Source organism: Streptomyces malaysiensis subsp. samsunensis, assembly GCF_024519315.1.
GTDB classification, from domain to species: Bacteria; Actinomycetota; Actinomycetes; order Streptomycetales; family Streptomycetaceae; genus Streptomyces; species Streptomyces malaysiensis.
In genome coordinates this window covers 1-56675 of record NZ_JANIIC010000056.1, presented here as the reverse complement: position 1 = coordinate 56675, position 56675 = coordinate 1, and the positions used below count along the sequence as shown (strand labels likewise).

General features: G+C 71.5%; 48 protein-coding genes and 1 pseudogene (1 of these 49 running past the window's edge). 26 read left to right on the top strand and 23 right to left on the bottom strand.

The genetic code is table 11. The features are described from left to right. Both NQU54_RS36465 and NQU54_RS36460 read right to left on the bottom strand, forming a co-directional pair. Positions 1–301, bottom strand: the beginning of a protein-coding gene (locus NQU54_RS36465; protein WP_257634752.1) for a beta-ketoacyl-ACP synthase III. Its footprint begins 638 nt before the window's first position; the window shows 301 of its 939 coding nt (coding positions 1–301); its start codon is at positions 299–301; its stop codon lies off the left edge, out of view. A gap of 207 nt (positions 302–508) precedes the next feature. Further along, positions 509–1159 (bottom strand): HAD family acid phosphatase, encoded by a 651-nt coding sequence (locus NQU54_RS36460; RefSeq protein ID WP_257634751.1) that lies wholly within the window; start codon positions 1157–1159, stop codon positions 509–511. A 265-nt stretch (positions 1160–1424) separates the two neighbouring features. On the opposite strand from NQU54_RS36460, the gene NQU54_RS36455 reads away from it, so the two are divergent. Together NQU54_RS36455 and NQU54_RS36450 are read left to right on the top strand one after the other, a co-directional pair. Further along, complete coding sequence (locus NQU54_RS36455; protein ID WP_167503302.1) at positions 1425–1817, top strand: STAS domain-containing protein; 393 nt, start codon at positions 1425–1427, stop codon at positions 1815–1817. Between the two features lie 227 nt (positions 1818–2044). Beyond that, on the top strand, positions 2045–2521 hold the full coding sequence (locus NQU54_RS36450) for an STAS domain-containing protein (RefSeq protein ID WP_257634750.1): 477 nt from the start codon (positions 2045–2047) through the stop codon (positions 2519–2521). A 43-nt stretch (positions 2522–2564) separates the two neighbouring features. Here the strand turns inward: NQU54_RS36450 and NQU54_RS36445 are convergent, their stop codons facing one another. Both NQU54_RS36445 and snpA read right to left on the bottom strand, forming a co-directional pair. Then, positions 2565–2777 (bottom strand): hypothetical protein, encoded by a 213-nt coding sequence (locus tag NQU54_RS36445; RefSeq protein WP_093701307.1) that lies wholly within the window; start codon positions 2775–2777, stop codon positions 2565–2567. A gap of 243 nt (positions 2778–3020) precedes the next feature. After that, positions 3021–3686, bottom strand: coding sequence for a snapalysin (gene snpA / locus NQU54_RS36440; protein WP_069873169.1), 666 nt, complete (start codon positions 3684–3686; stop codon positions 3021–3023). A gap of 304 nt (positions 3687–3990) precedes the next feature. Here snpA and NQU54_RS36435 point away from each other — a divergent pair, with 304 nt between their 5' ends. Further along, positions 3991–5043 (top strand): LysR family transcriptional regulator, encoded by a 1053-nt coding sequence (locus NQU54_RS36435; RefSeq protein ID WP_372506173.1) that lies wholly within the window; start codon positions 3991–3993, stop codon positions 5041–5043. A gap of 166 nt (positions 5044–5209) precedes the next feature. Further along, positions 5210–5719 (top strand): pyridoxamine 5'-phosphate oxidase family protein, encoded by a 510-nt coding sequence (locus NQU54_RS36430; protein ID WP_257634748.1) that lies wholly within the window; start codon positions 5210–5212, stop codon positions 5717–5719. A gap of 43 nt (positions 5720–5762) precedes the next feature. On the opposite strand, the gene NQU54_RS36425 is transcribed toward NQU54_RS36430, so the two are convergent. Together NQU54_RS36425 and NQU54_RS36420 are read right to left on the bottom strand one after the other, a co-directional pair. After that, positions 5763–8207: a SpoIIE family protein phosphatase gene (locus tag NQU54_RS36425; RefSeq protein ID WP_257634747.1), complete on the bottom strand. Its 2445-nt coding sequence runs from the start codon at positions 8205–8207 to the stop codon at positions 5763–5765. A 341-nt stretch (positions 8208–8548) separates the two neighbouring features. Continuing rightward, positions 8549–9484 carry an NmrA family NAD(P)-binding protein gene (locus NQU54_RS36420; protein WP_257634746.1) on the bottom strand — a complete coding sequence of 312 codons (936 nt, stop codon included), beginning with the start codon at positions 9482–9484 and terminating at the stop codon, positions 8549–8551. A 130-nt stretch (positions 9485–9614) separates the two neighbouring features. Between NQU54_RS36420 and NQU54_RS36415 the strand changes: the two genes are divergently transcribed. Beyond that, positions 9615–10178 carry a TetR/AcrR family transcriptional regulator gene (locus tag NQU54_RS36415; RefSeq protein WP_257634745.1) on the top strand — a complete coding sequence of 188 codons (564 nt, stop codon included), beginning with the start codon at positions 9615–9617 and terminating at the stop codon, positions 10176–10178. A 111-nt stretch (positions 10179–10289) separates the two neighbouring features. On the opposite strand, the gene sodN is transcribed toward NQU54_RS36415, so the two are convergent. Continuing rightward, positions 10290–10685, bottom strand: a complete 396-nt coding sequence (gene sodN / locus NQU54_RS36410; RefSeq protein WP_069873180.1) for a superoxide dismutase, Ni — start codon at positions 10683–10685, stop codon at positions 10290–10292. Between the two features lie 160 nt (positions 10686–10845). Between sodN and sodX the strand changes: the two are divergent. Next, positions 10846–11154: pseudogene (sodX, locus tag NQU54_RS36405) on the top strand (nickel-type superoxide dismutase maturation protease); the annotation flags it as partial. Between the two features lie 56 nt (positions 11155–11210). Here the strand turns inward: sodX and NQU54_RS36400 are convergent. Then, positions 11211–11873 carry a CGNR zinc finger domain-containing protein gene (locus NQU54_RS36400; RefSeq protein WP_257634744.1) on the bottom strand — a complete coding sequence of 221 codons (663 nt, stop codon included), beginning with the start codon at positions 11871–11873 and terminating at the stop codon, positions 11211–11213. Positions 11874–12014: 141 nt separating this feature from the next. Here NQU54_RS36400 and NQU54_RS36395 point away from each other — a divergent pair, with 141 nt between their 5' ends. Then, positions 12015–12791: a class I SAM-dependent methyltransferase gene (locus NQU54_RS36395; protein ID WP_093707671.1), complete on the top strand. Its 777-nt coding sequence runs from the start codon at positions 12015–12017 to the stop codon at positions 12789–12791. A gap of 215 nt (positions 12792–13006) precedes the next feature. Here the strand turns inward: NQU54_RS36395 and NQU54_RS36390 are convergent, their stop codons facing one another. The 3 genes from NQU54_RS36390 to NQU54_RS36380 are packed head-to-tail and all read right to left on the bottom strand — an operon-like array spanning position 13007 to position 15702. Beyond that, positions 13007–13768, bottom strand: a complete 762-nt coding sequence (locus NQU54_RS36390) for an amino acid ABC transporter ATP-binding protein (RefSeq protein WP_069873187.1) — start codon at positions 13766–13768, stop codon at positions 13007–13009. After that, complete coding sequence (locus NQU54_RS36385) at positions 13765–14703, bottom strand: amino acid ABC transporter permease (protein WP_069873189.1); 939 nt, start codon at positions 14701–14703, stop codon at positions 13765–13767. Before NQU54_RS36385 ends, NQU54_RS36390 begins: the two co-directional genes overlap by 4 nt. A gap of 45 nt (positions 14704–14748) precedes the next feature. Then, positions 14749–15702, bottom strand: coding sequence for an ABC transporter substrate-binding protein (locus NQU54_RS36380; protein WP_257634743.1), 954 nt, complete (start codon positions 15700–15702; stop codon positions 14749–14751). 513 nt (positions 15703–16215) lie between these two features. Here NQU54_RS36380 and NQU54_RS36375 point away from each other — a divergent pair. Continuing rightward, a complete protein-coding gene (locus NQU54_RS36375) occupies positions 16216–17448 on the top strand; it encodes an NAD(P)-dependent malic enzyme (RefSeq protein ID WP_069873194.1) in 1233 nt (410 codons plus the stop codon). A 146-nt stretch (positions 17449–17594) separates the two neighbouring features. Then, positions 17595–18557, top strand: a complete 963-nt coding sequence (locus NQU54_RS36370; protein WP_257634742.1) for a zinc-binding dehydrogenase — start codon at positions 17595–17597, stop codon at positions 18555–18557. A 170-nt stretch (positions 18558–18727) separates the two neighbouring features. On the opposite strand, the gene NQU54_RS36365 is transcribed toward NQU54_RS36370, so the two are convergent. The 3 genes from NQU54_RS36365 to NQU54_RS36355 all read right to left on the bottom strand — a co-directional run bounded on the left by NQU54_RS36365 (position 18728) and on the right by NQU54_RS36355 (position 21770). Beyond that, positions 18728–19504, bottom strand: coding sequence for an antibiotic biosynthesis monooxygenase (locus NQU54_RS36365; RefSeq protein WP_257634741.1), 777 nt, complete (start codon positions 19502–19504; stop codon positions 18728–18730). A gap of 332 nt (positions 19505–19836) precedes the next feature. After that, a complete protein-coding gene (locus tag NQU54_RS36360) occupies positions 19837–20913 on the bottom strand; it encodes a PadR family transcriptional regulator (RefSeq protein WP_257634740.1) in 1077 nt (358 codons plus the stop codon). Next, entirely contained in the window at positions 20913–21770 is an 858-nt protein-coding gene (locus NQU54_RS36355) for a DUF4097 family beta strand repeat-containing protein (protein ID WP_257634739.1), read from the bottom strand. The genes NQU54_RS36360 and NQU54_RS36355 overlap by 1 nt, the downstream gene beginning before the upstream one ends. 439 nt (positions 21771–22209) lie before the next feature. Between NQU54_RS36355 and NQU54_RS36350 the strand changes: the two genes are divergently transcribed. The 3 genes from NQU54_RS36350 to NQU54_RS36340 all read left to right on the top strand — a co-directional run bounded on the left by NQU54_RS36350 (position 22210) and on the right by NQU54_RS36340 (position 26563). Beyond that, complete coding sequence (locus NQU54_RS36350; RefSeq protein ID WP_257634738.1) at positions 22210–25056, top strand: non-ribosomal peptide synthetase; 2847 nt, start codon at positions 22210–22212, stop codon at positions 25054–25056. 121 nt (positions 25057–25177) lie between these two features. Beyond that, a complete protein-coding gene (locus NQU54_RS36345; RefSeq protein ID WP_257634737.1) occupies positions 25178–26128 on the top strand; it encodes an NAD-dependent epimerase/dehydratase family protein in 951 nt (316 codons plus the stop codon). Between the two features lie 36 nt (positions 26129–26164). After that, a complete protein-coding gene (locus NQU54_RS36340) occupies positions 26165–26563 on the top strand; it encodes a nuclear transport factor 2 family protein (protein WP_257634736.1) in 399 nt (132 codons plus the stop codon). Positions 26564–26706: 143 nt separating this feature from the next. Here NQU54_RS36340 and NQU54_RS36335 read toward each other — a convergent pair whose 3' ends face one another. Then, positions 26707–27327, bottom strand: coding sequence for a malonic semialdehyde reductase (locus NQU54_RS36335; RefSeq protein WP_069873207.1), 621 nt, complete (start codon positions 27325–27327; stop codon positions 26707–26709). 192 nt (positions 27328–27519) lie between these two features. Between NQU54_RS36335 and NQU54_RS36330 the strand changes: the two genes are divergently transcribed. Next, positions 27520–28203, top strand: coding sequence for a TetR/AcrR family transcriptional regulator (locus NQU54_RS36330; protein WP_069873209.1), 684 nt, complete (start codon positions 27520–27522; stop codon positions 28201–28203). A gap of 22 nt (positions 28204–28225) precedes the next feature. Then, positions 28226–29041 (top strand): AfsR/SARP family transcriptional regulator, encoded by an 816-nt coding sequence (locus NQU54_RS36325; RefSeq protein WP_069873212.1) that lies wholly within the window; start codon positions 28226–28228, stop codon positions 29039–29041. Between the two features lie 78 nt (positions 29042–29119). Here NQU54_RS36325 and NQU54_RS36320 read toward each other — a convergent pair whose 3' ends face one another. Next, positions 29120–29302 carry a DUF6104 family protein gene (locus tag NQU54_RS36320; protein ID WP_069873214.1) on the bottom strand — a complete coding sequence of 61 codons (183 nt, stop codon included), beginning with the start codon at positions 29300–29302 and terminating at the stop codon, positions 29120–29122. A 126-nt stretch (positions 29303–29428) separates the two neighbouring features. On the opposite strand from NQU54_RS36320, the gene NQU54_RS36315 reads away from it, so the two are divergent. The 3 genes from NQU54_RS36315 (at position 29429) to fxsT (ending at position 34662) form a co-directional block, all read left to right on the top strand. Next, positions 29429–30199 (top strand): SDR family NAD(P)-dependent oxidoreductase, encoded by a 771-nt coding sequence (locus tag NQU54_RS36315; protein WP_257634735.1) that lies wholly within the window; start codon positions 29429–29431, stop codon positions 30197–30199. Positions 30200–30285: 86 nt separating this feature from the next. Then, entirely contained in the window at positions 30286–30693 is a 408-nt protein-coding gene (locus NQU54_RS36310) for a MerR family transcriptional regulator (protein ID WP_257634734.1), read from the top strand. A 210-nt stretch (positions 30694–30903) separates the two neighbouring features. Continuing rightward, a complete protein-coding gene (gene fxsT, locus NQU54_RS36305) occupies positions 30904–34662 on the top strand; it encodes an FxSxx-COOH system tetratricopeptide repeat protein (RefSeq protein WP_257634733.1) in 3759 nt (1252 codons plus the stop codon). Between the two features lie 66 nt (positions 34663–34728). Here the strand turns inward: fxsT and NQU54_RS36300 are convergent, their stop codons facing one another. The 4 genes from NQU54_RS36300 to NQU54_RS36285 all read right to left on the bottom strand — a co-directional run bounded on the left by NQU54_RS36300 (position 34729) and on the right by NQU54_RS36285 (position 41743). Next, positions 34729–38574, bottom strand: coding sequence for a multifunctional oxoglutarate decarboxylase/oxoglutarate dehydrogenase thiamine pyrophosphate-binding subunit/dihydrolipoyllysine-residue succinyltransferase subunit (locus NQU54_RS36300; protein WP_257634732.1), 3846 nt, complete (start codon positions 38572–38574; stop codon positions 34729–34731). A 249-nt stretch (positions 38575–38823) separates the two neighbouring features. Then, positions 38824–39984 carry a HAMP domain-containing sensor histidine kinase gene (locus NQU54_RS36295; protein WP_257634765.1) on the bottom strand — a complete coding sequence of 387 codons (1161 nt, stop codon included), beginning with the start codon at positions 39982–39984 and terminating at the stop codon, positions 38824–38826. Between the two features lie 188 nt (positions 39985–40172). After that, positions 40173–40913: a response regulator transcription factor gene (locus NQU54_RS36290; RefSeq protein ID WP_014054863.1), complete on the bottom strand. Its 741-nt coding sequence runs from the start codon at positions 40911–40913 to the stop codon at positions 40173–40175. Between the two features lie 104 nt (positions 40914–41017). After that, the gene (locus NQU54_RS36285; protein ID WP_257634731.1) at positions 41018–41743 is read right to left on the bottom strand and encodes a spermidine synthase family protein; all 726 of its coding nucleotides are present in this window, start codon (positions 41741–41743) and stop codon (positions 41018–41020) included. A 224-nt stretch (positions 41744–41967) separates the two neighbouring features. On the opposite strand from NQU54_RS36285, the gene NQU54_RS36280 reads away from it, so the two are divergent. From NQU54_RS36280 to NQU54_RS36270, 3 genes are all read left to right on the top strand, one after another. Then, positions 41968–42867 (top strand): rhomboid-like protein, encoded by a 900-nt coding sequence (locus NQU54_RS36280; protein WP_257634730.1) that lies wholly within the window; start codon positions 41968–41970, stop codon positions 42865–42867. Positions 42868–42941: 74 nt separating this feature from the next. Continuing rightward, positions 42942–45371, top strand: coding sequence for an endopeptidase La (gene lon, locus NQU54_RS36275; RefSeq protein ID WP_257634729.1), 2430 nt, complete (start codon positions 42942–42944; stop codon positions 45369–45371). A 136-nt stretch (positions 45372–45507) separates the two neighbouring features. Next, positions 45508–46113 (top strand): Uma2 family endonuclease, encoded by a 606-nt coding sequence (locus tag NQU54_RS36270; protein WP_372506164.1) that lies wholly within the window; start codon positions 45508–45510, stop codon positions 46111–46113. Between the two features lie 141 nt (positions 46114–46254). Here the strand turns inward: NQU54_RS36270 and NQU54_RS36265 are convergent, their stop codons facing one another. Further along, entirely contained in the window at positions 46255–47103 is an 849-nt protein-coding gene (locus NQU54_RS36265) for a lysozyme (protein ID WP_093703388.1), read from the bottom strand. 206 nt (positions 47104–47309) lie between these two features. On the opposite strand from NQU54_RS36265, the gene NQU54_RS36260 reads away from it, so the two are divergent. Next, entirely contained in the window at positions 47310–47840 is a 531-nt protein-coding gene (locus tag NQU54_RS36260) for a MarR family winged helix-turn-helix transcriptional regulator (protein ID WP_257634728.1), read from the top strand. A 99-nt stretch (positions 47841–47939) separates the two neighbouring features. Here the strand turns inward: NQU54_RS36260 and NQU54_RS36255 are convergent, their stop codons facing one another. Then, positions 47940–48710 (bottom strand): hypothetical protein, encoded by a 771-nt coding sequence (locus NQU54_RS36255; RefSeq protein WP_206333309.1) that lies wholly within the window; start codon positions 48708–48710, stop codon positions 47940–47942. Between the two features lie 455 nt (positions 48711–49165). Between NQU54_RS36255 and NQU54_RS49485 the strand changes: the two genes are divergently transcribed. From NQU54_RS49485 to NQU54_RS36230, 5 genes are all read left to right on the top strand, one after another. Next, entirely contained in the window at positions 49166–52525 is a 3360-nt protein-coding gene (locus NQU54_RS49485; RefSeq protein ID WP_308408525.1) for a nitrate- and nitrite sensing domain-containing protein, read from the top strand. Beyond that, a complete protein-coding gene (locus tag NQU54_RS36245; RefSeq protein ID WP_069873234.1) occupies positions 52522–53013 on the top strand; it encodes a roadblock/LC7 domain-containing protein in 492 nt (163 codons plus the stop codon). The genes NQU54_RS49485 and NQU54_RS36245 overlap by 4 nt, the downstream gene beginning before the upstream one ends. Continuing rightward, on the top strand, positions 53010–53402 hold the full coding sequence (locus NQU54_RS36240) for a DUF742 domain-containing protein (protein ID WP_069873235.1): 393 nt from the start codon (positions 53010–53012) through the stop codon (positions 53400–53402). Before NQU54_RS36245 ends, NQU54_RS36240 begins: the two co-directional genes overlap by 4 nt. A gap of 4 nt (positions 53403–53406) precedes the next feature. After that, positions 53407–54048 carry a GTP-binding protein gene (locus NQU54_RS36235; RefSeq protein WP_257634727.1) on the top strand — a complete coding sequence of 214 codons (642 nt, stop codon included), beginning with the start codon at positions 53407–53409 and terminating at the stop codon, positions 54046–54048. Between the two features lie 77 nt (positions 54049–54125). After that, the gene (locus NQU54_RS36230; protein WP_257634726.1) at positions 54126–55475 is read left to right on the top strand and encodes a styrene monooxygenase/indole monooxygenase family protein; all 1350 of its coding nucleotides are present in this window, start codon (positions 54126–54128) and stop codon (positions 55473–55475) included. 21 nt (positions 55476–55496) lie between these two features. Here the strand turns inward: NQU54_RS36230 and NQU54_RS36225 are convergent, their stop codons facing one another. Next, entirely contained in the window at positions 55497–56609 is a 1113-nt protein-coding gene (locus NQU54_RS36225) for a C40 family peptidase (protein WP_257634763.1), read from the bottom strand. Between the last annotated feature and the right edge of the window lie 66 nt (positions 56610–56675).

Sequence of the window (56675 nt, the reverse complement as noted above, 5' to 3'; positions counted from 1 at the left end):
GCCCGAGCCGGGCGGCGACCCGGGCCGCCATATTGGGGCTGCGGTCGATCGCCGTGCAGGTGGCGACGAGCACGAGGTCGATGTCGGAGGGGGCAAGACCGCTGTGGGCCAGCGCCTTGGCGGCCGCCGCCGCGGCCATCTCGTCGACCGTCTCGTCGGGGCGGGCGAGATGCCGGGTGCGGATGCCCACCCGGCTGCGGATCCACTCGTCACTGGTGTCGACGAGGGCCGCGAGGTCGTCGTTGCCGAGCACCTTCGCGGGCTGGTAGTGGCCGAGCGCCAGTACGTGCGAGCCGGTCATCGGTCATCCCCTTCGCGCCAATATCGACGTATCCGCGCCCTTTGCGGAGATCTCGACGCACAGTCTGCGGTGTGTCCAGTCTTGAGCGGAGCAGACGTGCCGTGCGCTCGGGTCAGTCACCAATCTTGTGCGCCGAGATCTGGAGTTCCCGGCCTTTCCAGGGCGGTGGTCCGTGGTCGATGGCGAAGGGGATGACCTGACCGTGGCTCAGGACAGCCGGCCGTCGTAGTCCGGGAGCTTGAAGGACTTCTCGGCGTGGCCGCCGCTGATGTCGGTGGGGCTGTTGCCGATGTTGGCGATGATCGTGTAGCCGTTCTTCTCGATCTCCGCCCGCTTGGCGGTCTTGTACTCGGCCACATCCTGGAAGAGGTCCGGCAGGTGGCGTACGTACAGACCGGCGACCGAGTAGCCGACCTTCTCCAGGTTGTACTCGGTCGGCAGGGAGATGATGCCGGGGCGCGCGGTGACGAAGAAGATGGCCACGCCGCGGTCGTGCGCGTACTGGGCGAGCTTCAGGACCGGCTCGACGGCCGGCTGGGGGTAGCTGAAGCCGAAGTCGGTCTCCAGTGAGGTGTTGTCGATGTCCAGGACGATGGCCTGCTTCTCGCCCGAGGGGTTGGCGGTGCGCTCCTCGACGTAGGGGCGGGCCTGCTCGTCGATGATGGCGCGAACATCGCGCTGCCAGGTCTCGTAGTCGACCTCCTCGGCGGCGGTGGTGCCCGACGGCGCCGCCGAGGTGGCGGTGGTGCCGGGCGTGGCGGCGGTCGCCGTGGTGGCCGTTCCGCCGGTGCCGATGGCGAGGGCGACGACCACCGTCGTCATGCCGAGCCGCCGTGATCGCACGCGTCCTGCTGTCATCGGTCATATCCTTCGCGTCGAGGCGATTGCCGGGTGGCATGCTCACGGCTGACGGTGGACATGAGAAGACCTCTGCTTCACCGGGGAGTAACGGTTCGCGTCCGGGGGCCTTAATAGGCCAACGACACGTGCCACGCCGTTCGTTGACTGGTCAGCCGGTAGATGGGTATGTCACCTAATGAAGGGCCGGCCTGGACCCCGGCGATTGACCGGCGCGGCCGCGGGCTCCGGTGCCGCGCGCCTCCACCTGGTCAAGGAGGCTTGCATGTTCGATGATCGGCCCGCCTTCGGCGTCCGAGTCCACGCACTCGGCGGTGTCACCGTCGCCGAGATCGCGGGGGAGCTGGACATCTTCGCCGCGGGGCGGATCGTGGCGCGGCTCGATTCCCTCGTTCAGGCACGCTGTCCGGATCTGATCCTGGACCTACGGCCGGTCACCTTCCTGGACTGCGCCGGATTGTCCTTGCTGTGCCGCTTGCGCAATCGCGTGCTGGAGCGGGACGGGCGGCTGCGGCTCGTCATCGACGATCCGCGGTTCGTCCGGCTGCTGCGCATGGTGCGGCTGGATGACGCCTTCGAGGTACTGGAGGACTTGACTCCGGCGATCGCGGGAGTGGCGGATCCGGTGGCCGGAGGGAGCGGTGACGGCTTCGCTTAGGCCGTATCTGACCAAGTGTCAATAGTAAGAACCGAAATTCACTCGGACGAGCGGTCTTCACCGGCGGAATACTGCGTCCCTGCCTATGTAACCGGGGGTCCTCCCTTTACGCTCGCGGGACGTCGCCCAAGGGCCCGGCGGATTCGCACCCGATGCCCGACCCTGCCCGCTTCCGGGATTCTGACGAAGGTGAGAGGGGCAGTGTGCCGTTCCGAGGGGATATCGCGATGACGCAGCAAGGCGCTCCGCGTGATGCGCCGGTGCCGCTGGATCGCGGTGCCCGGGACGCCGCGCGGGGGCCCATGAGCGGGGATCCGGCCGACCAGGACGCCGACGCCGCGGAAGACGTCGCTCCGCGCGCCCGTACGCGCCGGGTCGGCGCATACACCGTCGTGGAGCTCCACGGCGAGATCGACATCGCCGGGGTGGGAAGCGTGGGGCCGGCGCTGGACGCGGCCACGGCCGGGGACGGACCCGCGGTGATCGTGGACTTACGGCCGACCGCCTTCTTCGACTGCTCGGGCCTGGGGCTGCTGTGCCGGGCCCATCGGCGTGTTCTGGAGCGGGGCGGGCGGATGCGGCTGGTCTGCGACGACGCGTTGATCCTCCGCACCCTGCGGGCGGGGAGGATGCTGGAGGTGCTCCGCCCGAACGCCACGCTGGAGGAGGCGCTGCGCGAGGAGGAGCGCGAGGAGGAGGACTGAGGCCCCCTTGGAGGGGCCGCTGTCGGCAGGGCCGCTGCCGGGCTCAGGTGCGGCGGTCCTGGGGCGGGGGCGCCTGATGGCCCCCGTGCTGCCGTCCGCGGCTCCAGGGGCGATGGCGGGGCCGTCCGCCGGCCGGGAGGCTGTCATGGCTCTCAGGGGACATCCGATTGCCGTTCTGGACATTGGTCCGGTGGATCAGCAGGGCGCCCACGGCGATCAGCGCGAGGATGACGACCACGGTGATCAGGGTCTCCATGGTGCTCACTCCCTGGGCCGGGCCCCGGATGGAGGGAGTCCGGCCGGTTTGTGCGAAATGCTCCTGGTGTCTCTATACGGTACCTCCGGCCGGTGGGGGCGTCGCCAGGTGCGGGCGCCGGACGGCGGCGCCCGCACACGCCGAGCGCCCGCACCCGGCGTCGGGAACCAGGTGCGGGCGGTCAGGCCCTGATCCGGCCGATCAGCCAATCAGCGGATCGGCGGATCAGTGGGTTCGGCGGACTCAGTGGCTCTTGGCCAGTTGCTTCTCGAGCTTGGCCAGGCCATTGGCCCAGAGCTGGTTGACGCGGCTGATCTCGGCCTGGTTCGGCTGCGAGTTGGTGCAGGACGTGCCGGGGCCGCCGCCGGACATCAGCTCGCTGCACGGACCCTCGTAGTGGTCCGGCAGGCCCAGCACATGGCCGGTCTCGTGGGCGGTGACCCGGGTCGAGTCGTACTGCTGGTTCTGGGCGTAGTCCAGGAAGACATAGCCGCTGCCGTGGCCGTCGGTGCTCGCGTACGAGCCCCGGGGGTCATTGCCCTCGCGGTAGGTGAAGTCCGGGTTGCTGCCCTCCTGGAGCTTCACGTTGCTCACCGCGGAGTTCCAGATCTGGGTGGAGCGGGATATCACCGACTGGAAGGTCGGGGCCTGGCTCGCGCTGTAGGTCACGGTGACGGCGGCGGCCGCGCTGGGCGCCTCGGCCCGCTTGGCCAGCGCCGACTTCATGACGGCCTTGATGAAGGCGTCGGTGTCGGCCCGCTCCTCGCCGCTCGCCGTGTAGGCGGCGGCCGCGGCGCCGCGCTGCGCCGTGGAGTGGTCGGGCGTGGCCGCGGAGGCGGGCATGGCGGACAGGGAGGCCGCCAGGCCGAGGCCGATGGTCGCGGACAGCGCCAGCTTGGGGAGTGACATGTGGGGGGCTCCTCATCGTCCTCGGGCCCCGGTCGCCGTGTGGGGTGGCGGCCGGGGCCGTGGGATGAACTCTTGGCTGACGCCGAGTCTTGAGGAGAACCGGCCCTGCGCGGAGATATCAACTGGTGATAGCAGGAAGGCATATCCCCCGGCGGGCTCTCGGGTCCCGCCCGACGGTGGGGGTTTGACGTCCCGTTGACCCGTGGTTGACCACTGATTGATCGATTCCGGTATGGGTTGGCGGGCTTTCAGAGTCTGGTGTGACCGACAAGTGCGCAGTTATGCTCCCGCCGTGGAGCTCGAGGTGAGGCACCTCCGTGCATTGTGCGCCATCGCCGACACCGGCAGCCTACGGAAGGCGGCGCGCCAACTGGGCATGACCCAGCCATCCTTGACGACCCAGCTCCGGCGCATCGAGAACACCATCGGCGGCCGGCTGTTCTCGCGCGAGGTCACCGGCAGCAGGCCGACCCCGCTGGGGCGGTCCGTGCTGTGCCGCGCCCGGCCGATCGTGGCCGAGATGAACGCCTTGGTCAGCGAGGTCCGGCTGGAGGCGGGGCAGACCGCCGACGCCCGGTTACGCATCGGCAGCACGGGCAGCCGGGCCGTGGTCGGCTGGCTGCGCAGGCTCCGCGCCCGCTACCCCGACGCGGACACCACCATCCACATCGACGTCTCCGCCAACGCGCTGCTTCAGATGGTCGCCGCCAACCAGCTCGACGTGGCCTTCGTCCACGAGGTCGAGGGCGCGCCGCTGAGGGTGCCCGAGGGCGTGGAGCGCCGCGTCCTCGTGGAGCGGGAGCCGCAGTTCGTGGCGCTGGCCGAAACCCATCCGGCCGCCCCGCGGCCCGCGGTACGGCTCGCCGACCTCGCCGCCGACCAGTGGATGGTCGACCCCAGCGTGGACGGCGAGGGGCCCGGTCTTCGCCGGGTTCTGGCCGCCGCGGGGCTCAATCCGAGAGTGGTGTACGGGGACTATCTGACCGCCGCCGACCTGGTCGCCTCGGGTGAGGTGGTCACCCCCTGCCAGCCCACCGCGCGGTCCCGCCAGGGCGTCGCGGTCCGTCCGCTGCACGGGGATCCGCTGACGGTCCGGCTCTTCCTGGCCTCACGGGCGGCCCCGGCGGCCCGTACCGCGGCCGACGGCCCCGTCCCGGGCACCGCGCCCGGCGCCCCCTTCGAGGTCGACGCGCTCTTCGGCGACCTCGCGGACGCGTACTTCGAGATCGCCTGGGCGAGCGCCGCGTACCGCCAGTGGCTGGTCCGCAACGAGAGCCCGCTGCTGCGCCTACAGGAGCCGCCGGCCCGTGACGCGGTCGACGTCCTGGGGCTGGCCGGGCCCGCCGAGGTCTCGTAGACCCCTTACAGCGGTGACGGGCGGCCGCGAGCGATGTCTTTCACTCCGCCGGGCGAGGTCTTTCGCGCCGCACGGCGATGACTTTCGCTCCGCCGGGCGGTCCAAGAAACGCGGTCCGGGAACACCGGACCGCACCGGACCGCCCCGCCAGGCAAGGAGTGAGCAGATGAGCACCGAGCACGATCCGCAGACCGCGCTGGACACCCGTTTCAGCAGCCCGGACGCCACCGCCACCGGATGGCCGGAGGGACGGGAGCGGCTGGCGGCCGCGGAGCTGTACTGGCTGTCCACCGTCCGCCGGGACGGCCGCCCCCACGTCACCCCGCTCATCGCCGTCTGGTTCGACGGCGCGCTCTGCTTCTGCACCGGCCCCACCGAGCAGAAGGCCCGGAACCTCGCCCACAATCCGCGCTGCGTCCTCACCACGGGTGCGGGCATGCTGCACGAGGGGCTGGACCTGGTGGTCGAGGGCGAGGCCGAGCCGGTGCGGGACGACGCCACGCTCCGGCGGATCGCGGCGGCGTACGTGGCGAAGTACGGCGCGGAGTGGACCTTCCAGGTGGCCGACGGCGCCTTCCACCACGATGGCCATGAGGCACTGGTCCACCGGGTCGCCCCGGCCACGGCGTTCGGCTTCCGCAAGGGCGAGTACGGCCAGACGCGCTGGCGCTTCTGACCCCGGCCGACCGGCCCCCCTCGCGATGTCCCGGCCGGGCCGTTCAGCCCAGGTCCGGCAGCCCGGCGGACAGCCCGACCGGAAGCGTCTGCTCCGACCAGATCGTCTTGCCCTCGGCGGTCTGCCGGCTCCCCCAGCGCTGGCTGAGCCGCGCGACCAGCAGCAGCCCGCGGCCGCCCTCGTCGAAGGTACGGGCGCGGCGCATATGCGGAGCGGTGCTGGAGGAGTCGGAGACCTCGCAGATCAGCGAGTGGTCATGGATCAGCCGCAGCTGGATGGGCGGGACGGCGTGCCGGATGGCGTTGGTGATCAGCTCGCTGACCACCAGCTCGGTGGTGAAGACGGCCTCGGCGAGCCCCCATTCGGTCAGCCGCTCCGTGACGTTCCGGCGGGACCGGGCCACCCATGCCGGGTCGGCGGGCACGTCCCAGGTGGCCACGTGCGCCGCGCCCAGGGTGCGGGTGCGGGCCAGCAGCAGCGCGACGTCGTCGAGCGCGCCCTCGCCGGGGAGGAGCGTCCGCAGCACGGAGTCGCAGGTGCGGTCCAGGGACCGGCCGGGGTGGGCCAGCGCGCCGGCCAGCAGCAGACGCCCCTCGTCCACATCGCGGTCCCATTCGCCCATCAGCCCGTTGGTGTAGAGGGCGAGCACGGCGTCCTCGGGCAGCTCGGTCTCCATCGTCTCGAAGGGCAGCCCGCCGACCCCCAGCGGCGGTCCGGTCGGCACCGGGAGGAACTCCACACCGCCGTCGGGCCTGGCCAGCGCCGGTGCGGGATGCCCGGCCGCGGCCAGCGAGCAGTGGTGCGAGACCGGGTCGTAGACCGCGTACAGACAGGTGGCCCCGACATCCCCGGTGGCCTCCTCGGCCCCGGTCTCCGCGGCCAGATGGATCACCAGGTCGTCGAGGTGGGTGAGCAGCTCGTCCGGTGGCAGATCGACGTCGGCGAGGGTGCGGACCGCCGTGCGCAGCCGGCCCATGGTGGCCGACGCCTGGATGCCGTGGCCGACCACATCGCCCACGACCAGCGCGACCCGTGCCCCGGAGAGCGGGATGACGTCGAACCAGTCCCCGCCCGCCCCCGCGTACGGGCCCGCGGGCAGATAGCGGGAGGCGACCTCGACCGCCGGGGGCTGGGGGAGGGTCCGCGGCAGCAGGCTGCGCTGAAGGGCCAGGGCGGTATCGCGCTCCCGGGTGAAGCGGCGGGCGTTGTCCACACAGACGGCGGCCCGGGTGGTGATCTCCTCGGCCAGCACCACATCGTCGTGGGTGAACGGCTCGGGGGTGTGGTGGCGGGCGAACACCGCCACCCCCAGCGTCGTCCCGCGCGCCCGGATCGGCACCGACATGATCGAGTGAACGCCGAACCGCCGGATCGTACGGGCGCGGGCGGGCTTCAGCGCGCCCCACTTGGCGATCGCGGGGTCGGTGGCCGCGTAGATCAGCGGCCGCTCCGCCACCAGGCATTCGACCATCGGCGAGATCTCCGGGTAGGAGTCCACCCTCCCCAGCGGCACCACGGACTCCGGGCATCCCCCGAAGACCGACTGCTGGGCGGCGCGGCGCAGCACCACCGGACCGCTGAGCGGCCCGGACGGCAGCTCCTCGTCCCGGGTCAGCCGGTCCAGCAGGTCGATGGAGACGTAGTCGCCCAGCCGCGGTACGCAGACGTCGGCGAGCTCCTGCGCGGTGCGGTCGATGTCGAGGGTGCTGCCGATCCGGTCGCCGGCCGTGCTCAGCAACAGCAGCCGCTGGCGGGCCAGATACTGATCGGTGATGTCGTGCGCCGCCATGCAGACCGCGTACACCTGGCCGTCGCTCGCCGTCAGCGGGGCGAACCGGGCCGACCAGGCGTGCTCCTTGCCCTCGCCGCCGGTGCGCGGATACGTCTCCACCTCGCGCGGCTCACCGGTGGTCAGCACCTGGTGCATCACCGCTTCGAGCCGCTCGCTCTGGAGCCTGCCCCCGACCTCCGACAGCCGCAGCCCGCGGATCTCCGCCTCCGGGAGGCCGATCACGTCGGCCATCTGGGCGTTCACCGTGCGCAGCCGCAGATCGGTGTCGTAGATCGCCATCGGGCAGGGCGACTGGGTGTAGGCCCACCGCATCAGCGCGTCGTTCCAGGAGTCGGGGGGCCGCTCCGCCCGGGGCACCGCGCTCACCAGCAGCCAGTCGCCCTCCGGCCGCCTGCGGTGGGCCAGCAGCGGCACCGGGACCTCATGGCCGTCCCGGTGGCGCAGCACCACCGTCCCGTGCCAGCGGGTCAGCCGGGTGCGGGCATGGTGGGCCTCGGCGGCCCACGTACGGTCCGGATCGGCCAGCAGCTCGGCGGCGGGCCGCCCCACGACCTCCGCGGGCCGATATCCGAGCAACCGGCGGGCACCCTCGTTCCAGCTGGTCAGCGTCCCGTCATCGCCGAGCGTGGCCCTCGCCGTATCCACTTCGTCGAAGCCGCCCCGCTCCCGCGCGGAGCCGCCGTCATGGCCCTTCATGCTCGCCCATCCCTCCGGGACGGCACCGGGTCCGTCCACCAGGGCTCTCTTCCAGCCTGGTCCACTCCGGTCCGGGCATCAACCGGGGCCGGGGCCGGAGCGGGCGCCGCTAAGCGCTCCGCGGGAAGTGCCGCGCGGTGCGGTCGTTCATCCGCGGCTGTGTCGTGGCTGGTCGCGCCCACGCGGCGGAGCCGCACATCGACACAGCCCCGCGCCCCTTCGGGGCGCACCCGAACCGCACCGGACTTCATCGAGGCCGCCCAGGGCGGCGGGTGGGCCGGACGGGCCGAGCGGATCGGACGGCCCGAGCGCGGGCAGGCGGCCTGAGCGGGGCAGGCGGATCAGGCGGGCCGGGCCGCCGCGGGCCCCAGATGCCGCCCGGCCCACTCGGCGAAGCCGGTGAGCGGGATGCCGAGGGCCTGGGCGAACGCGGGGCGGGCGGGCTGGTCGACCGCGTTCAGCCACACATGCCCGAGGCCCCACTGCGGCATCCCGGCGGCGAGCGCCTCGTCGGCGGTCATCGACGGGGCGGTCAGCTCGGCGCCGGTGACCTCGGAGAGGACCTCGGCGACCCGGGTCATCGTCATGTGGTCGCCCGCCAGTTCCAGCTCGACCTCGTGGAACCGCTCGGGGTCGGCGAAGGCCGCGGCGGCCGCCGTGCCGATGTCGGAGACGGCGATGAGGGGGAGTTCGGTGCCGGGCTCGAGGATGGTGGCGAGGCCGCCCTCGGGGCCGTTCGGCAGCAGGGACAGGAAGTTCTCCATGAAGAAGGCGGGCTTGAGGAGCGTCCAGTGGCGGAAGCCCGCCTCCCGGACCCGGTCCTGGAGGCCGGACTTGGTCGTGAAGTAGTGCTCCATCGCCGCCCAGCGGCCCTCGGCCCAGCCGGGAGCGGCCTGGTGCTGTCCGGCGCCGGATACGGAGGTGTGCACGAACTGCGCGACTCCCGCGTCCCGTGCCGCGTCGATCAGGTTGCGCCCCTGGACCCACTCGGAGTCGCCCTGGAGGTCGTTCAGATCGGGCATCTGGATCGAGAAGACGGCGCGCGCCCCCTCGGCGGCCCGCCGCACCGAGTCGAGGTCGAGGAGGTCGCCCTTGACCAGCTCGGCGCCGAGCGCCGCCACGGCCTCGGCCCGCTCGGTGGCCGGGTCGCGGACCAGGGCCCGTACGGGAACGCCCGCCGAGAGCAGGGCGCGGGCGGTGGCGCCGCCCTGCTGGCCGGTGGCGCCGGTGACCAGAACGGGAGCGGACGGGGCGGAGGTCGGGGATTGCGAAGGCATGCTGCTCCTCGGGGAGAAGGGTATCGACTCATCGGCAAGTCGACCGTGAAAGCTAAACGGCGGGCCCCGCCACTTATGACTCGGTACGATACGGAGGACCCCGCCACTTAGCAAACCCGGAGGTGACGCCATGCCCGCCGCCCAGCGCGCGGACGCCAGGCGCAACTACGCGCGCATCCTCGCCGTGGCCGAGGAGGAGGTCGCCGCGCACGGTGCCGACGCCTCCCTGGAGCAGATCGCCCGCACCGCCGGAGTCGGCTCGGCCACCGTGCGCCGTCACTTCCCCACCCGGGCGGCCCTGCTGGAAGCGGTCTTCCGCGAGCGCATCGAGGCCCTGGCCGCCCGCGCCCGCGAACTCGCCGGGGCGGAGGACGTACGGGCCGCCCTGCTGGAGTGGCTGGGCGCGCTCACCGACTACTCCGCCTCCGTGCAGGGCATGGCCACCGCGATGCTGCGCAACGGCGACCTCGCCCCGGAGCACGCCAACCCCTGTGTGGACCCGCTCGCCGAGGCGGGCGACCCGCTGCTACGGCGAGCCATGCGAGCCGGCGCGGTGCGGCCCGGTGTGACCGCGACCGACCTGGTCACCCTGATCGCCGGCATCGCCCTGGCCACCGAACACCACCCGGACCCCGCCGCCGAGGCCGACCGTCTCCTCGGTCTGGTCGTGGCGGGCATCTGTCCGCCGGGGTGAGGGAGGGGCTTCAACCCCCGCCCCCATCAATGGTGTTCCGCGCAAAGAAGACCGCACCGGGCCACTCGGGGCGGCTCGGGTGCGGTCTCGTGGTGCTATGGAAGGGCCGGGTCAGCCCTTTTTGGTCTCCCAGAAGATCTTGTCGACCTGGGCGATGTAGTCCAGAGCCTTCTGCCCCGTGGCCGGGTCGGTCGAGCCCTTGGCCGCGCTCAGGGCCTTGAGGGTGTCGTTGACCAGCTGGTGCAGCTCGGGGTACTTCTCGAAGTGCGGGGGCTTGAAGTAGTCGCTCCACAGCACCGAGATGTGGTGCTTGGCGAGCTCCGCGCGCTCCTCCTTGATGGTGGTGGCACGGGCGCGGAAGTGCGGGTCCTCGTTGGCCTGGTACTTCTCCTGAATGGCCTTGACGGACTCGGCTTCGATACGGGCCTGGGCCGGGTCGTACACGCCGCAGGGCAGATCGCAGTGGGCGCTGACCTGAACCTTGGGGGCGAACAGGCGGGAGAGCATAGAGCTGTCCTTCCATTCGTGATCGTCTTCTCAGGTGCGAGATTACTCCGTGGGGGAAGGCTTTTCTCGGGTGCCCCGGGGGGCTTAGGTCAAAAGTCCGGTGCCAGGCTGGGATGCCTGGGATCGTGATGGGTGCAGGGTGAGGACCGGAGGTGCCGTGATGCGGGAGCAGCTGGGCGATCGCGGGCAGGAGCGGGACCGCGACCGGCGCGGACTGCTGCGGATCGGGCTCGCGGAGGTGTACAACCCGTCGATGCAGCCGACGCTGTACCCCGGTGACCAGTTGGTGGTGCGTTACGGGGCGCCGGTGCGGCCGGGGGACGTGGTGGTGCTGCGTCATCCGTTCCGGCAGGACCTGCTGATCGTCAAGCGCGCGGTGGAGCGGCGCGAGGGCGGCTGGTGGGTCAAGGGTGACAACCCGTATGTGGAGAACGACAGCCGGGAGTTCGGCGTCGTACCGGACGAGCTGGTGGTGGCCCGGGCCTGGGTCCGGCTGCGGCCGCGGCGGGGCGCCGGGCGTGGGGGTCAGCGGTCCATGGCCGGGCTGGTCTCCTGGGCGGTGTCCGCCGTAAGGCCGGTGGGCCCGTGGTCCTGGCGCCGGCTGCGCTCGGCGGCGGCCGACCGCTCGGCGTCCCGGCGTTTGCGCGCACGGTAGGCGGCCACATTGGCGCGGGTCGCACAGCGGTCGGAGCAGTAGCGCCGGGATCGATTTGTCGATGTGTCGAGATAGGCGTTGCGGCAGGGTGACGCCTCGCAGATGCCCAGCCGGTCGGCGCCCAGCTCGGTGAGGTGGAAGGCCAGGCCCATCGAGGCGGTCGCGGCGTAACCGGCGCCCGCGTTGGCGGCGTAGTCCGCGATGTGCATATGCCAGTCGGGGCGGCCGTCCTCGTCGCGGGTCTCATGGCCGGAGATCTGCGGGCTCACCGGGAACTCGATGAGCAGCGCGTTCAGCAGGTCCACCGCCAGCACCTCGTCACCGCCCGCCGCCGCCTCGAAGACGGCGCGCAGCCGGGCCCTGACCGACCTCAGCCGGGTGACATCGGCGTCCGTGGTCCGCCGGGCCGCCTGCTGGCTCTCCCCGAAGAGCGCCCGCACGGCTTCCACCGAGGTCAGGGTGTCCGTGCCGCGGCTTGGCTCCTCGCTGTTGACCAGGCGCACGGCGAGATCCGAGTAATAAGCCAGTTCCACTTGTGGTCCTTACGACGGTCGGTCTAGAGTCACGTAAGAGGCGTTCTGCCTACGAGGGTATTACGGGCGGCTGCGCCCGATGACGACTGACGACGACGCATGTCGACGACATGTCGACGACGCATGGCTTGGAGGGGCGCGATGACGGACACCGTCGCCGTGGCGGACTGGCAGGCGTGGCAGCGGAGCTGGGACCGGCAGCAGGAGTGGTACCTCCCCGATCGTGAGGAACGGTTCCGGGTGATGCTCGACGCGGTCGAGGCCGTCGTCGGCCCGGAGCCGAGGATCCTGGACCTTGCGTGTGGCACGGGCAGTATCTCGGACCGGGCGCTGCGCCGGTTCCCTGGCGCCACCAGCACCGGTGTCGACCTCGACCCCGCGCTGCTCACGATCGCCCGCGGCCACTTCGCGGCCGAGCCGCGCGTGGAGTTCGTGACCGCCGATCTGCGCGACCCCGGCTGGACCGGGCGGCTGCCGCACGCCGCGTACGACGCCGTCCTGACCGCCACGGCCCTCCACTGGCTGCGCTCGGACGAGCTGCGGGTGCTGTACGGGCAGATCGCGGGCGTCGTACGGGAGGGCGGGGTGTTCCTCAACGCGGACCATATGCCCGATCCGGCCACGCCCCGGCTCAACGCCGCCGACCACGCGTACCAGAAGCGGCGGCAGGCTCGGGCCAGGGCCGAGGGCGTCCAGGACTGGGTGGAGTGGTGGCAGGACGCCGCACGGGACGAGGCGCTGGCGGGGCCGGTGGCCGAGCGGTTCACGATCTTCGGCAATCCGGCCAACGGCGACCACGCGGACGGTGAGACGCAGTCCGTCGCCTGGCATGCCGAGGCGCTGCGCGAGGGCGGCTTCGGCGAGGCGCGGGCCGTATGGTGCTCGCCCTCGGACGCGATGGTGCTCGGGCTGAAGTGACCCCGGGGCGGTACGGGCATCGGCTCGTACCGCCCTCGCGCATGTGCCGCGCCTCAGCGGATTGCCTCGGCGGATTGGCGGAAGTCGGCCGCGGTCCGGTGGTGCCCCGAAGGGGCGCGGGGCCGTGTCGAGGTGCGGCTCCGCCGCGCGGGCGCGACCGGCCAGGACGCTGCCGCGGACGATCGACGGCAGGTCAGGGCACTTCCAGCGGAGCGCTAGAGCACCTTGGACAGGAACGACTTCGTCCGCTCGTGCCGCGGATTGGTCAGCACCTCCCGGGGCTGCCCGGACTCCACCACCACGCCGTCGTCCATGAAGACGACCGAGTCCCCGACCTCGCGGGCGAAGCCCATCTCATGCGTGACGACGATCATCGTCATGCCCTCCTCGGCGAGCCCGCGCATCACATCGAGCACCTCGCCGACCAGCTCCGGGTCGAGCGCCGAGGTGGGCTCGTCGAAGAGCATCAGCTTCGGCTCCATCGCCAGCGCCCGCGCGATCGCCACCCGCTGCTGCTGGCCGCCGGAGAGCTGGGAGGGGTAGTTGCCCGCCTTGTCGCCGAGGCCCACCCGGTCCAGCAGCCTCAGCGCGCGCTCGCGCGCGACCGCCTTGGTCTCCCGCTTGACCTGGACCGGCGCCTCGATCACGTTCTCCAGCGCCGTCATATGCGGGAAGAGGTTGAAGCGCTGGAAGACCATGCCGATGTCGCGCCGCTTCTCGGCGACCTCGCGGTCCTTGAGCTCGTAGAGCTTGTCGCCCTTCTGGCGGTAGCCGACCAGGTCGCCGTCCACGTACAGCCGCCCGGAGTTGATCTTCTCCAGGTGGTTGATGCAGCGCAGGAAGGTGGACTTGCCGGAGCCGGACGGGCCGATCAGGCAGAACACCTCGCGCGGGGCGACCTCGAGGTCGATGCCCTTGAGGACCTGGACCGGGCCGAAGGACTTGTGGACGCCTTCGGCCTTCACCATGGCGGTCATGCGCCGACACCTCCGGAGCGGTTGCTGAAGGAGAGCAGATTGGCCCGGACCCGCTGGAGCGGGGTGGCCGGGAGGCTACGGCTCGAGCCGCGTGCGTAGTACCGCTCCAGGTAGTACTGGCCCACGCTCAGGACGGAGGTGAGGATCAGGTACCAGGCGGCCGCCAGGAAGAGCATCTCCGCCGTGGCGCCGGAGTTCTGACCGACCTCGGAGGTGGCCTGGAGCAGATCCCAGTACTGCACCGCGATCACCAGTGAGGTGGTCTTGAGCATGTTGATGAACTCATTGCCGGTGGGCGGCACGATCACCCGCATCGCCTGCGGCAGCACCACCCGGCGCAGCGTCTTGGCGTGGCTCATCCCGAGCGCCTGGGCGGCCTCGGACTGGCCCTCGTCGACCGACTGGATGCCGGCCCGGCAGATCTCGGCCATGTACGCGGCCTCGTTCAGGCCCAGACCCAGCAGGGCGGCCAGGAACGGGGTCATGAAGTCCGACCACTCGTCCTTGTAGATCGGCATGATGTTGATGTAGTCGAACACCAGGCCGAGATTGAACCAGACCAGCAGCTGTACGTAGACCGGGGTGCCGCGGAAGAACCAGATGTAGCCCCAGGCGATGGAGGCGGTCACCGGGTTCTTCGACAGCCGCATCACCGCGAGGACGATGCCGAGGGCCACGCCGAGCACCATCGACAGGATGGTGATCCAGACGGTGTTGCGGACGCCCTTGAGGACCTCACCGTCGAAGAAGTAGTCCGGAATGGCGCCCCAGTTGACATCGCCACGGGCGAAGGCGGAGATCAGGAGGGCGAGCAGGGCGATGGTGATGACCGCGGCGACCCAGCGGCCGTAGTGCCGCACCGGGATGGCCTTGATGTTCTCCGGCGCGGGCGGCGGGGTGCCGACCGGGCCCGCCTTTTCGATCTTAGTGGTCACGGATGGTGCCTTTCAGCGCGAGCGCGCGGACGGGGGAGGGCCGGATCACTTGCCGCCGTTGATGACGGCCTTGGTGACCGCGCCGTCCTTGACGCCCCACTTCGCGATGATCTTGTCGTATTCGCCGTTCGCGATGATCAGGGCGAGTGCCTGCTTGAGGGCGTCGCGCAGCTGGGTGTTCTTCTTGGCGACGGCGATGCCGTACGGGGCCGCCTCCACCTGGTCGCCCACGAGCTCGAAGTCATTGCCGCCGCCGGAGGTCTTCACCGCGTACGCCGCCACCGGGAAGTCGCTGGAGCCGGCGACGGCGCCGCCGCCGCGCAGCCGGGTCTGGGCCTCGGTGTCATTGCCGAACGCCTCGATCGAGATCTTGCCCTTCTTGTTCTTCAGGCAGGTCGCCGACTGGGACTTGGCCAGGTCGTGGGAGACGGTGCCGCGCTGCACGACGATCTTCTTGCCACACAGGTCGTCCCACGTCTTGATGCCCTTGGTGTCGCCCTTCTTGGTGTAGATCGAGACACCCGCGGTGAAGTAGTCGACGAAGTCGACGCCCTCGCCGGCCTTCTTGCCGGTGTCCGGGTCGACGCCCTCCTGGCGGCCCTTGTTGTCGGTCATGGCCGACATGGCGATGTCGTAGCGCTTGGAGCGCAGGCCGGAGAGCAGGGTGTCGAAGGTGCCGTTGTTGAACTCGAACTTCACCCCGAGCTGCTTGCCGAGGGCGTCGGCGATGTCCGGGTCGATCCCCATGACCTGGCCGTTCTTCTTGAACTCGACCGGCGGGTAGTTGATGTCCGAGCCCACCTCGATCACCTTGGCGCTCTGGATCTCCTTGGGCAGCTGGTTGAAGAGCGGGGCGGAGTTGGTGTTGGACCCGCCGGTGGCCTTGTCGGTCTGGTCGCCGCAGCCCGTCAGCAGCAAGGCACCTGCCACCGCTACCGCGCCGATGGAGGCCATCCGGGACTTCGGGGTGGCCCCACGGGGCGTGAAGCTGGCGGTCATGCTGGTTCCTCCGGCAGGGTGAGGGGGGTGAGATCCCGGGAACACGTTTGTGGGTGTCGCGATCTCGTGTGATTGGGGCATCTTGCCATCGGACGGGCTCGTACGGGCCTCTGGCCATGTCAAAATCGGATAACGGGCGATCCCCGTGGTGCACTACCGGACAGCGGCACCGGCCGGACAGCGGCGGCCGGAACCGCGGAGCGGGCTCATGATCACGCGGAGAACAGCGCGTGACGGTGACATGGACTTTCACTAGAGATTCGCCCGCCTTCAGGTGTAATGCCTGGTTTTCCGGCGTCATGGCACCAGAACTCGTTCGTCCCTCGACGCGCGCTTCGGGTAGAACAGACGGCTACACCCCTCACCCGGGGCTCAGGGCGCGTGTGCGACGCGCCCGGCGTTCGTACCCACCCCCATGCGGTGGTCTTCCGCTGAATGGGACGACGCGGTGCCCGCCCGCTCCGAACCTGGGGCGGATACCCTCGATAGAAAAACGACAAAGGGGTCAAAACAGTGGCAGCGGAGATGGTCGATCCTCGCAGCGACAGCACAACCGGCAGCGGCGAAGGAGCCGAAGGCGTGACCGACGGCGAGCCCTTCGATCCGGCCTTCGCCCTGCACCGCGGCGGCAAAATGGCCGTCCAGGCGACGGTGCCGGTGCGCGACCGGGACGATCTGTCCCTCGCGTACACGCCCGGTGTGGCCAAGGTGTGCAGCGCTATCGCCGAGAAGCCCGAGCTCGTCCATGACTACACCTGGAAGTCCCAGGTCGTGGCCGTGGTGACGGACGGCAGCGCGGTACTGGGGCTCGGGGACATCGGTCCGGAGGCGTCCCTCCCGGTCATGGAGGGCAAGGCGATCCTCTTCAAGCAGTTCGGCGGCGTGGACGCGGTGCCGATCGCGCTCGACTGCCGGGACGTGGACGAGATCGTGGAGACCGTCGCCCGCTTCGCGCCCTCGTTCGGCGGCGTCAATCTGGAGGACATCTCCGCGCCCCGCTGCTTCGAGATCGAGCGCAAGCTCCAGGAGCGCGTCGACATCCCGATCTTCCATGACGACCAGCACGGCACGGCGGTGGTCACCCTCGCCGCGCTGCGCAACGCCGCCAAGCTGACGGACCGCGCGCTGGGCCAGCTGCGCGCCGTGATCTCCGGTGCGGGCGCCGCCGGTGTGGCCATCGCCCGGATCCTCACCGAGGCGGGCATCGGCGATGTGGCCGTGTGCGACCGCAAGGGCGTCGTCTCCCAGGACCGCGAGGACCTCACCGACGTCAAGCGCGAGGTGGCCGGGTTCACCAACAAGGCCCAGCTCACCGGATCGCTGGAGGCCGCGCTGGACGGCGCCGACGTCTTCATCGGCGTCAGCGGCGGCACGGTGCCGGAGGACGCGGTGTCGAAGATGGCGCCGGGCGCCTTCATCTTCGCGATGGCCAACCCCAACCCGGAGATCCACCCGGACGTCGCCCACCGCTACGCGGCCGTGGTCGCCACCGGGCGCAGCGACTTCCCGAACCAGATCAACAACGTCCTCGCCTTCCCCGGCATCTTCGCGGGCGCCCTCCAGGTCCGGGCCTCCCGGATCACCGAGGGCATGAAGCTCGCGGCCGCCGAGGCGCTGGCCGCGGTGGTGGCCGATGAGCTGAGCGCGGACAAGGTCATCCCCTCGCCGTTCGACGACCGGGTCGCCCCCGCCGTGACCGCGGCCGTCGCCGCTGCCGCCCGCGCGGAGGGCGTCGCCCGCCGCTGACGCCCCGCCAGGTCCCAGGTGTGATCACGGGCCGCCCCTTCGGCCGGAGGGGCGGCCCGGCGCGTGCCGGGCGGTGTCCGGTGGGCGAGCGGGGTCACATCGTGGCGAGGTTCCGCAGGGTCCCCACGCGGCCTATGGTCGGGATCATGTTCGCTGCCTATGCCGCACGTATCGACCGTGACCAGCCGCTGAGCGGCCTCGAACTGGGGGAGCGCCCCGAGCCGGAGACACGGCCCGGCTGGACCACCGTGAACGTCAGGGCCGCCTCGCTCAACCACCACGATCTGTGGTCGCTGCGCGGTGTGGGCCTCGGTGAGGAGTCGCTTCCGATGATCCTCGGCTGTGACGCGGCCGGGGTCGATGAGGACGGCAACGAGGTCGTCCTCCACTCCGTCATCGGCCAGAGTGGACACGGTGTCGGTCCCAAGGAGCCCCGCTCCATCCTCACCGAGCGTTATCAGGGCACCTTCGCCGAGAAGGTGACCGTCCCCAGCTGGAATCTGCTGCCCAAGCCCAAGGAGCTCTCCTTCGAGGAGGCCGCCTGCCTGCCCACGGCCTGGCTGACCGCCTACCGGATGCTGTTCACCAACGCGGGGGTGCGCCCCGGCGACAGCGTGCTGGTCCAGGGCGCCGGCGGCGGTGTGGCCACCGCCGCGATCGTGCTGGGCGCGGCGGCCGGTCTTCGGGTGCTGGCCACCAGCCGTGACGAGGCCAAGCGGGCCCGCGCCGTCGAGCTGGGCGCCGAGGGCGCGTACGCACCGGGGGAGCGGCTGCCGCGCCGGGTGGACGCCGTGATCGAGACGGTGGGCGCCGCGACCTGGTCGCATTCGGTGAAGTCCCTCAAGCCGGGCGGCACCCTGGTGATTTCGGGCGCCACCAGCGGCCCCGACCCCAAGGCCACCGAGCTCAACCGGATCTTCTTCCTGGAGCTGAAGGTCGTCGGCTCCACGATGGGCGGGAAGGACGAGCTGGAGGACCTGCTGAGCTTCTGTGCCGCACGCGGTGTACGGCCGGTGATCGACTCGGTGCTGCCGCTGGACCGGGCCCGGGAGGGGTTCGAGAAGATGGCGGGCGGCGATCTGTTCGGCAAGGTCGTGCTGACGGTCTGAAATATTCCGTCGGCGTCCCCGGCCACAATGCGGGCCGGGGATTCGCGAAGGAATTCGATTTCACCCCGTGGATGCCGTCCGCTTACGCCCCGTGGATGCGGTCCGCGTCGAGAGGACGGAGACCGTGTCGGGCATATGCCGGGGGCGTAGTGCGAAAGCCGTACGGCGTTCTACCGGGCCTCGCGCTCCGGCGAATTCGCGGAATTCGGCGGTGCCTCCGACGGCCGTACGAAGCTCCGCCGGAAGCGATAGGAGCGGGCCGACGCGCCCACTCGTCCGGGGAAGTCGCGCACCCGGTCCCAGGCGGATGAGCCGCCGCGCGGCCCATCCGCCGCCAGGGCCGCCTCGTACGCCTCCGCACCGGTCCAGCGGGCGTAGTTGAGCACCCGGGCGCGGTCGGTGCGCAGATGGCGCTCGCCGTCGACGATCAGATGGAAGTCGGCGGTGAGCAGGCCCTGGTCGGGCTCGCTCTCCAGCGCCTCGATGACCAGGTCGACCCAGGACCGGCGGAGCCCGGGATCGGGGTCGTCGAAGTCGATCTCGACCACGACGATCAGCCCGGGGTCCTGGGCGCCGCCCTGGGCGGCCGGTGCCTGGAAGCCGCGGTAGTGGCGGTAGCGGGAGAGGCCGAGCCGCTCGATGCCCGGGACCGCGCTGTCGATCGCGTCGTTGCGCTCCTGGCGGTGGGTCCGGACGAAGGCGTGGTACGCCGCCTCGTCGGCCCACTGGGAATGGTGCATCAGCGTATCGCCGTCCGTACCCGCGTAGACGTTGTACGAAAGCAGCTCGGGTGCCGGCCAGGGGCGGCCGTCCCAGGCGGCGGCGATGGCGTCGACCGCGGCCCGCTGCCGTTCCGGTGTGCCCACGCTCCAGGTGCTGAAGAGCGCGGCGCCCACATCGGGCCGGGTGAGGTCGGGCAGCGGACCGGAGCTGGTCAGGGCGGACACGGCGGTCTCCTCGCGGTCGGGAGAATGCGGTGAGGACAAGGGGATCGGGGCCGGAGGGGCGCCCCCGTGGCGCGCCCCTCCGACCCCGATCCTGGAACTTCAACCGCGGTTGAGGTCAAGCGGACGACCGGGCCGGGCGCCGCGGACGATCGACGGCAGGTCGGGGCACTTCCGGCGGAGCGCCTCAGCGGATCGGCGGAAGTCGGCTGCGGTTCGGTGGCGCCCCGAAGGGGCGCGGGGCTGTGTCGATGTGCGGCTCCGCCGCGCGGGCGCGACCAGCCACGATGGCGCCGCGGACGATCGACGGCAGGTCGGGGCACTTCCGGCGGAGCCTAGCCGCGTTCGCCCCGCAGCAGCGCGGTGATCCGCGCCGCCGTCGCCCCCAGCTGACGGCGCGCCTCCGCCAGCTGGGCGTCGGTCACCCCGTGGTCGCGGGCCGCGTCGCGGATGTCGTCGCGGAGCCGGTCGAGCAGCCGCTCCAGATCGCGGGCTGGGGCGTCCGAGGGGGTGAAGTCCCTGGCCCACTCGGGCTCCCGTACCCCGGCCGGGCCGCTGCCGCCGGCCGGCTTCTGCTCCTCGTGGCCGCCCTCCGGCTTGGTCATGTCCACCCGTTCGACCGTGACCTCCGGCCCGCCCAGCACATCGTCCCAGCCCCAGTCCGAGCGCGAGGTGCCCTGCCGGGAGATCCGGCTCATACCGCGCGACACCTCGGCCAGGCCCTCGCGCACCGCCCGCTGCCAGTCGCCCGCCCGGATGTGATCCTGCGTCTGCTCCTGAACCCGCCGGGCTATCCGCTGGACCTCCTCGCGTGCGAAGTCCTGCGCGTCCTTGGCCTGCTTACGGGCGCGCTGGGCGTCCTGCCGGGCCCGCCGGCTCTCCTCCTTCGCCCGGCGCGCCTGCTCCTTCCACTCCTCCCGCGCGCGCCGCATCTCCTCCTTCGCCTGCCGCCAGGTCTCCTTGTCGCCCCACTGCCCCTCCCACGGGCCGTGCTTGTCCTGCTTGTCCCGGGCGCCGCCGGAGGTACGGGCCCGCTGGGCCGCCTCCCGCATCTCCCGCCGCAGATCGCTCGCGGAGCCGCGGACGTCCTCGCGGATCTCGGCGGCGAGTTCGGCGACCGACTCGCGGATCTCCAGCTCCAGATCGGCCAGTTCACCGCCGCGGTCGGCCAGCTCGGCGCGCCCGGCGTCGGTGATGGAGTAGACCTTGCGGCCGCCCTCGGTGGTGTGGGTGACCAGGCCCTCGGCCTCCAGCTTGGCCAGCCGCGGATAGACGGTGCCGGCCGAGGGCGCGTACAGCCCCTGGAACCGCTCCTCCAGCAGGCGGATGACCTCGTAGCCGTGGCGCGGCGCCTCGTCGAGCAGCTTGAGCAGATACAGACGCAGTCGGCCGTGGGCGAATACGGGGGGCATCAGAGGACCTTTCCCTGGGTGCCGTCGGCGGTGTCCGTGTCCTCCTCGGACGGTGGACGGCACAGCAGCGCGATGGCGCCCGAGACGGTGGTGGCCTTGAGACTGCCATTTCCCGCGCCGAGCCGGCCGGTGATCCTCTTGGCTCCCCACTGGCCGCTGACCCGCAGGTCCTCGAAGCCGTTGGAGACCGAGCCGCTGGCCGTGTTGGCCTCCACCTCGGCGTCGGCGGGGTGCGGCAGCCGGATGGCGATCTCGCCGGAGACGGTGGTGAGGCGGATGTCGGAGCACCGCGGGGCGGGGGCCAGGTCGAGCACCATGTCCCCGCTGACCGACTCGGCCCGTACCAGGGGCCCCGAGCCCTCGACGACGGTGAGGTCGCCGGAGACGGAGTGGAACCGCAGATCGCCGGTGACGGCCTGCGCCTCGACCCGGCCGGAGACGGTGTCGGCCTGGACCGGCCCGGTCAGCCCGAGCAGGGTGAAGTCGCCGGAGACACCGCGCAGTCCGGCACGGCCGGTCAGCCCGGAGACCACGGCGGAGCCCCCGACGACGCCGATCGTGGAGCTGGTGCCGGCGGGCACGGTGAGGGTCACATGGGCGGTGCGGTTCCACTGCCCGAGCCACTTGCGGAAGCCCTCCCAGGACAGGTCGTCGTAGCCGACGCTCAGGGTGCCGTCGGTGTGGCTGACCTTCAGCGGCGGGCCGTCGATCTCCGAGACCTCGAGGCGGGCGGGGCCGGGGGCCGCGCCGACCACATTGACCGTGCCGCCCACGATGCGTACGTCGAGAGTGGACACCGGGTCGTCGAAGGTGAGCTTCTGTGGCGCGGTGATCGACCACTGTGATCCGGCTGACATCCCTGGCCTCCCCTGGCTGGACGGCGCGCCCCTGGCTGGATGTGCGCGCGCCGCCCTTGACCGGACGTGCGTCCGCCATCTGGACGCAACATATCGTGTCTCCTGCTCAACACGATATATCGCGGCAGCGCGGAGTCAAGCCCGGTCCGGACCCTGAGCGGGTGCCGGGGGCCGGGATCCCGGAGCCGCGGTCGGTGATGGATCCGCTTCCACACCCCCGCGCACCTGCGCACAATCACGCGAGCGGGTGGCGGACGCGGCGACAGATGCATGGCACAGTCATCGTTTCCCGGCGGGTTGAATCGCCCTTCTTCAAGAAAGTGATCCACCGTGGGAATTTCCGCTAGAGCTTCGCTAGAGCCCTGGTAGAGCGTCATGGAGACATATGTTTGAGGCTGTTACCTTCGTGGCCTCAGAATCGGGAGGGGCCGTGGGGGGAATGACGTCACAACCCTGGAAAACCTCGGTACCAGAAGAAGGCGCGGAGCCGCCCTCGGTTGCCCGGTTGCTCTTGCGGGCCGCCCGTGACCACGCCCATTCCGGGGTGCGCTATCTGACCGGGCCCACGGCGAGTGAATCCGTGCGGCAGTCCTATCCGGAACTTCTGGAATCGGCCCTCGGGCTTCTCTCCGCACTCCGGGACCGCGGATTGCGGCCGCGGGACAAGGTGGCCCTGCTGCTGGACCGCCAGCCGGAATTCCTGACGGTCCTCTGGGCCTGTCTGCTGGGCGGCTTCGTGCCCTGCCCGATGGTGCCGATCACCGGCGACCCGGCCCGCTGGGCGACCCAACTCGCCCATGTCAACGGGCTGTTGGACGGCCCCCTGCTGGTCACCACCGAGACGATGCGGGCCGAGCTGCCGGAGGTTCCCGGGCTCGCGGTGGCCGCCGTGGAGGAGCTGCGGGAGGCCGGGGGCCCCTCCGGCGCCGAGCGCGACCGAGAACCCGCCGTGCACTCCGCGGCCCCGGAGGACCTCGCCCTGCTGGTGCTGACCTCCGGCTCCACCGGGAATTCCAAGGCGGTCATGCTCACCCATGGAAATATCCTGGCGTCCATGGCAGGAAAGGCGGGGAAACAGCGGCTCACCGCCGCCGACACCACCTTCAATTGGATTTCCTACGACCATGTGGCCGCGCTTTTGGAAGCGCATATGCTGCCGCTGTACGTGGGCGCCGAACAATTGCATGCGGAAGCCTCGGTCATTCTCGAGGAGCCGCTGCGGTTCCTCCGTATCATTTCCCGTCACAAGGTCACGATGACCTTTACGCCGAACTTCCTCCTCGGCCCGCTGAATTCCTCCGTGCAGGAGATCGCGGAGGAGATATCGGCGGGCGGCGAAGGGCTCGATCTCAGCGCGCTGCGCCATATCGTCAGCGGCGGAGAGGCGAATGTCGTGGCGACCGGCGAGGCATTCCTCGCCCATTACGCTCCGTACGGTCTGCGGGAGGGCGCGCTCTGGCCCGCCTTCGGGATGACCGAGACCTGCGCGGGCAGCATCTACAACCGCGCGTTCCCGGTCACCGACGTGGGCGAGGAGTTCGCCAACCTCGGCACCCCCGTCGAGGGGCTGCGGATCCGGGTCGCCGATGACGACCACCGGGCGCTGCCCGAGGGCGAGATCGGCGAGCTCCAGCTCAGCGGGCCGATGATCACCACCGGCTACTACAACAACGCGGAGGCCACCGAGGAAGCCTTCACCCCCGACGGCTGGTTCCGCAGCGGCGACCTGGGCCGGATCGACGAGGGCCGGCTGACCCTCGTCGGGCGCAGCAAGGACAGCGTCATCGTCAATGGCGTCAACTACTTCAGCCATGAGATAGAGGCCGCCCTGGAGCAGCTGGACGACGTCGTGAGCGGCTATGTCGCGGCGTTCCCGACCCGCCGCCCCGGCAGCGACACCGAGCAGCTGGTCATCGCCGTCAGCCCGGAGCCCGCGGACGACGACGAGGCCGGGCTGTACCGCATGATCACCGCGGTGCGCTCGACCGTCGTGATCCACTGGGGCTTCAGACCCTTCCTCATCCTGCCGCTGCCCAGGGACGCCTTCCCCAAGACCAGCCTCGGCAAGACGCTGCGCCGCAGGATGCGCCAGCGCCTGGAGTCCGGCGGCTACGACGATGTCATCGAGCGGGTCGCGGAGCTGACCACCCGCCGCCTCGGCCGCCACACCCCGCCCGAGGGCGAGACCGAGCGGGTCCTGGCGGAGATCTACGCCGAGATGTTCGACACCGTCCCCGAGCGGATCAGCGCCACCGCCGGCTTCTTCGACCTCGGCGGCACCTCGCTCGACATCCTGCGGCTGCGGCGCCAGGTCCACCGGCTCCTCGGGGTCGCGGACCTGCCGGTCATCACGGTGCTCACGGCGCCGTCGGTACGGCGGCTCGCCGCCCGGATCGCGGGCGGCGGCACACACCACGCCGCCGAGTACGACCCGGTCGTACCGCTCCAGACCGGCGGTGAGAAGACCCCGCTGTTCTGTGTCCACCCCGGCGTCGGCGAGGTCCTGGTCTTCGTCAACCTCGCCAAGTACTTCGTCGGCGACCGGCCGTTCTACGCACTGCGCGCCCGTGGCTTCAACGAGGGCGAGAAGCCCTTCACCAGCTTCGAGGAGATGGTGGAGTGCTATGTGGAGGCCATCCGCGCCCGCCAGCCGCACGGCCCCTACGCCATCGCCGGATACTCCTACGGCGGCGCCGTGGCCTTCGAGATCGCCAAGGCGCTCGAGGCCCAGGGCGAGCGGGTCGACTTCGCGGGCAGCTTCAACCTCCCGCCGCACATCAAGTACCGCATGGACGAGCTCGACTTCATCGAGACCGCGACCAACCTCGCCTTCTTCCTCGACCTGATCAACAAGAAGCAGTCGCTCGACCTCCCCGCCGAGCTGCGCCCGCTGCCCCGCGAGGAGCAGCTCGCGCATCTGCTGCGGATCGCCCCGCGGGGCCGGCTGGACGAACTCGACCTGGACCTCGGCAAGTTCACCGCCTGGGCGGAGCTGGCCCACGGCCTGACCGCGCTGGGCCGCGACTACCACCCCAGCGGCACCACCCGTTCCATGACGGTCTTCTACGCGATCCCGCTGCGCGGCACCAAGGAGGACTGGCTGGCGAACGAGTTGCGCAGGTGGGACGAGTTCACCACCGAGCCCAACCGGTATCTGGACGTCCCCGGTGAGCACTACACCCTGATGGGCCCGCGCCATGTCGCGGCCTTCCAGGCGGTGCTGCGCAGGGAACTCGACCGTGCGCTGGGCGACGCCGACCGCGCCCGGACAACGGGCCGGGCATAGGCCGCCCGGAGGGCCGGACACAGGCCCGGCAGGGCTGGAGCGCAGGCCCGAGCGGGGCCGGACACAGGCTCGCGAGGGCCAGGTACACAGGCCCCGCGCGGGCCGGGCACAAGGACCCATGATGGCCAGGCAAAGGGAGAAGAGCAGGGTGGAAGGCAAGAAGATCCTGGTCACCGGGGCCACCGGGCAGGTGGCCCGGCCGGTGGCCGAGGCGCTCGCCGGGCGCAACGAGGTGTGGTGCCTGGGCCGGTTCGGCACCCCCGGTGTCGAGAAGGAGCTGACCGACCAGGGGATCACCACATTCCACTGGGACATGAACGACCAGGGCCCGGCGGCGTACGAGGGGCTGCCGGACGACTTCACCCATGTCTTCCACTCGGCGGTGCGCCGCGGCGAGGACGGCGACGTCAACGCGGCCATCGAGGTCAACTCGGTGGCCACCGGCCGTCTGATGACCCACTGCCGGAGCGCCGAGGCGTTCCTCTTCGTCTCCACCGGGGCGCTCTACAAGCGGCAGACCCTCGACCACGCGTACTCCGAGGACGACCCCGTCGACGGAGTGGCCGACTGGCTGCCCGCCTACCCGGTGGGCAAGATCGCCGCGGAGGGCGCGGTACGGGCGTTCGCCCAGGTGCTGGATCTGCCGACGACCATCGCCCGGCTCAACATCGCCTACGGCCCCGGCGGTTACGGCGGGGTGCCGATGCTCTACTTCAAGCGGATGCTCGCGGGCGAGCCGATACCGGTGCCCATGGAGGGCCAGAACTGGTGCTCGCTCCTCCACACCGACGATCTGATCGCCCATGTCCCCCATCTGTGGCAGGCCGCCTCGACTCCGGCCACGCTGGTCAACTGGGGCGGGGACGAGGCGGTCGGGATGACCGACTGCGTGCGCCATCTGGAGGAGCTCACCGGGGTACGGGCCCGGCTCGTGCCCAGCGAGGTGACCCGCGAGACCTATCACTTCGACCCCACGAGGCGGCGCGAGATCACCGGCCCCTGCCGGGTGCCGTGGCGCGAGGGCGTACGGCGCACGCTCCAGGCGCTCCACCCCGAGCACCTTCCGTCCTAGCCGCGGCACACCGCCGTCCGAGGAGTGGCGAACACCATGGCATCACCGAACATCGAGGCCATCCGCGCCTCCTACGCCGGTTTCCGCGACCGCGACATCGAGGGGATCCTGTCCGGTATGCACCCCGGTGTGGAGTGGGTGCATCCGGAGGGGATGGCCAAGTACGGGCTCGGCGGCACCAAGCTGGGCCATGCGGGGATCAAGGAGTTCCTGGCCCATGTGCCCACCGTGCTGGGCGGGATGCGGCTCGAGCCGAAGGAGTTCATCGAACAGGGCGACCGGATCGTGGTGTTCGGCACCCGTGAGGTGACTTCGCGCCGCGGGACGACCGTGACCCTGGACTTCGTCCACTCGTGGACGATGCGCGACGGCAAGGCGGCGAGGATGGAGGACATCTTCGACACCGTGGCGTTCCATGAGCTGATCGAGAGCTGATCGAGAGCTGATCAAGAGCTGGGCGAGGGCCTCCGTACCGGCCCGCCCGTTTCCCCGCGCTTTCGGGCGCGGGGAAGCGGGCGGATACCGTTTCGCGGGCCGAGGTCTCAGGCCGGTTCTCGGACGGGTTCTCGGACCGGTTTTCAGACCGTACGGAAGACCTCGTCGTACTCCAGGCGCGGCAGCCGCCCCATCCAGGCGTCGGGGCCCGGCTTGCCGATGTTGACCACACAGACCGCCGTGTGCCGACCGTCCTCGAAGAACTCCTTGGAGACTGCCGCGTGGTCGAAGCCGATCATGGGCCCGGCGGCGAGCCCCGCGGCGCGCACGCCCAGGATGAAGTAGCCCACCTGGAGCGCCGTGTTGAATCGCGCCGACCCCTCCCGGACGTCGGGGTCGGCGAAGAACGCCTGCGGGTTCTCCATGAACGGCACCAGCCGCGGCAGCTCCTCATGGAAGTCCAGGTCCGCGGCGAGCACCGCCACCAGCGGCGCCTTGGCGGTCTTCTCCTGGTTCCGCCCCGTCATATGCGCCACCAGCCGGGCGCGCGCCTCCGCCGAGCGCACCAGGACCGCCCGCAGCGGCTGCTGGTTCATCGAGGTGGGCGCGTACTTGACCAACTCGTGGATCGCGCGGACCTGTTCCTCCGTGACCGGCTCGTCGGTGAAGGTGTTGGCCGTCCGGGCCTCCAGGAACAGCTGCCGCTGCGCCTCCGGCGCCAGGGTGAGAGGGCTCAGGGCCCCGCTGTTCTCCGGTGCGCTCATCGAGCTCTCCTTGTGAAGCGGTGATGGACCGATGAAAACGATGAAAACGACGAAAAGGGTGAAAACGGTGAAACAGGCATGATCCGCTGATGAATTAAATGGACTGGACGGGCTAGTCCACTGCGGTAAACGAAGGCTAGACTCACAAGTCCATCGAGGGCAAGACCGGCTCGGAGCGAGGAGGTTGGGCCGTTGCGGACGGACAGCGGTCCCCGGCGCAGCGCCGCGGGACGACCCGCGGGCCCCCAACCCGCCAAGCGGCAGGCGATCTTGGAGGCGGCCGTGGCCGTCTTCCTGCGCGAGGGATACAACCGGGCCAGTGTGGATGTCATCGCGGACGAGGCCCGTGTGTCCAAGCAGACCGTCTACAACCACTTCGGCGACAAGGAACGGTTGTTCATCGCCGCCGTCGAGGAGGAGCGGGAGCGGGTGGCGGCCGGTTTCGCCGCCGGTTCCCCGTACGTCCTCGGCCCGGACGGCGCCGCGAACGCCGAGGCGTACGACGGCGGCGACGCCCGCGCCGCGCTGATCGCCTTCGGCCACCGGGTGCTCGCCGTGCTCCTCGACGAACGGGCCTCCGCACTGCGCCGCCTGGTCATCGCCGAGGTCGCCCGCCACCCGTCGCTGCGCCCCGCGTGCGCGGAGGGCGAGCCCCAGCAGCTGGTGAAGTATCTCGCCGAGATGCTCGGCCGGCGCAGCAGCCGCGGCGAGCTGAGCGTGCCGGATCCGGCCGCCGCCGCCCACCAGTTCGTGGCCCTGGTCGTCCAGCAGGGCCTCTACCAGTCGATGTACGGTACCCGCCCGCTCGCCGACGACGAGGCCGCCGCCATCTACGAGAGCGCCGCCGACCTGCTCGTCCGCGCGTACCGCCCATGAAGCCCGAAGAGAGGTGCCACCCATGCGGGTGAGCGTGCTCGGACCGCTGACACTCGGCCTCGGCGCCCGCTCCGGGGTGCCCAGCGCGATGAAGCCGCGCAAGGTCCTGTCGCTGCTGCTGCTCAACGCCGGCCGGATGGTGCCGGTGCAGTCGCTGATGGCCGAGCTCTGGGGCGATCAGCCGCCGCGCACCGGGCTGACCACGCTCCAGACGTACATCCTGCATCTGCGCAAGCTGCTCGCCGAGATGCTGGGGATCCCCTCGGCCACCGTCACCCGGGATGTGCTCCAGACCCGGCCCGGGGGCTACGCCATGGTGGTGGAGCCCGGTGAGCTCGACGTCCACGAGTACCGCGACCTCGTCGCCGAGGGCGAATGCGCGCTGGAGGTCGGCGACGAGCGGACGGCCGACACCTCCTTCCGGCGGGCGCTGGCCCTCTGGCAGGGCCCGGCCCTGGTCGACGTCACCCCGCACGGCCGGCCGCTCCAGGCGGAGGTCGCCCGGCTCGAGCAGTCGCGGCTCACGGTCACCGAGCGCGGTATCGAGACCCGGCTGCGGCTCGGCAGCCATCTGGAGGTGCTCAGCGACCTCGCCTCGCTGGTCGTGGAGCACCGCTTCCACGAGGGCCTGCACGGGCAGTACATGCTCGCCCTCCACCGCTCCGGCCAGCGCACCCGTGCCCTGACGGTCTATCAGCGGCTGCGGACGGCGATGACGGAGGAGCTGGGTCTCGAGCCCTCGGCGAAGCTCCAGCGGCTCCAGCAGGCGGTGCTGGTGTCCGACCCCCGGCTGGACCACGAGGCGGGGGCGCCGGGGCGCGGTCCGGTGGTGGCCTGAGGGGCGGCCACCGGGGCCGCGGCGCCCGGACGTCCCCGCCCCGGGACTCGCGCCCTCGGCCGGGGACGCCCTCAGCCGTCAGATGTCGTCGTCTTCCTCGTCGAGCCGGGCCAGCCAGGTCGCCAGCCGCTCCACCGGGACCTCGAAGTCCGGGTTCAGGTCGACGAACGTCCGCAGTTGCTGGGCGAGCCACTCGAAGGTGAACTCCTCGTCGCCGCGCCGCTGCTCCAGTTCCTCGATACCGCGATCGGTGAAGTACAAGGGTCGCTCCGGAGGGGGTGGTGTGGATGTGCCAGCCCAGGATATGCGGCCGTACGACCCGGTGAGCGACCTGAGGGCCGCCGGGGTTGACGTTGACGCATGCGTCAATGTTTACGGTTCATCGGCATGACAGACATGACAGCCGCACACTTCCATGGCAAAGCGGTGATCGTCACCGGTGGGGGCACGGGGATCGGGCGGGCCACCGCGCGGACCTTCGCCGAGCAGGGCGCCCAGGTGCTGGTGGTGGGCCGTACGGCGGACAGGCTCGCCGAGACGGCCGCCGAGGCACCGGGCATCCAGCAGCTCGCGACCGACGTCTCGGCCCCCGGCGCCGCCGAGCTGATCGTGAACACCGCGCGGGAGGCGTTCGGCCGGATCGATGTGCTGGTCAACAACGCCGCCGTGGTCCGGCAGACGCCGCTCGGGGACGCCGAGCGGGAGGCCGCGGAGGAGATGCTCGCCGTCAACCTGCTCGCCCCGGTCCACCTCACCCAGGCCGCCCTTCCGCATCTGAGCGAGACCGCCGGGGTCGTGATCAACGTCAGTACGGCGATCGGCCAGCGCGGCTGGCCGTTCACCGGCGGAGAGCTGTACGCGGCGCTGAAGGCCGCGCTGGACACGCTGACTCGGAGCTGGGCGGTGTGGTTCGCCCCGAGCGGGGTGCGCGTGGTCGGGGTGGCCCCCGGCCCCATCGCCACCCCGATCGGACAGCACCAGGGGCTCGACGCCGAGCAGATCGAGGCCCTGCGGACGACGCTGATCGAGCATGTGCCGCTGCGGCGGGTCGGCCGGGCGGAGGAGGTCGCCTTCTGGATCGCCCAGCTCGCCAGGGCCGAGGCGGGCTACACCACCGGTGTCGTGCTGCCCGTGGACGGCGGGGCGCTGGTCGGCTGAGCGCTCCGCCGGAAGTGCGCTCCACCGGAAGTGCGCTCCACCGCGAGTGCGCCGAGCTTCCGTCGATCCATGGGTAGTGTCGCCGTATGCGGATAGGGGAGTTGGCGAAGGCCACCGGTGCCACCACCAGGGCCCTGCGGTTCTACGAGGAGCGCGGGCTGCTGAGCTCGGCCCGCGCGGTCAACGGCTACCGGATGTACGACGAGCGGGCGATCCGGCGCGTGGCCAACATCCGCTATCTGCTGGACGCCGGGCTCACGCTGGAGGACGTCGAGCACTTCCGCGCCTGCCTGGACGGCGATCTGCCGAACAGCCCGCCCTCCGAGGCCGGGCTGAACGTCGGGCGCCGCCGCCTGAGCGTGCTGGACGAGCGGATCGCCGCCCTCGCCCGGGTGCGCGACGAACTCGCCGAGCGGCTCGCCGTCGCCTCCGCCGCGCTGCCGCGCGCGGGGGAGGCGGCGGAGCGGACCGCGGTCATTCCGTCGTGCGGCTGAGCAGCCAGGACACCAGCGCTCGGACGGCGCCGGTGACCGCGGCGGCGGAGAGCGTGAGGACGGCGGAGCGGCGGCGGTTCGGCATCTTTGACCTGCTTTCGTGAAACCGGCGAAGGCGCCGGGGTACGTTTCACGATGTGCGGGCTCTGGGGTGTTGCGGCAGCCCGCACGCGTTGCAGTGCGGCCGCAACGGGGGAGGGGCGACCACCCATGGAGGACGGACCCGTCGGCGGGGAGCTGGTGCCGGAGCGGGGCGCGGCGCGGCGGATCGGGGATCTGAAGCCGATCCCCGAACAGGTGGGACCGGACTGCCGGGCGCTGGCCGAGAGCCTGCGGGAGCTGTTCGGGGCGGTCGGGGTGTCGCTGCGGGTCCTCGCCGTACGGCTGCACTACGACGCCGGGACCGTCTCGCGCTATCTCAACGGGACCGTGGTGCCCCCGGCCGAGTTCGTGGACCAGCTCTTCACCCACGCAGCCAAGGCCACCGGACGGCCGTCCTCCGCCGAGGTCGTGGCCCATGTGCACGCCCAGCAACGCAAGGCGTTGCGGGCCACCAACAAGGTCGGCTGGGAGCTCCAGAACCTGCGCGACCAGCTCGCCGACGCGGACCGTCTGCGCCAGCACGCCGAGGTGCGCGCCGAGGCGCTCCTGGAGGCGTTGCTGGTACGGAAACAGCGCATCGCCGACATGGAGGTCGAGCAGCGGCGCACCGCGATCACCGCGGCGGACCCCGCGGCCCCGAGCGCGGAGATGGCGGGGCTGCGCCAGGAGCGCGAGGACTTGACGGCCGAACGGGACCGGCTGCGCGCGGAAGTCGTCCGGCTCCAGGGCGCGTTGACGGAGGCCAAGCGGCAGGCGCTGGAGGCCGAGCGGCGGTGCGAGGCGCTGGAACACCAGCTCCAGACGGAGGAGGAGACGGCGGGCGAGAACGCGGAGAGCGCCGCCGACGAGGCCGTGGCCGACCGGCTGCGGTCCGCCCAGGAGCAGGCCATGGCCGCCGAGGAGCGGGCCCTGCGGCTGGCCTCGGAACTCGCCGAACTGCGCGCCCAGGGCACCGGTGCCCACCTCTGGCGCCATGACGACCCGGACGGGCCGCGCCCCGTCGCCGGGGGAACGCGCGAGCGCCGCGCCACGCCGTTCGAGGAGCGGGCGCCGGACGGCCCGGTTCCCGTCGACATCAGCTATGTGGCGGCGGACCGCTCCTGGGCGGAGTGGCTGGGCCGGACCCTGGAGACGTGGGGGCCGCGGGTCGCGCTGTGGCTCTGGGAACCCTCCTCCCCCGCGTCCGTACGCGACCTCCACCCCGACAACGGCCCGCACGTCCTGGTCGTCAGCGAGCACTTCCGCGCCGCGGGGCGGCACGCGGGCATCGACTGGGACGCGGCGATGCGCGAGCTGCGCCGCGAGGGTGTGCTGGCCGCCCTGGTCGACGACGTCCCGCTGCCCTTCGTCGGCGAGGTCGAGGCGCTGGAGCTGCGGGGCGTGAGCGAGGCCGAGGCCAGGAGCCGGCTGCTGACCCGATTCGACGGGCCCGCGCGGCCGGGGCCGCGCTTCCCGTCCGCGCTGCCCGCCGTCTGGGACGGTGTGCCGCGGCGCAACCCCCATCTCACCGGGCGCGCGGAGCCGCTGGCCGCGCTGCGGACGCGGCTGACCGCCGCACCGGCCGACACCGCCGTATGCGCCCTGCTCGGCCCGCCCGGTATCGGCAAGACACAGCTCGCGGCCGAGTACGCGCACCGGTTCGGGCCCGAGTACGACGTCGTGTGGTGGGCCCGCGCGGACGGCCGCACCGCCGTGCGCGAGCGCCTCGCCGAACTTGCCCCCGCCCTGGGCCTGAGCGGCGGCGGGTCCGGAGAGCGCGTCCGGGCGGTGCACGACGCCCTGCGCCGCGGGCGGCCGTACGCCCGCTGGCTGATCGTCCTGGACGGGGCGGACGACCCCGACGCGGTCGCGGACCTGCTGCCGTCCGGGCCCGGTCATGTGCTGATCACCTCGCGGAACCGGGCGTGGGGCACCCATTACGCCGAACTGCTGGATGTGCCGCCGCTGCGCCGCGAGGAGAGCGTCGCCCTCGTCCGGCGCCGCGCGCCCGGCCTCGACGGCGACGCGGCGGCGCTGCTCGCGGAGGCGGTGGAGGACCATCCGCTGTTACTCGATCAGACGGCCGGCTGGCTCGGCGAGTCGATCGTGCCGGTCGGCGACTACGTCGAGGCGCTGCGCGCGGGCAGGACCGAGGACCTGGGCCTCAAGCTGGCGGCCGCGTATCCGCTGTCGTACCCGGTGGCGCTGAGCATCCAGCTCAACCAGCTCAGGGAGACCGTGCCGGCCGCCATCGACCTGCTCCGGCTGTGCGCCCACTTCGCGCCCGGGCCCGTCCCGCTGGACCTGCTGCGGGCCGTGCCGCTGCGCGAGCTGTCCCTCCCGCTGGCCGAGTTGCTCGACGACGACCTGCGGTGGCATGCGACGGTCGGCGCGCTCGCGCAGTATTCGGTGGCGCGTCTGGAATCCGGTGCGCTGTGCCTGCCCCGCGCCCTCCAGCAGGCCGTACGGGCGTCGATCGCCGGCGACGAGCGCGAGTCGTACGCCCGGGTCGTCCGCCTGGCGCTGCGGGAAGCGGACCCCGGCACCCCGGACGACCCCGCCGCCTGGCCGCGCTACGCCCGGCTCGTGCCGAACCTGGAGCCCTCGGGCGCGCTGGACTCACCGGATCCCGTGTCGCGCAAGCTGGTCGTCGGATTCCTCACCTATCTGACGCTGAGCGGCGACTACGCGACGGGCATGCACATCGTGGATCGGGCGACGGGCAGCCACCCGGAGCTGGCCACCCGTCGTGCCGCGCTGCTGCGCGAGACCGGGGACTACGCCGCAGCGGAGGCGCTGGACCGGTCGGTGCTGGAGAGCCTGACCGAGACCGACGCACCGGGCCAACGCCTCGCCATGGCCAGGCTGGCCGCGGACCTCCGGGGCCTGGCCCGCTACGCCGAGGCGCACCAGCTGGCCTGCCGACAGCGTGACCTGTGCGCCGCGAGCTGCCCGGAGGACGGTGCGGAGGCGCGGAACGCCCAGCGCGGCCTGTCCCGCTCACTGCGCATGCTCGGCTCCTACACCGAGGCTGCGGAGCTGTCCCGGCAGGTGCTGGACAGCGCGCGGGCGGAGCTGGGCCCGACGGCGCTGGTGACGCTGGCCTGCGAGACGGAGCACGCGTACGACCTGCGGCTCTCCGGCCGTCACCAGGAGGCGCTGGCGCTCCAGGGGCCCAGTGCCGAGCGACAGCGCGAGGTGCTGGGCGCCGGGCATCCGCTGAGCCTGGCCGCCGAATACCACTTGTGGCTGTGCGACGGACACGGCGACGTCGACGACATCCACGGCCTGTTGCGACGCGCGGCGGACCTGCTGGGCGAGGGCGCACCCACGACGCTCATGATCGCGACCGGGGTCACCCGCGCCCTCCGGCGCGAGGGCCACCTGACCCGGGCCGGGGAGGCCGCCCTGGAGACCGTGAACCGTTACCGGGCCGCCCTGGGGGAGCGGCATCCCTACACCATCGGGGCCCGCGCGAACCACGCGCTCACGCTGCGTACGGACTTCGCGGTACGGCTTCTGGACACCGCGCTCATGGACATGGCCGCCGCCGTCGGCGAGCACCACCCCTGGACGCTGGGGATCGCGCTCAACACCGCCGCCACGTACCACGCGACGGGGCGGCACCAGGACGCCTGCGCGCTGAGCCGCGAAACCGGACTGCACGCCGCCGAGGCGCTGGGCGAGCGGCATCCGCTGACCCTGGAGGCCCATATCGGTCTGGCCGCGGACCTGCGGATGATCCGTGGCGGGCGCGACGAGGCGGACGTGATCGAGGAGGTGGCCCTCGGCGGTCTGGCCGCCGTCCTGGGTCCGGACCACCCCGAGACCGTGGCGGCCCGCGACCGCACCCGCCCCGTCCGGGACTTCGAGCCGCTGCCGGTCTGACGTGGCCTGACGGCCGGAAGGCCAGGCCCCTGGGGGGACCTGGCCTTCCGGGACGGACGGGGCGAATCAGATCTCGAAGACCTCGCTCACCAGCGCCCCCTGCTCCGACTGGTGCCGCTTGTTCGACCCCACCGCGGGCGAGGACGAGTGCGGGCGGGAGACCCGGGCCAGCCGCTCGGCGGCGGGGACGTCCGCGCCGACCGACAGCTCCAGGTGGTCGATCAGGTTGAGGGCGACGAACGGCCAGGCACCCTGGTTGGCCGGCTCCTCCTGCGCCCAGACGAACTTCTGGACGCCCGAGTACTTGGCGATCTCGGCCTGGAGCTCCGCGCCCGGCAGCGGGTACAGCCGCTCCAGGCGGATGATCGCCGTGTCGTGCGCACCGCGCTTGTCCCGCTCCGCGGCCAGGTCGTAGTAGACCTTGCCGGAGCAGAAGACCACCTTGCGCACCGCGGCCGGGTCGGCCGTCTCGTCGCCGATCACCGGGCGGAACGAGCCGCTCAGGAACTCCTCGGTGCTCGACGCCGCGGCCTTCAGACGCAGCATCGACTTCGGGGTGAAGACGACCAGCGGCTTGTGGTGCGGGTTGTGGACCTGCCAGCGCAGCAGGTGGAAGTAGTTCGACGGCAGCGTGGGCGCGGCGACCGTCATGTTGTTCTGCGCGCACAGCTGGAGGAAGCGCTCGATACGGGCCGAGGAGTGGTCCGGGCCCTGGCCCTCGTAGCCGTGCGGCAGCAGCAGGGTGACCCCGGAGGTCTGGCCCCACTTCTGCTCGGCCGAGGAGATGAACTCGTCGACGATGGTCTGCGCGCCGTTGACGAAGTCACCGAACTGCGCCTCCCACATGACCAGCGCGTCCGGGCGGGCCAGCGAGTAGCCGTACTCGAAGCCCATCGCCGCGTACTCGCTCAGCAGCGAGTCGTAGACGTTGTACCGCGCCTGGTCCTCGGTGAGGTACAGCAGCGGGGTGTAGTCGTCACCGGTCTCGCGGTCCACCAGCACCGCGTGGCGCTGGCCGAAGGTGCCGCGGCGGGAGTCCTGGCCGACGAGCCGGACCGGGGTGCCCTCCATCAGCAGCGAGCCGATGGCGAGGGTCTCGCCCATGCCCCAGTCGATCGAGTCGTCCTCGATCATCGCCGCGCGCCGCTGGAGCTGCGGGTACAGCCGCGGGTGGACGGTGATCCGGTCGGGGATGTTGACCTGGGACTCGGCGATCCGCTTGACGACCTCCTGGGAGACGGCCGTCTGGACGGTGACCGGGAACTCCGGCTGCGGCTCGGGGACATGGGCCGGGGCCGGGGCCGAGACCGCGTCGCGGACCTCGGTGAAGACCTTCTCCAGCTGGCCCTGGAAGTCCTGGAGCGCCTGCTCGGCCTCTTCCAGCGTGATGTCGCCGCGCCCGATCAGCGACTCGGTGTAGAGCTTGCGCACCGAGCGCTTCTTGTCGATCAGGTCGTACATCAGCGGTTGGGTGAAACCGGGGTTGTCGGTCTCGTTGTGGCCGCGGCGGCGGTAGCAGATCAGGTCGATGACCACGTCCTTGTTGAACGCCTGGCGGAACTCGAAGGCGAGCCGCGCCACGCGCACGACGGCCTCCGGGTCGTCGCCGTTGACGTGGAAGATCGGTGCCTCGATCATGCGCGCGACATCCGTGGCGTACATCGAGGAGCGGGACGCGGCCGGGGCGGCGGTGAAGCCGACCTGGTTGTTGATCACGATGTGCACGGTGCCGCCGGTGCGGTAGCCGCGCAGCTGCGACATGTTCAGCGTCTCGGCGACCACGCCCTGGCCCGCGAAGGCCGCGTCGCCGTGGAGGGCGACGGGCAGCACCGTGAAGTCGGTGCCGGCCTTGCCGATGATGTCCTGCTTGGCGCGGACGACGCCCTCCAGGACCGGGTCCACGGCCTCCAGGTGGGAGGGGTTCGCGGTCAGCGAGACCTTGATCTGCTCACCGTCCAGACCGGTGAAGGTGCCGTCGGCGCCCAGGTGGTACTTGACGTCGCCGGAGCCGTGCATGGACTTCGGGTCGAGGTTGCCCTCGAACTCGCGGAAGATCTGCGCGTACGACTTGCCGACGATGTTGGCGAGGACGTTGAGCCGGCCGCGGTGGGCCATGCCGACGACGACCTCGTCCAGGCGCGACTCGGCGGCCGCGTCCAGCACCGCGTCCAGCAGCGGAATGACGGACTCGCCGCCCTCCAGGGAGAACCGCTTCTGGCCGACGTACTTGGTCTGGAGGAAGGTCTCGAACGCCTCGGCCGCGTTCAGCCGGCGCAGGATGCGCAGCTGCTCCTCGCGCTCCGGCTTGTCATGGCTGCGCTCGACGCGGTCCTGGATCCACTTGCGCTGCTTGGGGTCCTGGATGTGCATGAACTCGATGCCGGTGGTGCGGCAGTACGAGTCGCGCAGCACGCCCAGGATGTCGCGCAGCTTCATCATGGTCTTGCCCGCGAAGCCGCCGACCGCGAACTCGCGCTCCAGGTCCCACAGGGTGAGCCCGTGCTCGATGATGTCCAGGTCGGGGTGCTTGCGCTGGCGGTACTCCAGCGGGTCGGTGTCGGCCATGACGTGGCCGCGGACCCGGTAGGAGTGGATCAGGTCGAAGACCCGCGCCGCCTTGGTGACATCGTCGTCGTGGCTGACGTCGATGTCCTTGAGCCAGCGGACCGGCTCGTACGGGATGCGCAGCGCCTTGAAGATCTCGTCGAAGAAGTCGTTCTCGCCGAGCAGCAGCTGGCTCATGATCCGCAGGAACTCGCCGGAGGCGGCGCCCTGGATCACCCGGTGGTCATAGGTGCTGGTCAGCGTCATGACCTTGGAGATGCCCAGCTTGTTCAGGGTGTCCTGGGAGGTGCCCTGGAACTCGGCCGGGTACTCCATGGCGCCGACGCCGACGATCAGGCCCTGGCCGGGCATCAGCCGCGGCACCGAGTGGACGGTGCCGATGCCGCCGGGGTTGGTCAGGGAGGCCGTGACGCCGGTGAAGTCATCCATCGTGAGCTTGCCGGCGCGGGCGCGGCGGACGATGTCCTCGTACGCCTGCCAGAACTCGAAGAAGTTGAGGGTCTCGGCCTTCTTGATCGCGGCCACCACGAGCTGACGGTCGCCGTTGGGCTTGACCAGGTCGATGGCGAGGCCGAGGTTGATGTGCTCGGGCTTGACCAGGGTCGGCTTGCCGTCCTTCTCGGCGAACGAGTGGTTCATCGAGGGCATCGCCTTCAGCGCCTGCACCATGGCGTAGCCGATCAGGTGCGTGAAGGACACCTTGCCGCCGCGGGCGCGCTTGAGGTGGTTGTTGATGACGATGCGGTTGTCGAACAGCAGCTTGACCGGGACGGCGCGCACCGAGGTGGCCGTCGGCAGCTCCAGCGACGCGTTCATGTTCTTCGCCACGGCGGCGGAGGGACCGCGCAGCGTGACGAACTCGGGCCCGGCGGAGGGCGCGGCGGGCTCCTTCTTGGAGACCGTCGGCTCGGCCGGGGTCGGCTTGACCGGGGCGGGCTTGGCCGGAGCCGCGGGGGCGGCCGGGGCGGCCTTCGCGGCGGGGGCCGCGGGCTGCGCCGCCGCGGGCTTCGGGGCAGCCGGAGCCGCGGCCGCGGGCTTGGCGGCCGGGACGGCGGGCTTTGCCTCCGCCGGCTGGGCCGCGGCGGGCTTGGCCGGGGCCGCCGGGGCGGCGCTCGCGGCTACTGCCTGTGGTGGCGCGGCCACCGCGGAGCCGGTGTCCTGACCCGGCTTGTAGTCGGCGAAGAAGTCCCACCAGGCTCGGTCGACCGAGTTCGGGTCCTGGAGGTACTGCTGGTAGATCTCGTCGACGAGCCACTCATTGGGGCCGAAGGCGGCGGCAGGGTTACTTCCCTGCCCGTCCTGTTCTTCGGTCGAGACGCTCGAGGTGTTGGGGGACTGTGGCGACACGGCGGCAACCGCCCTCTTCCGCTTCCTAAGGTGGTGGACAGCGGGAATAAAGGCTACGCCTTCTGGACCCTTACGTGCAGGTCGCACTGGTCATCGTCGTGCAAGTCACATTGATTGGCGGGTTTCAGTGCATGTCCGACCGGGAAACACACGGGGTTTCGTGTGTTTCCTCGGGCGCGGGGCAGCGCAGACGTGCACCCCTGCCGCTCGTATGTGCGCGACAGGTTCGATTTTACTTCAGCTTTGATCTCAGGGGGTGCCCGGTTCGGGTTCCGGTGCCGGTCCGGGGATGCTGACCTTGATCCGGCAGCCGCGCGGCGACTCCGCCACCCCTATCCGCCCGCCGTGCAGATCCACCGCCCAGCGCGCGATCGCCAGCCCCAGACCGGTGCCGCCGTCGCTGGCCGGGCCCGGCCGCCGCCGGCCGTCCGCCGAGCCGTCCGGGGAGAGCCCGCCCCGGTTGAACCGCTCGAAGACGCGGTGCCGCTCCGCCTCCGGGATGCCGGGGCCCTCGTCCAGCACCTCCAGCTCCAGGCTCTCCGGGCCCTCGCCGCGCCGGGCGCGCACGGTCACCCGGCCGTGCGCCGGGCTGTGCTTCACCGCGTTGTCGATCAGGTTCGCCATCACCTGGTGCAGCCGCTCGGCGTCGGCGTGGGCGGTCAGCTCGGGCGGGGAGACGTCCAGGTTGAGATGGACGTCCTTACGGGTGTGCGCGCCCGAATGGGACTCCGCGCCCTTGGCCATGCCGGCCTCCTTGAGGATCCCGGCCAGATACGGCCAGACCTCGAACCGCCGCGTGTGCAGCGGCACCACCCCGTTGTCGAGCCGGGAGAGGTCGAGCAGCTGATCCACCAGGCGGCCCAGGCGCTGGGTCTGCTTCAGTGCGACCCGCATGGTCTCCGGATCGGCGTCCGACACCCCGTCCACCACGTTCTCCAGCACCGCGCGCAGCGCCGCGATCGGGGTGCGCAGCTCATGCGAGACATTGGCCACCAGCTCCTTGCGGTGGGTGTCCACCGCCTCCAGGTCGGCCGCCATCCGGTTGAACGCGGACGCCAGGTCGCCGAACTCGTCCCGGCGCTGCGCCGCCCGCACCCGCCGGGTGTAGTCGCCGTTCGCCATCGCCCGGGTGACGGCGGTCATCTCGTCCAGCGGGGCGGTCAGCCCGTTCGCCACGAACTGGGTGATCAGCAGCGAGGCGATGATCGAGAAGATGGTGATGACGCGCAGCTCGGTGTCGGAGTGCATCGCCGCGAAGACCAGCAGCGTGGTGATGATCACCGAGCCGACGACCAGCGCCCCCAGCGCCGCCTTGACCGAGCGGTACGGGTCGAAGGGGCGCAGCGCCTTCCAGATCCGGGCCCAGGTGGCGCGGGACCACGCCCGGCGCCCCTTGGGGTCCCCGGGCATCCGGCAGACCTTGGGAACCCTGCGCGCCCAGCCCCCGGGAGCCCGGCGCGCCCAGCCCCCGGGAGCCCGGCGGGCCCAGCCCCTGGGCGCCCGGCGTGCGGCCTTGAGTGCCCAGCCCTTGCGTGCCCAGCGCTTGGGGGCCCGGCGCGCCCAGAGCTCGGTGACCCTGCGTGCCCAGAGGGCCCTCTTCATGCCGCCGGGGTCTCCAGGGCGTAGCCGACGCCGTGCACCGTACGGATCCGTTCCGCGCCGATCTTCCGGCGCAGCGCCTTGATGTGGCTGTCCACGGTGCGGGTGCCCGAGGCGTCCGCCCAGTCCCACACCTCGGCCAGCAGCTGCTCACGGGAGAGCACCGCGCGCGGGGTGTTCGCCAGACAGACCAGCAGATCGAACTCGGTCGGGGTGAGGTGCACATCCGAGCCGCGCACCCGCACCCGCCGCTGGGCGTGGTCGATCTCCAGCTCGCCCAGGCGCAGGATCCCGCTGCGCGGGGTGTGCGCGGCCAGCGCCGCCCGCTCGACCCGCCGGAGCAGCACATGCACCCGGGCGGCCAGCTCGCGCATGGAGAACGGCTTGGTCATGTAGTCGTCGGCGCCGACCCCGAGCCCCACCAGCATGTCGGTCTCGTCGTCGCGCGCGGTCAGCATCAGCACGGGCACCGGCCGCCGGGCCTGTACTCTGCGGCAGACCTCGAGACCGTCGAAGCCGGGCAGCATCACGTCGAGAACCAGCAGATCGGGCTGCCACGCCTCGGCCGTGTCGACCGCCGCCGGACCGTCTCCCGCCGTCTGGACCTGGAACCCCTCGGCACGCAGCCGGGCCGCGATGGCGTCCACTATGGTCGGATCGTCCTCGACGACGAGGACCCGGCGCTGTGCGCCAGGGGTGGTCGTGGCGGTCCCGTTGTGACCGTTGTGAGTCTGCTCCATACGCCCGCCCCTGCGTCTTCCGGTGAAACCCGCGGCTCGCGCCTGGTCATCGCTCAGCCGCGTTTGGTAGGCAAGCAAGCGTAAAGCCAGCGTACGCGGCTTTGCTACGCGCCCCGAACCGCGAGATGCACGACGTCGGGAACACCCCGGGCAACGCTGACCTCTTCCGTACGCACCCGCGTGAACCCGGCATTCCGGAGAGATCGCTCGAACGCGGGCGACGGCTGCGCCGACCAGACGGCCAGCACCCCGCCCGGTGCGAGGCGCGCCGCGCAGGCTGCGAGCCCCGTGGGGGAGTAGAGGCCGTCGTTGCCCTCGGTGACGGTCCAGTCGGGGCCGTTGTCGATGTCCAGGCACAGCGCGTCATAGGTCTCCGGGCCGGTCCGCAGCCACTCGACCAGATCCGTGTGGAGGATCTCGGTGCGCGGATCGGCCAGCGCCCCGGCGGATACGGCCGCCAGGGGGCCGTCGCGGTGCCAGTCGATCACCGCCGCCTCCCGCTCGACCACCGCGATCCGCCCCCACCGGGGCTCCGCCGCCGCCTCGACCAGCGAAAACCCCACGCCCAGCCCGCCGATGAGCAGTGCGGGGGAGGGGCGGTCGGCGGGCAGCGCGTCGAGGGCGGTGCGGATGAGCAGCCGCTCGGAGCGGCCGTCGGAGGTGTCCATGAGGAAGCACCCATTGGCGATGATCTCGAAGACGGCCTCGCCCGACGGCCCTCCGCCGCGCCGCCGCAGCACCACCTCGCCGTACGGGCCCTCCCGGCGGTCGACGGTCACCGGCCGGTCGTCGTCGGCGGGGTGGAGGTCGTACATCGGCTGCGGCTGCATAGGGGTGGGGTCCTCCCGGATGGTTCTGACGCCGCCATCCTCGCGCCGCCCCGCCCACCGGTCCAACCGATTCCACGGTCGCCCGGCGGGCGTGGCGTGGCGTCGTCCACATCACAGCTCGGGGGGAGGTGAGATGACTCACGGCACCCGGGTTGTTGTTCGAGCGTGGCGGAAATGCGCAGGGCAGGGGGAGCGGAGGCGGGAGTGAGGAAGGGGCGCGGACGTTGACGACATCGATACGGGGGACGGCCGTCCCGGGCGCGCGGGCGGCGGACGGGGGCGACGCGGACGAGGCCGGGGGTGCCGCCCTCGCGGTCCCGTGCGCCCGCGCGGCCGGTTGGCGGCTGGTGGCGAGCTGCGCCGGGCCCGCGGCCATCGGGGTCGGCACACCGCGGGTGCCGGCCGCCGGGGCGGGGCGCGGGCGCCGTACGGCGGCCATGGCGGCGCGGCTGCGGCGGCTCTCGCACACGCTCATCGCCGTGCCGTTCACCCTCGGCTACACGCTCGTCCTGCTCGGCACCGGGCTCTACACCCATCTCGGCGACCCCGGTACGGTGCGCGATCTGCTCGTGGGCTCCAGCACCGATGTGGCCCACCTCTCCCAGCGGCCGCTGCTGACACTGCTGGTCAGCGCATTGTGGGCGGTGGGCGGGATCACCTCCCCGTATCTGCTCGCCTTCCCCTTGGTGCTCGGCACGCTGGAGCGGCGCGTCGGCGCGGTGCGCACCGCAGGGGTGTTCCTGCTCGGCCATGTGCTGGCGACGCTGCTCACCGAGCTCCCGGTGGCCGCCTCCGTGGCCGTCGGGCATCTCCCGGCCAGTTCGCTGCGGCGCCTCGACTACGGGGTCAGCTACGGGCTGATCGCCTGCGCCGCCGCGCTCGCCGGGCTGCTGCCGCCCCGGCGGCGGTGGGCGCTGCTCGGCGGGATCGGCCTCGCGCTCGCCGCCGGGAGCGTCGTGGGCATCGATCCGCTCACCGGGTGGGGCCATGCCTTCGCCCTGCTGATCGGCGTCGTCTGCTGGCCGTACATCCGGCGAAACGCCAGGTGGCGGCCCTCCTCGAACGTCGGCGACGGCGCCGGACGCCGCTTCGCTCACAGCGAACGAGCCTCCGGGAACACCTGAGGCCCCTTCGCGCATTGAATGGGCATTGACTTATTGAGTCCTACTGACTCAACTTGCCTGCCGAAGGGGAGATCATGGCTTCGCTGTCCACACCGCTCACCCTGCCTGTGCTGCCTCTCGATGACGAGGTCGTGCTGCCCGGCATGGTGGTGCCGCTGGACCTTTCCGATACCGAGGTGCGCGCCGCGGTGGAGGCCGCCCAGGCCGCCGCCCGCTCCAGCGGGAGCGGAGGAGGCAAGCCGAAGGTGCTGCTGGTGCCGCGCGTCGACGGCACCTACGCCGGTATCGGCACGCTCGGCACCGTCGAGCAGGTGGGCCGGCTCTCCGATGGCGACCCGGGCGCGCTGATCCGCGGTGTGCGCCGTGTCCGCATCGGGGCCGGGACCACCGGACCCGGGGCGGCGTTGTGGGTGGAGGGGACCACGGTCGAGGAGATCGTGCCCGATCCGCTTCCCGGCTCCGTCACCGAATTGATCAAGGAGTACAAGGCGCTGGCCACCAGCTGGCTGCGCAAGCGCGGCGCCTGGCAGGTCGTGGACCGGGTGCAGCAGATCGACGATGTCTCACAGCTCGCCGACAACTCCGGCTACTCGCCGTTCCTGAGCGTGGCCCAGCGCGTCGAACTGCTGGAGACCGTCGACCCGGTGGCCCGGCTGAAGCTGGCCGTCACCTGGCTGAGCGACCACATCGCCGAGCAGGACGTGGCCGAGTCGATCGCCAAGGACGTCCAGGAGGGCGTCGACAAGCAGCAGCGCGAGTTCCTGCTGCGGCGCCAGCTCGAAGCGGTCCGTAAGGAGCTCGCGGAGCTGAACGGCGGAACCTGGTCCGAGGCTGACGAGCCCGACGACTACCGCGCCCGGGTGGAGGCGGCCGATCTGCCCGAGAAGGTCCGCGAGGCGGCCCTGAAGGAGGTCGACAAGCTGGAGCGGTCCAGCGACCAGAGCCCCGAGGGCAGCTGGATCCGCACCTGGCTGGACACCGTCCTGGAGCTGCCCTGGAACGAGCGCACCGAGGACGCCTACGACATCCAGGGCGCCAAGGCCGTGCTCGACGCCGACCACGCGGGCCTGGAGGACGTCAAGGAGCGGATCACCGAGTACCTGGCGGTGCGCAAGCGCCGTGCCGACCGGGGCCTCGGCATCGTCGGCGGCCGCCGCGGCGGCGCGGTGCTCGCCCTGGTGGGCCCGCCCGGCGTCGGCAAGACCAGCCTGGGCGAGAGCGTCGCCCGCGCGATGGGGCGGAAGTTCGTCCGGGTCGCGCTCGGCGGCGTCCGCGACGAGGCGGAGATCCGCGGCCACCGGCGCACCTACGTGGGCGCGCTGCCCGGCCGGGTCGTCCGGGCCATCAAGGAGGCGGGCTCCATGAACCCCGTCGTCCTCCTCGACGAGATCGACAAGGTGGGCTCCGACTTCCGCGGCGACCCGGCCGCGGCCCTGCTCGAGGTCCTGGACCCGGCGCAGAACCACACCTTCCGCGACCACTACCTGGAGGTCGAGCTCGACCTGAGCGATGTGGTCTTCCTCGCCACCGCCAACGTCCTGGAGGCCATCCCCGAGGCGCTCCTGGACCGGATGGAGCTGGTGCGCCTGGACGGCTACACCGAGGACGAGAAGGTCACCATCGCCCGTGACCACCTGCTGCCCCGCCAGCTGGAGCGGGCCGGTCTGGAGCCGGGCGAGGTCACCGTGGCGGACGAGGCGCTGCGCAAGCTGGCGGGCGAGTACACCCGCGAGGCGGGCGTACGGACCCTGGAGCGGTCCATCGCCCGGCTGCTGCGCAAGGTCGCGGCCCAGCACGAGCTCGGCGAGCGCGAACTCCCCTTCACCGTCGACGTGGCGGAGCTGCGCCCGCTGATCGGCCGGCCGCACCACACCCCCGAGTCCGCCCAGGACCCGGCCGAGCGCCGCACCGCCGTCCCCGGCGTGGCGACCGGGCTCGCGGTCACGGGCGCGGGCGGTGACGTGCTGTTCGTGGAGGCGTCGCTGGCCGACCCGGAGACGGGCGGCGCGGGGCTGAACCTCACCGGTCAGCTCGGCGACGTCATGAAGGAGTCCGCCCGGATCGCGCTCTCCTTCCTGCGCTCCCACGGCGCGGAGCTGGAGCTGCCGGTCGGCGACCTGAAGGAGCGCGGTGTCCACCTCCACGTCCCGGCGGGCGCGGTCCCCAAGGACGGCCCGAGCGCGGGTGTCACCATGACCACCGCCCTGGCCTCGCTGCTCTCCGGCCGCCAGGTGCGCCCGGACGTGGCGATGACGGGCGAGGTGTCCCTGACCGGGCGGGTGCTGCCCATCGGCGGCGTCAAGCAGAAGCTGCTGGCGGCGCACCGGGCCGGGGTGACCACCGTGATCATCCCCAAGCGCAATGAGCCCGACCTGGACGACGTCCCCGCGGAGGTGCTGGACAAGCTGGACGTCCACCCGGTCTCGGACGTCCGCAGGGTCCTGGAGCTGGCCCTCGAACCCGCCTCGACGGCCGCCGCCCCCGAGGTTCCGGCAGCGGCGTGACGGACGCTGTCGGTGGCGCCGTGGCCCGGGGCCCCGTGTCGAACGGGGTTCCGGGCCACGCGTGACCTCTCGGCCGTGCGTATCGTTGGACTAACCGGTCGCATACGTTCGGTGTGCGGCGGGGAGGAGCGGCACGGTGACCGTCATGGAGATTGACCGGATCGACACTGACAGGATCGAGATGGCCGACAGCAGCGACGAGCGGACCTTGGACGCGATGTTCGAGTGGCTCGAGAAGATGCCCGTCCCCGAGGGATTCAAGGTCGAGATTGTCGAGGGACACATCTTCATGTCGCCGCAGAGGAACACCCACTGGGACATCATCGCCGACATCTACGACCAGCTACGTGCGCAATTCCCGCGCACGCGGATCAAGTCGGATGTCCGTATCGACTACCCGGGCCATCTCAACGGCTTCGCGACCGATGTGACCCTGGTCGCCAAGGGTGCGGCTATGGATGCCAAGGGCTTGTGGCGCTATCAGGACGTTGAGTTCGTCGCCGAGGTGATCTCGAAGGGCACGGCCGCGAACGACTACGGCCCGAAGAAGGCGGCCTACGCGGAGGCTGGGGTTCCCGTCTACCTGATCGCGGACCCCTACACCGGCAAATGCCACCTGTTCACCGAGCCCAAGGAGGGCGACTACCTCAGTGAGCTGTCGATTCACTTCGGCCAGGATCTCGACCTGACGAACACCGCCGTCGACCTGACGCTCAAGACCGACGAGTTCCCCCGCGACTGACCCGCCGACGCCCCCGGCGTACAGACAGTCCTGTCCGTACGCCGGAGGGCACCGCCGAATGTGGGGGGTGACGAGCCGCGGGGCCCAACCGGAGCTCAGCGGGCTCGGCCGGCGCTCGGCTCGGCCGGGGCTTCGGGGGGCTCAACCGTTGGCGAGCGCCTGAAGCCGGTCCATGGCGCCGTTGAACTTGTTGTGATCGCCGACCGTCGGACCGGTGGAGGTGTACTGCCAGATGGTGTGGAAGCCCCAGCCGGCCGGAAGCTCACCGACGGACGAGCCGTAGCGCGGAATCCACAGCGGGTTGATGCCGCCGAAGGCGGCGGAGTTGCCCGTGCAGGTCTTCCACCAGCTGGTGGAGGTGTAGATCACCGGATCCCGACCGGTGCGCGACTTGTAGGTGCTGCTGAAGGACTTGATCCAGTTGACCATCGCACTGGCGCTCAGTCCGTAGCAGGTCGCGCCGTATGGGTTGTACTCCATGTCGAGCGCGCCGGGCAGCGTCTTGCCGTCCTTGGACCAGCCGCCGCCGTGGTCGACGAAGTAGTTGGCCTGCGCGGCGCCGGTCGAGTTGTTCGGCAGGGCGAAGTGGTACGAGCCACGGATCATGCCGACGTTGTACGAGCCGTTGTACTGCTGGGTGAAGTTCGGATTGGTGTAGCTGGTGCCCTCGGTCGCCTTGACATAGGCGAACCGGACACCGCTGCTCCACAGCGTCGCCCAGTTGACATTGCCCTGGTGGCTGCTGACGTCCACGCCTTCGACGGTGGCGAGCAGCCCCAGCGGCTGTTCACCGGTCGTGGATCCGCCCTCGTGCTTGAGTATCTGTGAACCCGCCCAGTCCTGCTCGGGGTGGGGGATGGCCTTGTCACCCTCGCCCTGGGCGGCGAACGCCGAGCCGGGCAGTGCGACGGTCATGGCGAGTAGAGCGGCGAGAACACCGATCAGCGCGCTGATGGCGCCTCGGGTCGAACCAGGTCTGTGCGCGGGCATGGCGTTACCTCCGAAGCCTCGGTGGGGGAGAGGGACGTCCGATTGGAATGACCATGTCAGGATCGACGCTACGGGCGTAGATAGGCGGACGGAAGGGGGAAGGTGTGATGCCGTTGGTCTAATCCTGCGAAATACTGGTGGAGCTGCGGTAACTGCTGCGCATGATAGAAACTTTCACCAAGTGAAAACCCGGAGAGGGCTCTGACGTGCACAACAATGGGGGACTGTCCCCTGGGCGGGGTGAGGGCGGCACCGCGGGCGGCATTGGTGTGGACCACGCATTCCTCGCTCTGGAGCGCGAATTGGCGGTTTTCCTCCGCAGGGCCCGCGCCGCCTCGGGGGAATTGGCCCGGGAGGTCCACCCCGAGCTCGAATCCGCCGCCTACGGGCTGCTGATGCGGCTGGAGGACGCCGGTCCACAGCGCGCCACCGACCTCGCGGCCTTCGTGGGCGTCGGAAAGGCCACGATGAGCCGTCAGCTGCGCGCCATCGAAGGGCTCGGCCTGGTGACGCGGACGCCCGATCCGGCCGACGGCCGGGCCTTCCTGGTGGAGTTGACCGAGGAGGGCCGCAGCCGCTTCCGCGCCGTGCGGGGCGCCCGGCGGGCGCGCTACGCCCGCCGGCTCGCCGCGTGGGAGCGCAGCGAGGTGGCCGAACTCGCCAGGCTGCTGCACCGGTTGAACGTGGAGCAGGAGGCCGACGACCCCGGTCAGGCGGCGCGCGCGGCGCAGGAGTAGGGCGCTCATACCCGCCAGGATCCGCGACCCCCGCGCATCCGGCGACGCGGACGTGGCAACCGCGCTACCCGGCCCCGGAGGGCTCGGCCGCCGGCCCGGTCAGGGCTCCACGAAGACCACGGCGGCGTCGTCGTGGGTCTTGCCCCGCGGAAAGGCCGTACCGTCCGGATCGGCGTGCTCGGCCGCCCGGACCCGGTCGATCAGCGCCTGCGGGCCCTCCTTGCGCAGCAGCGCGAAGCATTCGCTCCAGTCGCCCTCGCCGAACTTCTCCACCCAGCGCGACGCCCCGTCGGTGAGCGCCGCCAGCGCCCGCACCTCGCCGCGCGGGAACTCCCCGGTGACCGCCTTGCCGGCGACGCCGGGGTCGGCGGCGGCGGTGAAGAAGCCGTCCTCCGCGTTGCGCAGCGGGGCGAGCCGCCGGCCCTCGGCGCGGAGCCGGTCGATGCGGTCGTCCAGTACCGGGGTCACTCCGTCGTGGATCAGCTCGATGAGCAACACCGAGTCGGAGAGGACCAGATGCTCGATGCGCTCGCCGTCCCAGCGCGCCATGACGACGGTTGCCTGTGGGGTGAGGGGGTGAGAAAGGTCACACGTTGAACTGTGGAATGCGGCGGTTCGCCCGATCGCCTCGGCGAGGCACTGTGTCAGAGGCATATCCCGTCGCGAACCGGACAGTTCGAGCAGCGATCCGCCGAGCCGTGCGGTGAACCAGCTCACGCTGTGCACACATCCGTCGTCGCCCTCGGGTGGAGTCACCCCGTCCAGTACCACCAGCGCACCGCCGCTCCCCGAGGCCGGGAGGGCTACTGAGGCGTAGTCCTCATTGGGGTATTGCTGATCGCCGGGGGCGGTCGCGAGTTCGATGCGCATTCCATCAGTCTGCCGGACCGCCGACGATCACCGTCGGCGCGGGGGTCGCGGCGGGATTGGTCCGTACCAAATGCCGCGCCGGTTTCCGGGCTGTCTGATTGGGGCGGAAATTGACTCTTATGGGAAGCTGCGGGTGGGCATCTTTTCAGGGCATGGAGGTCTTTACCAATCCGCACAAGGTTGACGGGAGGGTATGGCCGCGAGTCGAAGTTGGTGGTCAACTACGCAATGCGGTTCACTCGTTCGGGTGGCCGGGTGGGTGATGTGTACCCGCCCCAGACCCGTCCTGAAAGGGTCGGAATCCCTACCAGGGGTGGGGAAACACAATTGTTGATCCGTCGTCACCTCTGGTCCAACATCAGCGGTCGGGCGAGAATGGATTGTGAGCACCGGTGCGGAAGAAACGGCTTCGGGGCACCACGCGCGATGCGGTAGACGAGCCACGCCAGGACGAGGTGACGCCACGACGGAACACCACACGCGTCCGCCGTCGGCTCACCACGTCCGTCGTCCTCGTCTCCGTCGCCGTCCTCGGGGCCGGAACCCCCGCCGTTCTGCTCGCCCTCGATGACACCACCGACGCCCAGCGGCTCGTCGACCTCGCGGAGACCGACCGCGGCGCGGTGACCCTCGCCCACGCCCTCGCCGACGAGCGCGACGCCATGACCCGGTTCGTCGCCGACGGGCGCACCACCGCCTCCGGCGGCGGGGTCTCCGAGGAGACCCGCGCCCGTGTCGACCTGCGGATCCGGGAGGTGCGCCGGCAGGTCCCGGCCTCGGTCCGGCGTCTCCTGGACGCCCTTCCCGAACTGCGGCAGGAGGCGCTAACCGGCAAGGGCTCGGCCCTCGACGTCTTCACCTCGTACACCCGGACCGTCCAGGCGCTGAACGGGGTCACCGACACCCTCGCCCACCGGCTCCCGGCCGACTCCGAGACCGCCGCCACCGCCGCGCTGGCCCCGCTCGGCCGCGCGGTGGAGGAGGCGTCCGCCACCCGCGGGCTGCTGCTGGCCGCGCTCGACGCGGGCGGCGGCCAGTCCACGCTGGTCTCCGCCGCCCAGCGGACCAACGTCCGCGAGCAGTCCGCGCTGGCCGACTTCGAGCAACTCGCCCCGGCCGCCATGCGCGAGGCATACGACCGCACCGTCAACGGCACCGAGGTCACCAACGCCGAGCACTACCTCGCCCGGCTCACCGACCAGGACCACTTCGCGGGCAATGACTTCTTCCTCAACGAGGACCGCGTCGAGGCCGGGCTGAACGCCAGGATCGACCGGATGCGCGGCGCCCAGTCCTCGCTGGCCTCCGGCGAGGCCGCCCAGCTCGCCCGGTTGCGGGACGACGAGGTCACCGCCCTCGAGCTGCGCATCGGCATCGTCGGCGCCGCCCTGCTGGTCGCCCTCGGCGCCGGAGTGCACAGCGCCCGCTCGATGACCCGGCCGCTGGCCGCGCTGCGGCTCGGCGCCCGGCGGGTCGCGGCCGATCCGCCGGCCGAGGAGCCGGTGGTCTTCAAGGGCCGCGACGACGAGTTCGCGGACGCCGTACGGGCCGTCAACGAGCTGCACGCCAAGGCCGCGCAGGCGTACGAGCGGGTCACCGAGCTCGAGACCGAGCGCACCCGGCTGGTCGGCGAGCGGCAGCGGCTGGCCGATGAGCGGGACGGGCTGCGCGCCGAGCGGGACGCGGTCGCCACCCGGCTGGAAGGGCTGCGGGCCCGGGTCCACGGCAGCTTCGTCAGCCTCGCGCTGCGCTCGCTCGGCCTGATCGAGCGCCAGCTCGCCATCATCGAGTCCCTGGAGGAGCGGGAGCAGGACCCCGACCGCCTCGAAACGCTCTTCCAGCTCGACCACCTGGCCACCGGGATGCGCCGCTACGGCGAGAACCTCCTGGTCATCGCGGGCTCCGAGAACAAGGCCACCCATCCGGGGCCGGTGCCGCTGCTGGATGTGCTGCGCGCCTCGATCAGTGAGGTCGAGCGCTACGACCGGGTGCAGATCCAGGCGCTGCCGCCGCATGCCCAGGTCGCCGGGTTCGCCGCGGACAGCGTCAGCCACCTGATCGCCGAGCTCCTGGAGAACGCGACATCGTTTTCACCGCCGGACGCCTCGGTCCAGGTCTCCGGCTGGCTCCTGGAGACCGGCGAGGTCATGCTCTCCGTCCAGGACGAGGGCATCGGGATGACGCCCGAGCGCTTCGTGGAGCTGAACAACCGGCTCGCCGACCCGGTGCCCGAGTACTGCCAGGGCCCCCAGCCGGAGGACCCGCTGGGCCTCGGGCTGTATGTGGTGACCCGGCTCGCCGCGCGCCACGGCATCCGGGTGCAGCTGCGCGAGCAGCAGCCGGGCGGGGTGGCGGCCGTGGTCGTCCTCCCGACGAAGATCCTCCCCTCCGGTCCGCCCGGTGCCGGGCTGCCGCCCGCCCCGCCGGTGGGCGTGGGCGCGACGTTCGGCGGCACCGGACCGGCGTCCTTCCTGGGCTTCCCGGGCTCCGAGGCCGAGGCGAACTCCAACACGCTTCCGGGGCAGACCCGTTCGGTCTCGCCCGACCAGGAGGGTGCGCCGCCGAGCGGTGCGGCGGGGGCCGGTGCCGAGCCGCCGGCCGAGCCGGCCGCGCCGCAAGCGGAGCCGGTCGCGCCCGCCGCGCCGCCCGCGGAGCTGCTCGCGGCGCTCTCGGCGTTCGCGGAGCGGGACCCGGCGCCCCGGGTCGCCGAGCCGGAGCCCGAGGACGAGCCGCGGCCCGGCCCTGAACTCGCGCCCCGCCCGGACCCCGCGCCCGCCGACGCCGCCACGTCCGTCGGGACGGCCGCGGATCCGGAGCGGACCGCCTCCTCCTGGGCCGTCTCCGGCGAGGGGTGGGGGCGGACCGTGGACACGGACCGCGACTACCCCATGGAGCCCACACCGCCGCGCGGCCATCCGGCCGCGGAAGACGCCGGTGCGCTGCCCGCCCTGCCCAAGCGCGTCCCCAAGCTGGCCCAGGCCGACGAGCGGGACGGCGCACGGCATGGCGCGGACGACCAGGCCCCGGCGCCCCAGGACGGGGAGCCCGAGGTCCCGGCCGTCGAGCAGACGATGGAGCTGACCCCCCGGCGCCTGCGCGAGGGCTATGGGGACCCCGAGGACCGCGATGGCCGCCCGGACCGTACAGACCGTACGGATCGCGCCGACCGCGAGAGCCGCACGGGCCGCGCGAGCGGACTCACGGGCCGTGAAAGCCGCGAGAGCCGTCAGGACCGCGAGGGTCGCGACGGACGTGAGGACGCCGCGGACCGCGCGGACCCCCACGACCACGCGGACCGCGAGTGGTATTTCGGCGGTCATGGCATACGCCCGGTCGGCGCGGCCGCCTGGGGCCCGGCCCATGGCGGTCCGGTATCGCGCGGCGGGCTGACGGACGGCGCCCTCGCGTCGCATGACGGCCCGGAGGACAGCGTCCCCTCGACGCCCGGCGGCGTTGCGGGGACGGGTGGTGAGCGGGCAGGCGGCGGTGAGCCGTCCGCCGATCCGTACGCCATCGGCCCCGACCAGCACGCCCGCCCGGCGGACGAGGCGGCGCGCACCGACAAGGGGCTTCCCAAGCGCACACCGCGGAACCTGGCGGTCCGGGAGCCCGATCCACGGGAGCGGACCGGTTCGGTGAACGCGGATGAGCTGCGGCGCCGACTCGGCGGCTTCCAGCGCGGCGCCCGTGAGGGACGCCGCGACGCCGCCGCCGAGATCGCCGCCCGCGGCGAGCCCGTGCGGCGGCGCGGGGAACCAGCAGGGCAAACGGGGGCGCAGATCGAGGGTGGCACGGTTGAGGAGGCACGCGGGTGAATGCGCCCAGTAGTACCTACGGGTTGAGTCGCGAGGCCCGTAATCTGCACTGGTTGCTGTCGAACCTCGTCGAGGAGGTGCCGGGCGTCCGCTCGGTTGTGGTCGTCTCGACCGACGGGCTGATGCTGCTCTCCTCCGACGCACGGCACCACGCCGCGACCGCGGCGGCCGATCCGGTGGCGCAGGACGGCCCCAAGGGGTCCAGTGCGGATCTCGCGACGATCGTCTCGGGGCTCGGAAGCCTCACGCTCGGCGCGGCGAAGCTGATGGACGGGGGCAGTGTCAAGCAGACGATGGTGGCGATGGACGAGGGAAGTCTGTTCGTCATGTCGATCAGCGACGGTTCGCTGCTGGGGGTGCACGCCACCCCCGACTGCGACATGACCGTCGTCGCCTATCACATGGCGTTGTTCGTGGGCCGGGCCGGACATGTGCTCACCCCCGAACTCCGCAATGAACTACGCAGGTCGCTGGAGCACGCGCAGTGACGACCGCCGGGTCCGGCCGACCCGCCCGTAAACCCGCTCGCGTACGTCCGTACTCGCTCACCGGTGGTCGCACCCGCTCCGGCCATGTGCTGCTGGTGGAGACCTTCGTGGCGGCGCTGGAGGCTCCGGACGGACGGCTCGACCTGGCCCCCAGCGGGTTGAACACCCGGATGCTGCCGGAGATCCGGGCGATCATCGAACTGTGCAGCAGGATGCGTTCCGTCGCGGAGGTCTCCGCGATGCTCAAGATCCCACTCGGTGTGGTGCGCGTCCTGCTCAGCGACCTGGCCGACCAGGGAAAGATCCGCGTCTACGGCACCGGGCGGGGCCCCGGCCAGCCGGAACGCGCGTTGCTCGAAAGGGTGCTCAGTGGACTTCGCAGGCTCTGAGACGATGACGGCGACACCGCCGGCGACGTCGGAGATACCCGGGGCCGGGATACCCGGGGCCGAGGAGGTGCTCCAGAGGTGGCAGACGGACCGCTCCCGCGCTCCGATCGCCACCAAGATAGTGATAGCGGGAGGCTTCGGGGTCGGCAAGACGACCTTCGTCGGCGCGGTTTCGGAGATCACTCCGCTCCAGACCGAGGCGCTGATGACGCGGGCCAGCGAGAGTGTGGACGATCTCGAGGCGACGCCCGAGAAGCTGACCACCACCGTCGCGATGGACTTCGGCCGGATCACGCTGGAGAACGATCTGGTCCTGTATCTCTTCGGCACCCCCGGTCAGCAGCGTTTCTGGTTCATGTGGGACGACCTGATGCGCGGGGCCATCGGCGCCGTGGTGATGGTCGACACCCGGCGCCTGGACGAGAGCTTCCCGGCGCTGGACTACTTCGAAAGCCTCGGTCTGCCGTATGTGGTGGCGGTCAACCACTTCGAGGGGACCCCGGTCTACCAGCCCGAGGACGTGCGTGACGCGCTCTCGGTGGCATCCTCGGTGCCCGTGGTGATGATGGACGCCCGGCGCCGGATCTCGGTCGTGGACGCGCTGCTGTCGCTGGTGAGGCACGCTGTTGACGTGTCACCCGAGTGACGTAACCTCGGCTTCTCCCGCGGAATGGAATGGCCCGTTCCCGCTTTTGGCCCGAGCCTGAGGGAGAGTCGACAGCCATGCGGAAGATACTCATCGTGGGCGCCGGCCAGTCCGGTCTCCAACTCGCTCTCGGCCTCCAGTCCAAGGGCTACGAGATCACGCTGATGTCCAACCGGACGGCTGATGAGATCCGCGGCGGCCGGGTGATGTCCACCCAGTGCATGTTCCCCACCGCGCTGGGCCACGAGCGCGATCTGGCGCTCAACTTCTGGGACGAGCCGGCGCCGCGGGTCGAGGGCCTTGGGCTCTCCGTCGCCGGGCCGCCGGCTCCCGGGGGCCATCCGCGGGCCGTCGACTGGGTCGGCCGGCTCCACGGCCATGCCCAGAACGTCGACCAGCGGATCAAGATGGCCGGCTGGATGGAGACGTTCGAGCAGCGCGGCGGCCAGGTGGTCATCCACGGCGCCGCCGTCTCCGACCTGGACGTCCTCGACCGGAAGTACGACCTGGCGCTGGTGGCCGCGGGCAAGGGCGAACTGGTCTCGCTCTTCGGCCGGGACGCCGCCCGCTCCCCGTACGACATCCCGCGGCGCGCCCTCGCGGTCGCCTATGTGCACGGCCTCGGCCCGCGCCCCGAGCACCCCGACTTCGACGCGGTGCGCTGCAATCTCGTGCCCGGCGTCGGCGAACTCTTCGTGATGCCCGCGCTCACCGCCACCGGCCGCGCCGACATCCTCTTCTGGGAGGGCGTCCCGGGCGGCCCGGCCGACGTCTTCCGGGGCATCACCGATCCCTCGGAGCACCTGGAGCGCGTCCTGGAGCTCATGGAGTGGTTCACGCCCTGGGAGTACGCGCGCGCCACCAAGGTCGAGCTGACCGACGCGGGCGGCACCCTGTCCGGGCGGTACGCGCCGACCGTACGCCACCCGATCGGGCGGCTGCCGGGCGGCGGGCTGGTCCTGGGCGTCGCCGATGTGGTGGTCGCCAACGACCCGATCACCGGCCAGGGCTCCAACTCCGCGGCCAAATGCGCCGCCACCTATCTGGCGAGCATCGTCGAGCACGGCGACCGGCCGTTCGACGAGGAGTGGATGCGGACGACCTTCGACCGCTACTGGCAGAGCGCGCGGCACGTCACCAAGTGGACCAACACCATGCTGGCCCCGCCGCCCGAGCACATCGTGAACCTCCTGGCGGCGGGGACCACCTTCCCCGCCGTCGCCCACCGCATCGCCAACGGCTTCGACGACCCCTCCGACTTCGAGCACTTCTTCTACGAACCGGAGAAGACGGCCGCCTATCTGGACGAGGTCAGGGAAGAGGCCGAGGCAGCAGCCGAGGCCGAGAGTGAAGCCGACGGAGGGGCCGAGGCCGACGGCGGGGCGGGGATCGACGGCGGGGCCGAGGCCATCCGGTCCGTCCGCTGACTCCGATCGGCCCCGGGGCCGTCAGCGCTTGGGCACCACGGCCGGACCCGGGCGCACCGCGCCGTGCAGCGGATTGGAGGCGAGCGGGGAGAGCTTCACCCGCTGGCCGGGGCGCGGCGCCTGGACCACCTGACCGTCGCCCGCGTACATCGCCACATGGCTGGCCCCCTTGTAGTAGATCACCAGATCGCCGGGGCGCAGCTTGTTGAGCGGCACCCGGGGCAGCTGGCGCCACTGCTCCTGGCTGGTGCGCGGGATGACCCGCCCGGCATACGCCCATGCGGAGGAGGTCAGCCCCGAGCAGTCGAAGGAGTTCGGCCCCTCGGCGCCCCAGACGTACGGCTTGCCGATCTGGTCCAGGGCGTAGGCGAGCGCCCGCTTCCCGGCCTCCGCGGATGCCGTTTTGGGGCCGGCGGCGGACGGGCGGGGGCGGGGCGCGGTGACGGTGGCCATCGGGGCGGGGGTGCCCGCCGCCGGGGTGTCCCGGCCGCCGTCGGGGGGCTTGGTGGCGCCGGTGCCCGCGCCGTTGCCCGGGGTGGGGGACGGGGCCGCGGCGCCCGGTGAGGCGCCGTTCGCGGTGCCGAGCGCTCCGGAGGCGAGCAGTTTGCGCTGCGCCTTCGCGGTCTCCTCGCGCTCGCGCTGCGCCACCTGGGCGATCTGCCGGGTGCTCAGCTCGGCGAGCAGCTTCTCGATGGAGCGCAGCTGCTTCTTCACCTTGTCCCGCTGTTTCTTCCGCTTCGCCGCCAGCGACAGCTGTTTGTCCAGCGCGCTCCTGGCCCGGGTGGCGACGGTGTCGGCGCGCCGCTCGCCCCTGGTCAGCCGCTGGATCAGGGCCGCCTCGCGACCGGCCGCCCGCTCCAGCTCACGAGCCTCGTCGGCGGCGTCCTCCGGATGGGGGGTGAGCAGGGTCAGCAGAAAGCCGTAGGAGGAGAGCGCGCTGTGGCCCTGGTACTGCTGACGGGCCAGCCGCCCCGCGTCGTCGTGGCTGTCGGCGAGCCGCGTACGGGCCTGGACGAGCTCGGCGGTGAGTTCCCTGGTCCTGGTGCGCTGCTTGCGCAGCTTCTCCTCGGTCCCGTTGTACGCCTCCGTCGCCTCCTCGGCCTTCCGGTACAGCGTCTTGAGCTGCGTCAGCAGCTGGGAGACGGACCGGTCGGCGGGGCGGGAGGGGGCGGCCGACGCCGTGGCCGCCGGAACGGCGGG

Bases quoted from the DNA above. Each gene is read 5' to 3' on its own strand.
- NQU54_RS36460 (WP_257634751.1), bottom strand. From the start codon at position 1,159: ATGACAGCAGGACGCGTGCGATCACGGCGGCTCGGCATGACGACGGTG.
- NQU54_RS36455 (WP_167503302.1), top strand. From the start codon at position 1,425: ATGTTCGATGATCGGCCCGCCTTCGGCGTCCGAGTCCACGCACTCGGC.
- NQU54_RS36450 (WP_257634750.1), top strand. From the start codon at position 2,045: ATGACGCAGCAAGGCGCTCCGCGTGATGCGCCGGTGCCGCTGGATCGC.
- NQU54_RS36445 (WP_093701307.1), bottom strand. From the start codon at position 2,777: ATGGAGACCCTGATCACCGTGGTCGTCATCCTCGCGCTGATCGCCGTG.
- snpA (WP_069873169.1), bottom strand. From the start codon at position 3,686: ATGTCACTCCCCAAGCTGGCGCTGTCCGCGACCATCGGCCTCGGCCTG.
- NQU54_RS36430 (WP_257634748.1), top strand. From the start codon at position 5,210: ATGAGCACCGAGCACGATCCGCAGACCGCGCTGGACACCCGTTTCAGC.
- NQU54_RS36425 (WP_257634747.1), bottom strand. From the start codon at position 8,207: ATGAAGGGCCATGACGGCGGCTCCGCGCGGGAGCGGGGCGGCTTCGAC.
- NQU54_RS36420 (WP_257634746.1), bottom strand. From the start codon at position 9,484: ATGCCTTCGCAATCCCCGACCTCCGCCCCGTCCGCTCCCGTTCTGGTC.
- NQU54_RS36415 (WP_257634745.1), top strand. From the start codon at position 9,615: ATGCCCGCCGCCCAGCGCGCGGACGCCAGGCGCAACTACGCGCGCATC.
- sodN (WP_069873180.1), bottom strand. From the start codon at position 10,685: ATGCTCTCCCGCCTGTTCGCCCCCAAGGTTCAGGTCAGCGCCCACTGC.
- NQU54_RS36395 (WP_093707671.1), top strand. From the start codon at position 12,015: ATGACGGACACCGTCGCCGTGGCGGACTGGCAGGCGTGGCAGCGGAGC.
- NQU54_RS36390 (WP_069873187.1), bottom strand. From the start codon at position 13,768: ATGACCGCCATGGTGAAGGCCGAAGGCGTCCACAAGTCCTTCGGCCCG.
- NQU54_RS36380 (WP_257634743.1), bottom strand. From the start codon at position 15,702: ATGACCGCCAGCTTCACGCCCCGTGGGGCCACCCCGAAGTCCCGGATG.
- NQU54_RS36370 (WP_257634742.1), top strand. From the start codon at position 17,595: ATGTTCGCTGCCTATGCCGCACGTATCGACCGTGACCAGCCGCTGAGC.
- NQU54_RS36360 (WP_257634740.1), bottom strand. From the start codon at position 20,913: ATGCCCCCCGTATTCGCCCACGGCCGACTGCGTCTGTATCTGCTCAAG.
- NQU54_RS36355 (WP_257634739.1), bottom strand. From the start codon at position 21,770: ATGTCAGCCGGATCACAGTGGTCGATCACCGCGCCACAGAAGCTCACC.
- NQU54_RS36350 (WP_257634738.1), top strand. From the start codon at position 22,210: ATGACGTCACAACCCTGGAAAACCTCGGTACCAGAAGAAGGCGCGGAG.
- NQU54_RS36345 (WP_257634737.1), top strand. From the start codon at position 25,178: ATGGCCAGGCAAAGGGAGAAGAGCAGGGTGGAAGGCAAGAAGATCCTG.
- NQU54_RS36340 (WP_257634736.1), top strand. From the start codon at position 26,165: ATGGCATCACCGAACATCGAGGCCATCCGCGCCTCCTACGCCGGTTTC.
- NQU54_RS36335 (WP_069873207.1), bottom strand. From the start codon at position 27,327: ATGAGCGCACCGGAGAACAGCGGGGCCCTGAGCCCTCTCACCCTGGCG.
- NQU54_RS36325 (WP_069873212.1), top strand. From the start codon at position 28,226: ATGCGGGTGAGCGTGCTCGGACCGCTGACACTCGGCCTCGGCGCCCGC.
- NQU54_RS36315 (WP_257634735.1), top strand. From the start codon at position 29,429: ATGACAGACATGACAGCCGCACACTTCCATGGCAAAGCGGTGATCGTC.
- NQU54_RS36310 (WP_257634734.1), top strand. From the start codon at position 30,286: ATGCGGATAGGGGAGTTGGCGAAGGCCACCGGTGCCACCACCAGGGCC.
- fxsT (WP_257634733.1), top strand. From the start codon at position 30,904: ATGGAGGACGGACCCGTCGGCGGGGAGCTGGTGCCGGAGCGGGGCGCG.
- NQU54_RS36295 (WP_257634765.1), bottom strand. From the start codon at position 39,984: ATGCCCGGGGACCCCAAGGGGCGCCGGGCGTGGTCCCGCGCCACCTGG.
- NQU54_RS36290 (WP_014054863.1), bottom strand. From the start codon at position 40,913: ATGGAGCAGACTCACAACGGTCACAACGGGACCGCCACGACCACCCCT.
- NQU54_RS36285 (WP_257634731.1), bottom strand. From the start codon at position 41,743: ATGCAGCCGCAGCCGATGTACGACCTCCACCCCGCCGACGACGACCGG.
- lon (WP_257634729.1), top strand. From the start codon at position 42,942: ATGGCTTCGCTGTCCACACCGCTCACCCTGCCTGTGCTGCCTCTCGAT.
- NQU54_RS36265 (WP_093703388.1), bottom strand. From the start codon at position 47,103: ATGCCCGCGCACAGACCTGGTTCGACCCGAGGCGCCATCAGCGCGCTG.
- NQU54_RS36255 (WP_206333309.1), bottom strand. From the start codon at position 48,710: ATGCGCATCGAACTCGCGACCGCCCCCGGCGATCAGCAATACCCCAAT.
- NQU54_RS36235 (WP_257634727.1), top strand. From the start codon at position 53,407: ATGACGGCGACACCGCCGGCGACGTCGGAGATACCCGGGGCCGGGATA.
- NQU54_RS36230 (WP_257634726.1), top strand. From the start codon at position 54,126: ATGCGGAAGATACTCATCGTGGGCGCCGGCCAGTCCGGTCTCCAACTC.